The following is a 57,671-nucleotide window of genomic DNA, read 5'->3' on the forward strand; positions in this document are numbered from 1 at the left end:
GTACTATACGGGAAATGTGGATCTCATTGCGAATGTGACCATAAAGAACATACAAAAGCTTAATAATAAGAAAAAGCGCCTACATGTGTAGGCGCTTTTTTAATAAATTGTAGTTGTATGGCCAACTGTTGCAACGATTGCATCATCTCTAATTGGAATAAAGCTTATGGATGTCTGTGGTGTACTAGAAGAAGCGTATTGGCTCATTATACGGCTATCGATACGGGTAATAGTATCGGTCAAGAAAGCTGAAATAAAAGCGTAAGGGACTCGTCGTTCATTTAATGAATAAATAATTTCTTCTTTTGTTTTTACACCTACGCCATGTCCGTAAAAAAAGAAATTTCCTAAATAGATTGTGTTTTCTCCTTGCCACTCAATCGTAGCTGGATTCACTTGTGGGTTTTTAAAGTAAACGAGGTCACCTGGAACAAGATCGCCACCGGTTTTTGTTATGAGCCTTAGATCTTGATCGTAGTCCCATGTATAAAGTAAAAGGTTTGCAAATAGACGATTGAAAGTTTCTTCCTCATACAATGATAATAAAGCTTTATAAAAAATAATGATCATAGCGGTTGCACATTCAGTTCCATATAGTTTTCCGTTTTTGAAAATATCTTGTATGGCAATAGAAGGTGGTATGTTTGGAAGAAGCTCGAATCCTCCAAGGGATGTTCTTTTCCAATACTGGGGGTTGCAAAAGGATTGTTGAAATGTGCGAAACTGAAATCCACTTTGAAAAAGTTCTAGTGCAGAGATAATAATATTAACTCGTAAATTGAGATCAAAGCTGAGTTCATCAGCTGTTCGGAAGGAATAAACTTCTTGATTTCCTGCCATTATTGATAAAATTTGTTGTTTCTCTGCTGCAAATGGCTCATATTCATTTGTAATATAAGGATGTACAATAGAACGGCCTATTACAATCATAATAGTATCCCCACCTATACGTTACATTCTTTAGTATCGTATGAAGAATAGGAAAAAAGGTGAAAAAAAAGCCTATCAACTGATAGGCTTGTACTCTTTAATAACACGTAATGTTTGTAATGTCATATCTTCAGGACCTTGTACAGGTAAACCTGCTTCTAAGTTTTTACGAATATACTCTAAGTTTTCTTGTGTAATAATTTCCCCCGGAGTAAAGATTGGAATCCCTGGCGGATAAACCATAACAAAATCAGCTATAATACGACCCGCTGCATTTTCAAATGGAATGACTTCTGTTTCCGAATAAAAAGCATCTCGAGGAGAAAGTGCTAGCACTGGAATTTCTGGAATCTCTACTTGTACTTGAACACCTTTATCTGCCCTATTTCTAAATGTTGCTGCTAAATCTTGTAATGCTGCAATAAGTGTATTTGTATCACTTTCTGTATCTCCCAAAGTGATAAGACATAGTATGTTGTATAAATCTGAGAGTTCTACTTCAATGTTATATTTCTCTCTAAGCCATACTTCAGCTTGGTGGCCGGTAATACCTAAATCTTTTACAGATACAATTATCTTTGTAGGATCATAGTTAAAGGTAGCATCTGTACCTAACATTTCTTTTCCAGGACAGTAAAGATGCTCAATAGAATTTATAGCATCACGAACATGTTCAGCTAATTGTATTGTTTGTTCTATGAGTGCTGTTCCTTCTGTGGCAAGACGTTTTCTGGCAACATCAAGTGATGCTAACAAGATGTAAGAAGTTGATGTAGTCGTAAGCATGCTAATAATAGATTGGACATGCTTTACATTCACCAAGCCTTCTTTCACATTAAGAATAGAACTTTGAGTTAAAGAGCCTCCTAATTTGTGGACACTTGTTGCTGCCATGTCTGCACCAGCTTGCATCGCCGACATCGGCAATTTATCGTGAAAATGAATATGAACACCATGAGCCTCGTCGACTAGTACAGGGATGTCATAAGAATGTGCTAATTGTACAATCTGTTCTAAGTCTGCAGCAAACCCAAAGTACGTTGGATTAATAACAAGTAAGCCCTTTGCATCTGAGTGCTCTTCAAGTGCTTTTTTGACAGATTGAATTGTGATTCCATGAGAAATACCGAGCTTCGGATCGATTTCAGGATGCATGAAAATCGGTTTTGCACCTGAGAAAATAATAGCTGACATTACTGATTTATGCACGTTTCGTGGTACTAGGATTTTGTCACCAGGACCGCAAACGCTCATCACCATTGTCATAATAGCGCCACTTGTACCTTGAATAGAAAAGAAAGTATGATCTGCACCGAATGCAGCGGCTGCTAAATCCTGTGCTTCTTTAATCATACCTTTTGGATGATGTAAATCATCGAGTGGCGCAATATTAATTAAGTCAATTGCTAATGCATTATGCCCAATAAATTCGCGAAATGTAGGATCCATGCCCTGTCCTTTTTTATGACCAGGAATATGGAATTGAATTGGATTTCGCTTACTGTGCTCAACTAAAGCGGTAAACAATGGTGTTTCGTATTGGGACAATCTATACACCCCTTCTTCTTCATAATATTTAGTATAATTTGTTTTATATAATCCTGCTCTAAAAAAGGTAAGTCTTTTTTTAGAATGAGGCTTGTTTTTCTGCCATTCAAAAAATCGTTTTTGAGATGGTAGCTTCACTTTATTTTCTATAAAACAAAAGCATTATATCACCAATAATTATAGATGTATAGAAAAAAATGTTTTTAAGGTGAGTATGTTTAATAGTTAGCCTCAACTAATGAATAGAGGAAGACAATTCCATTAAAATGAATAAATAGTGTATAATGCAGAGTGGCTATAATGAATAATAAAATATTCTCTTTAAGATAGCATAATGAAACAAGAAGAAATGATAAATGAGGTGCGAAATGGAATATCAATATCCGTTAGATTATGATTGGTCAAATGAGGAAATGGTTACAATTGTGAAGTTTTATGAAGCGATTGAGAAAGCTTATGAAAAAGGAATTATAAGAGAAGAATTAATGGGTTTATATCGTCGTTTTAAAGAGATTGTTCCATCGAAAGCAGAAGAAAAGAAAATTGATAAAGAGTTTCAAGAAGTAAGTGGATACTCTATATATCGTGCTATTCAAAGGGCAAAGGAAGTTGAAGAACAAAAGGTTGTAAAAATATAAAAATATTTTGAAAAATAAAAACTGAAGTGATATAATGTGATAACAACTAAAAACGGACAATATAAATTGTCCGTTTTCTACTATCGATTACAAAGTGCATATAAAGGAAGGAGTGGTTGCATCGTAGATTCAATCTTAGCAAGGAATTGTTCGTTGGTCATTGCTGAAAACTCCTCTGGTGATATATGAATACCAACTAATAATTCTGCTTTTTTTACAGTAGCTAGTCGTTCAATCATCTTTTGTAAGTCTTCGGTTTCAAGTGTTTTATGTAATTTCACACTTGGTTTAGTATGGTCAATGGACCAAACGAAGTCATTTGGAATATTTGTTTTTAAATCATTTAAATGTTCTAAGAAGGCATGAGCCGTCTCAACTTTTTGTGGACACTCATAGATTAAACCAAAGTATATGAAGGCATGAGTACCCCATAAGCCGATTTGGAAATGCGGTAGCATTTTATATCCTCGTTTATTTGTTGAAAAAGCAACCCAAGTATCGTTTGGTGGATTGACTTTCCGTCGTGCGTGTTTTGCAACATGATAAAAAAAGTTCTCATCAGTGTGTTTGGATAAGTATTCTGCAAATTGTTCCCCTAAAGCTTCTAGCTTAGGATGAATGTTCGTTTTAATTGCACTCATTCGTTCTTCGAGACCATCAACTGTAAAGACATCAAAATCAGTTGACTTGAATGTTTGTATTGTCATGATTGTTCCTCCAACTCCTATTTTGCTTTTATTTTAGCATAGCTTGTACTATTCATAAAAAAAACAGCACAAAAAAATTAAAATAAAAAATATAATTTTGTTGCATAGATGATTTATCCAACATAGTATAGTATAAAACAAAAAATCAGAAAATTGAATTAATTCTAGTCCGAGGGCAGACGAATATTGGGAGGAGGCAAATAATATGAGACAGGTGATTAATGCGTTAAAGAGAACAGATGCCGAAAAGAGAATACCGGTGCTACGTTTGGAGCTAGATTATGAATTAGCAACTTTATATGATGCGATGATGGAAGATGATAAACAGAAAAAAGAAGAGTGTGTACAAAAGTTAGAAGTGTTAAGACTTGAAATGATTCGTTTAGAAGCGTAATAATAGTATATGTATAAAAAATTAGTTGGTGCGAACCTTATAAAGGGTTCGTTTTTTCTGTGAACAGTATAGATCGGAGTGTTTAAACATGCAAGAAGTATGGAAAGACATCGATGCACACGCCAAACGGTGGATTCGGGATGCAGGAGAGCATTTGATGGCATCAATGAAAAAAGCACTTATTATAGAAACAAAATCAAATGCAGCTGACTTAGTTACAAATATGGACCGAGAGATAGAACGGTTTTTAATTGGGAAAATTAAAGAAACATTCCCGAATCATAATATTTTAGGAGAAGAGGGTTATGGAGACGAGATAACGTCTTCTGGCGGGGTTGTTTGGTTAATTGATCCAATTGACGGTACGATGAACTTTGTTCATCAAAAAAGAAATTTTGCGATTTCAATTGGTATTTATGAGAACGGTATCGGAAAGATTGGACTTATTTATGATCCAGTGCACGATGAACTATATCATGCAGTCAAGGGATCCGGAGCTTTTTGTAATGATATATCAATTCCTCCATTGGAAAAAGGAACTGTAGAGCAAGGTATTGTAGCTTTAAATGCGATATGGCTTACAGATAATCCATTGCTTAATATGGAAAGTATGATGGCACTTGTTAAGAAAGCAAGGGGCACGAGATCATATGGCTGTGCAGCACTAGAGATGATATACGTTGCAACAGGAAGAATAGATGCATATGTAACGCCGAGATTATCACCATGGGATTTTGGCGGAGGACAGATAATTGTAGAAGAAGTTGGAGGTAAGGTGACGACATTCTCTGGAGCGCCACTTTCTATCATAGAGAAGAGCAGTGTGTTAGTTGCAAAACCAGGAGTGTATGAAGAAGTGTTATCGTTTATATTAGAGCAACAAAAAAAGTAAGAGGCTGTGTATAAGCTTCTTACTTTTTAGCGTTATTGTGATTTGCGCATTTTTCTTTTTGTTACAAAACCGTACCCAACTGCAACAAATGTGCCGATAATGCAAATAATAATACCGATTGGACTATTTTCAGCAATCATAATGCCGATACCGATTAAGAAAATAACACCGATAATTGCGGTTAATAAAAAGCGATATTGAATGTGTTCCATTTCTTCACCCTCCAATCTCATTTTACTTTCACAAAAGTAAGAATACAACTATATTTTCATTCTTGCTTTTATTTTAATTGCTATTGTATCCCCTTCGCTCTTATAATAGAGAAGGATTAAAAAGACATTAGGAGTTGGACATGTTGAAAAAACGACAAGATTTACGTAATATAGCAATTATTGCCCACGTTGACCATGGTAAAACAACACTTGTTGACCAGTTATTACGTCAAGCGGGGACTTTCCGTGCGAACGAACACGTTGAAGAACGCGCAATGGATTCAAATGATCTAGAAAGAGAACGCGGTATTACAATTTTAGCGAAAAATACAGCGATTCACTATGAAGATAAAAGAATTAACATTTTAGATACACCAGGTCACGCTGACTTCGGTGGAGAAGTAGAACGTATCATGAAAATGGTTGATGGTGTTTTACTTGTTGTTGATGCATATGAAGGTTGTATGCCACAAACACGATTTGTTTTAAAGAAAGCTCTTGAGCAAAACTTAACTCCAATCGTAGTTGTAAACAAAATTGACCGTGACTTCGCTCGTCCTGATGAAGTAGTTGATGAAGTAATCGACTTATTCATTGAGCTTGGTGCAAACGAAGATCAATTAGAGTTCCCAGTTGTATTTGCATCAGCAATGAACGGAACAGCAAGCTTAGATTCAAACCCAGCAAATCAAGAAGAGAATATGAAATCATTATTTGATACAATTATCGAACATATTCCAGCACCGATTGATAACAGTGAAGAGCCACTTCAATTCCAAGTAGCACTTCTTGATTACAACGACTATGTTGGACGTATTGGAGTTGGACGCGTATTCCGCGGTACAATGAAGGTTGGACAACAAGTTGCTTTAATGAAAGTTGACGGAAGTGTAAAACAATTCCGCGTAACGAAATTATTCGGTTACATTGGATTAAAACGTCAAGAAATCGAAGAAGCAAAAGCTGGGGACTTAGTAGCCGTTTCTGGTATGGAAGACATTAACGTTGGTGAAACGGTATGTCCGGTTGAGCATGAAGATGCGTTACCATTACTACGTATTGATGAGCCAACACTACAAATGACGTTCCTTGTAAATAACAGCCCATTTGCAGGTCGTGAAGGTAAATACATTACATCTCGTAAAATTGAAGAGCGTCTTCGTTCACAATTAGAAACAGATGTAAGTTTACGTGTAGATAATACAGAGTCTCCTGATGCGTGGATCGTATCTGGACGTGGGGAACTACATTTATCTATCTTAATCGAAAACATGCGTCGTGAAGGTTATGAATTACAAGTATCTAAGCCAGAGGTAATCATTAAAGAAGTTGATGGCGTAAGATGTGAACCTGTAGAGCGCGTACAAATCGATGTACCTGAAGAATACACTGGTTCTATTATGGAATCTATGGGTGCACGTAAAGGTGAAATGTTAGATATGGTGAATAACGGAAACGGTCAAGTGCGCCTTACTTTCATGGTTCCAGCACGTGGTTTAATTGGTTACACAACAGAATTCTTAACATTAACTCGTGGTTACGGTATTTTAAACCATACATTCGATTGCTACCAACCAGTACACGCTGGACAAGTTGGTGGACGTCGCCAAGGTGTTCTAGTTTCACTTGAAACAGGAAAAGCATCACAATACGGTATTATGCAAGTTGAAGACCGTGGTGTAATCTTCGTTGAACCAGGTACAGAAGTATATGCTGGTATGATTGTTGGAGAACACACTCGTGAGAACGACTTAACAGTTAACGTTGTGAAAATGAAACAACAAACTAACATTCGTTCTGCGACGAAAGATCAAACTTCAACAATGAAGAAACCACGCCTAATGACTTTAGAAGAATCATTAGAGTACTTAAACGATGATGAGTTCTGTGAAGTAACTCCAGAATCAATTCGTCTGCGTAAAAAGATTCTTGATAAGAGTGAGCGCGAAAGAGCTGCTAAGAAAAAGAAATCGGTTGAAGCGTAAAAACAAAAAAACAACGACCTTTATAAAAGGTCGTTGTTTTTTATTTTGTTTATTTTTTAGAATATTTACTCTTTTTTGTGGACAGTATTTTTTTTGCGAGTTACTCTTGTATTAAGTGTATAAAGAAAATTGTATTTTACTGCTAGGGGGGAAGAGTGTGTTAGAAAGGATGTCTTTTTTTGCAAAATTGTGTAAGGTAGATGAAAATCCAGAGTTAGGAATGTGGTTACTTTATGGGACGATTATTATATTAAGTGCTCTCGTCTATAATTTAGGGTTTGCTAGAAAGTTGTCTGTACTTAAAAATATTGTGATATACATATCATTAGCAATTGGATGTACAGTATTAACCTTTTTTGCTGTATTTTTACCCGTTGGAGAAGGACTTGTTGTAGCAGCAATTGTACTTGGGATTTATAGATTACGTTTGCGTCAAGCGAAACAACAAAAAGCAGGATGAGGAAGGGGGAGTTTTTATGCGTTCAGTACAAGATGCACTATATAATTGGTTAACAATTAAAACAGTTGCTGAAGCACGTCCAGATGATAGTGCTGCAAAAGAAACGTATTTGTTATTTCAAAATATGATATATGAAGAACATAAATTAAAAAATGTGGAAGTCGAAAAGAACGAGGAGATGTATTTAATTACATACGAAATAAATGGAGAACGGAAATCTGCAAGGTTTCCGTTAGAAGCCATTGATTGTTTTTTGGATCAGATGAATCGTGAACCAGAAAAATATAAATAAGTCCTTATCTATATGAGTAAGGACTTATTTACATTTTACCAATCATCTTCGATTTTTTTATCACGATATAATCGGAAATTACCACTTGCATGACGTTCCATTGTACGCTCTGCAATTCGTTCCGAACATTCCATGCACATATATGTATGAATAGGGCGATTACGCAGTTTTTTTGCCATAGGATTTTCATCATCTAACATATCTTTTTTATCACAAATCATACATTTGACTCTCATTTCGTCACCTCAATACGAATTCTATCAGTATAAGTATATCATGGAAGTATAATGTTTTTGAATAATAGTGGGAAAAAATAATATTTTCGCAATTCAAAAAATAAGTTATGATAAGGATATACCAAGTATGTTTGGAGGTGAAAATATGGCGAATGTAGTAGAGCCTACCTTAACAGAGGGTTTAGTACAAACGTTGCGTAAAGAGTGTATTGTTATGATAGCAACGACAGATTTCGAAAAACAAGTTCCTAACGTAAGTGCTATTTCTTGGGTGTATGCAGTGAGTAAAACTAGTATTCGATTTGCAGTAGATCAACGTTCACGTATTGTGGAAAATATACGGCATAATACAGGTGTGGTATTGACTATAATGGCGAATGAATCCGTATTTTCCATAAGTGGTGCAGGTGAAATTTTGACAGATAGAATGGAAGGTATTTCTTTAAAATTAACTGTAATAGAAGTAAATGTGCAAGAAGTGCGTGATGTTATGTTTTATGGAGCGAAACTTGCAATTGAACCAACATATGAAAAAACATATGATCTTCGGGCAGCGAAAAAGCTGGATAACGAAGTGCTAGTAGGGATAAGAGAATTATAAAGATGCTAAATAAGAAATTCGTTTATTCACTTTTGTAATCGGTTATTGTGATTTAACGTTAATAATTATAATAAAAGGTAATATATTGAATAGAAATGAATAAAGAATAAATAAAAGGTTTAATGACTATGATTTTCGATTCTACCTCGTTTACACGGTACATATAATTATAACAATGGTTCGTCCATATTTTATGGATGAAACCCTTGTTCTACAAATTTAAAAGTGGAGTCAGGGGGTAACAGGTTGGATAAAATTTATGTGTTAGATACGAATGTACTTTTGCAGGATCCTTTATCTATTTTTTCATTTGAAACCAATGAAGTAGTGATTCCAGCAGTTGTATTAGAAGAGGTTGATTCGAAAAAACGTTATATGGATGAAGTAGGACGAAACGCTCGTTATGTATCTAAGTTAATAGATAAATTTCGTGAAATAGGAAAGTTGCATGAAAGTATCCCGCTAGAAAACGGCGGAACATTTCGTATTGAATTGAACCATCGTTCATTTGTGCAACTACAAGATATTTTTGTAGAAAAAACAAATGATAATCGAATTTTAGCTGTAGCAAAAAATCTATCTTTAGAAGAACAGGAAAAAGAGGACGGGAAGTCTGTTATTTTAGTAAGTAAAGATGTACTCGTAAGGGTAAAAGCTGATGCAATTGGTTTGAAGGCTGAAGATTATTTAAGTGATCGCGTAATTGAAGTAGAAAATATATATTCTGGCTTTTTAGAAGGATATATATCAAAAGAACAATTGGATTATTTTTATGAGAAAGGTGAATTGCCTCTATCTGAAATTGCGAATCATCCTTTTTATCCAAATCAATTTGTAGTAATGAAAGATGCATTGGGGGGCTCTAGTTCTGCGCTTGGCATCGTGGATCACTTAGGTAAGAAGGTAAAGAAACTTATTTTTCACAATGAACAAGTGTGGGGGATACGACCACGAAACGTGCAGCAAATCATGGGATTAGAATTGTTGCTTCGTGAAGATATTCCGCTTGTAACGTTAACAGGGAAAGCCGGCACAGGAAAAACGTTACTTGCATTAGCTTCGGGACTTATGCAAACAGAAGACTTAGGGTTATATAAAAAATTACTCGTTGCAAGACCAATTGTCCCAGTCGGAAAAGATATCGGTTATTTACCAGGAGAAAAAGAAGAAAAGTTAAGACCATGGATGCAGCCAATTTTTGATAACCTAGAGTATTTATTTAATACGAAAAAGCCAGGAGAGTTAGATGCTATTTTAGCTGGAATGGGTTCAATTGAAGTAGAAGCCCTTACTTATATACGCGGGAGAAGTATTCCAGATCAGTTCATTATCATTGACGAAGCACAAAATTTAACAAAGCATGAAGTGAAAACGATACTAACTAGGGTAGGGGAAAAGAGTAAGATTGTATTGATGGGAGATCCTCAGCAAATTGATCACCCATACTTAGATGAATATAATAATGGCTTAACGTATGTTGTAGAGAAGTTTAAAGAACAGCGCATTAGTGGTCATGTGAAGTTTGTTAAAGGGGAGCGATCTAATTTAGCTCAACTAGCAGCAGATTTATTGTAAAAAGGAGTGAGCTTAAGCTCACTCCTTTTCTTTAAATAATTGTAAATTTACGGATGTTCCGGATTGGATTTTGTCGATTAGATCCATCATTGAAATAGAGATGAACAGGTCCGTCTTCTTTTAATGGTTTTCCTTCTTTTGAAAAGCCTAGTATAGCATTTTTGACAGTTTCTAATGGAAGTGTCATTGTATGATCTACCGTTTCAATTTCAACTTGCGTAGTGCCCTCTAAAATTTCAGCGTTAGCAAGGAATGGATGAAATGGTATACCAAATGTTCCAGTAATCAGCTGTTCTTTTTTATATTTCTTCACACTTTGTTGTATTGGAGGAAAAGCGGCACCATCACGGATTTCGCGATCCCAATGTTCTGAAGTGTTTTTTAAATAAGTTTCTAGTTCAGACGTGTTTTCTCTAGTTTCATCAAAGTAAGTTGTCAAATCTACTTTTCGATCATCAAAGATCCAAACAGTTGGATCAATAGTGATTGGAAAACGTACTTTTCCGTTAATAAATAAAATTTCGCTCATTGTTCTTCCCCCATTTGTGTTATACTCCCACTTTTCAGTATAATAGTATTAGACACTGTTGTCACAAAAAATGTTTCTATTGCAATTTATGAAAACTATCGCTAATATTAATAGATAGGATAGAGGAGAGTAGGACGGAAACGGAGGGAATCAATTTGGCGTCTGAGACAGTAGCAAATCATCAGGAAAAGGCACTAGCCCTTCTACAAGCGGATGCAGAGAAGATTTTAAGACTTATTAAGGTGCAAATGGACCATCTTACAATGCCGCAATGTCCATTATATGAAGAAGTGTTAGACACACAAATGTTTGGACTATCCCGCGAGGTCGATTTTGCAGTTCGCCTTGGTCTTATTGCAGAAGAACAAGGGAAAGCAATGTTAGGTGAGCTCGAACGTGAGTTATCTGCACTTCATGAAGCGTTTACAAACAAACAACAATAACGGGTTCAAATAAGGGGGCTCAAACTAAATTAGTTTGAGCTTTTTATTTGTATAATAAAGCAGGAAGAATCAATGTACATATGGAATACAACAATAATTAAATTGAAACAGAAAGAGGAAATGAAATGAAAAAAGTATGGAAATCAATGGATTATTCATTGGTACTTCCTCTTGTTATCTTATGTGTGCTGGGAGTTATAATGGTATATAGTTCTAGTTCCATTGTTGCGATTTCGAGATTTGATAAACCAGCAAATTTCTTTTTTAAAAGACAATTAATTACTTTAGTTGTTGGGACAATAGTATTAATAATTATTGCTACTATCCCATATAAAGTTTGGAGAAAACGAATTTTTTTGTTGGGGAGTTACGGTGCTAGTGTTGCCTTATTAGCTGCAGCTGCTTTTTTCACTAAGAAAGTAAACGGTGCAAACGGGTGGATATTTGGAATACAGCCTGCAGAATTTGTTAAGATAACAGTTATTCTCGTCTTAGCTCATTTCTTTGCCAAAAGACAAGAAACGAATACACCTGTTTCCAAAGGGTCAGGTCCAGTACTTATTGGTGTTGGTATAATCATGTTTTTAATATTAAAGCAAAATGATTTAGGTACTGATTTGTTAATTGCAGGAACAGTAGGAATTATGTTTCTTTGTTCGGGAGTACAGGTTAACTTATGGATTAAACGAATTGCTTTAACTTCTATAGTATGGATTCCAGCACTATATCTGCTTGGTAATTATGCATTAAATCCATATCAAAAGGCACGTTTTTCTGTTTTCCTTGATCCGTTTAATGATCCTCAAAAGGATGGATTTCAATTAGTGAATTCATTTATTGGAATCGCTTCTGGAGGGCTTAATGGTAGAGGATTAGGGAATAGTGTACAAAAATATGGTTATTTACCAGAACCGCAAACGGATTTTATAATGGCAATTATATCTGAAGAACTTGGTTTTATAGGTGTAGCTATCATTTTAATCTGTTTATTACTAATTATTATTCGGTCATTTAGAGTTGCACAAAAGTGTACAGATCCATTTGGAAGTTTAATAGCTATCGGAATTGCAAGCTTGTTTGGAGTTCAAACGTTTATTAATGTTGGTGGTATGTCTGGGGTAATACCACTTACCGGAGTACCATTACCGTTTGTCAGTTACGGTGGTAGTTCTTTATTAGCTAATCTACTTGCGATGGGGATACTACTCAATATTGCTAGTCACGTGAAACGACAAGAGAAACAACAGAATGGATTAATGAAAGAAAAAGAACAAAATGGACCACATCTTGTAGTTGTAAAATAAAAAACACATTGTGCTTTAGAGCATAATGTGTTTTTTATTTTTAAGTAGTTTTAAATGTGATGTATTAATATATATTTCAGTTAAAAGATATATCACATTAAGTTGAATGTGATATACAATTAAGTTGTTAGAAAAGGAAGAGGTATGCTATACTATTTTTGTGAAACAAATTGCGCAGAAAACTTATCATTTGTTAAAAAATAAGGTATGATGGATAAAAATAAAGTGAAGCTTTCTAAGTATAATATAATGTGGAAAGTGAAGAACTTCACGCTTTTTAAGGTGTGTATATATTTTATCTCTAGAGTGGTAGGAAAGTAGAGGGGGAAAATCATGACAAAGCTGCAACGTATTCAAAAAGTATTGGTAGCTAACCGTGGAGAGATTGCAATTCGTGTGTTTCGAGCTTGTTCGGAACTAGGATTAAAAACAGTTGCAATCTATTCTAAAGAGGATAGTGGTTCTTATCATCGCTATAAAGCCGATGAGTCCTATTTAGTTGGGGAAGGAAAAAAACCAATTGATGCTTATCTAGATATTGAAGGCATTATTGAGATTGCAAAAAGTAATCATGTAGATGCAATCCACCCTGGATATGGTTTCTTGTCAGAAAATATTCAATTCGCGAAACGTTGCGAAGAAGAAGGAATTATCTTTATCGGTCCGAAAAGTAAGCATTTAGATATGTTTGGAGATAAAGTGAAAGCAAGAACACAAGCGCAGCTAGCACAAATTCCAGTTATACCTGGTAGTGATGGTCCAGTAGATTCATTAGAAGAAGTCGAAAAATTTGCTGAAAAGTATGATTACCCGATTATTATTAAAGCGTCCCTTGGTGGTGGCGGTCGTGGTATGCGTATTGTGCGTACTAGTGAGGAATTAGGAGAATCATATAATCGAGCGAAATCAGAAGCGAAAGCAGCCTTTGGTAATGATGAAGTTTACGTCGAAAAATTCGTTGAAAAACCTAAACATATAGAAGTACAAATTTTAGCAGATGAAGAAGGCAATGTTGTTCATTTATACGAGCGTGACTGTTCTGTACAACGTCGTCATCAAAAAGTTGTAGAAATAGCACCGAGTGTATCACTTTCAGATGATTTGCGTCAGCGTATTTGTGATGCTGCTGTGAAGTTAACGAAAAATGTAAACTATTTAAATGCAGGAACAGTAGAATTCCTTGTAAAAGATGATGAGTTTTACTTCATTGAAGTAAATCCACGTGTTCAAGTAGAACATACGATTACAGAAATGATTACAGGAGTAGATATCGTTCAATCACAAATTTTAATAGCTGATGGACATTCATTACATAGCAAAATGGTAGGTGTGCCGAAGCAAGAGGAAGTAGTTGTGCATGGATTTGCAATTCAATCTCGTGTAACAACTGAAGATCCGCTAAATAATTTTATGCCGGATACAGGAAAAATTATGGCGTATCGATCAGGCGGTGGTTTTGGTGTGCGTCTTGATACAGGAAATAGCTTCCAAGGTGCAGTTATTACACCGTACTACGATTCTTTACTTGTAAAAGTTACAACTTGGGCACTTACTTTTGAGCAAGCAGCTGCAAAAATGGAACGTAACTTAAAAGAATTCCGTATTCGTGGTATTAAAACAAATATTCCATTCCTAGAGAATGTAGTAAAACATAAAAACTTTTTATCAGGAGAATATGATACTTCGTTTATTGATGTGTCACCTGAACTATTCTTGTTCCCGAAACGTAAAGACCGCGGAACGAAAATGTTAAATTATATTGGTTCAGTAACAGTAAATGGCTTCCCAGGAGTAGGGAAAAAAGAGAAACCAATTTTTCCAGATGCTCGTATACCGAATGTATTACACTCAGAGCCAATCCAAAATGGCACGAAACAAATTTTGGATGAGCGTGGAGCGGACGGATTAGTAAAGTGGGTACAGGATCAAAAACGTGTACTTTTGACGGATACAACATTCCGTGATGCACATCAGTCATTACTTGCAACTCGTATTCGTACAAAAGATTTACATCAAATTGCAGAGCCAACAGCGAGAATGTTACCGAACCTATTCTCAGCGGAAATGTGGGGCGGTGCAACGTTTGATGTTGCGTATCGTTTCTTAAAAGAAGATCCATGGGAACGATTACTAGATCTTCGTGAAAAAATGCCGAACGTGTTATTCCAAATGTTACTTCGTTCTTCAAACGCAGTTGGATACAAAAACTATCCAGATAATTTAATCCAAAAATTTGTAGAATGTTCTGCTCAAGCTGGCATTGATGTATTCCGTATTTTTGATAGTTTAAACTGGGTAGAAGGCATGAGAGTTGCAATTGATGCTGTACGAGATACTGGTAAAATTGCAGAAGCAACAATGTGCTACACAGGAGATATTCATGATCCATTACGTAGTAAATATGATTTGAATTATTATAAAAACTTAGCAAAAGAGTTGGAAGCATCGGGAGCTCACATTTTAGGTATTAAAGATATGGCTGGCTTACTAAAACCAAACGCAGCATATGATTTAGTTTCAGCATTAAAAGAGACGGTATCAATTCCGATTCACCTGCATACGCACGATACGAGTGGAAATGGTATATTAACGTATACGAAGGCAATTGAAGCAGGTGTTGATATTGTCGATGTAGCGGTGAGTTCTATGGCTGGTCAAACGTCACAACCGAGTGCGAACACATTATTCTATGCACTAGGTGGAAATGAAAGACAACCAGATGTTAATATCGATTCTTTAGAAAAGCTATCTCATTATTGGGAAGATGTACGCAAATACTATGCACCGTTTGAAAGTGGTATGAATGCACCTCACACAGAGGTATATATGCATGAAATGCCAGGTGGACAGTATAGTAATCTTCAACAACAAGCGAAGGCGGTTGGTTTAGGAGATCGCTTTGATGAAGTGAAAGTAATGTACCGTCGTGTGAATGACATGTTTGGAGATATTGTAAAAGTAACACCGTCATCAAAAGTTGTTGGCGATATGGCATTATTTATGGTTCAAAACCACCTGACAGAACAAGATGTTTTAGAGCGTGGACATGCGTTGGACTTCCCGGGATCTGTTGTTGAAATGTTCTCTGGTGATTTAGGTCAACCGTACGGTGGTTTCCCGAAAGAATTGCAAAAGATTATTTTAAAAGGGAAAGAGCCGTTAACAGTAAGACCAGGTGAACTACTAGAGCCAGTAGATTTCGACGCGTTAAAAGAAGAATTATTCCATAAACTTGGACGCGAAGTAACAATTTTTGATGTAGTTGCATATGCATTATATCCAAAAGTATTTATGGACTATGAAAAAGTTGCTGAGCTTTATGGAAATGTATCTGTACTTGATACACCGACGTTCTTCTATGGTATGAGACTAGGTGAAGAAATTGATGTGGAGATTGAACAAGGTAAGACATTGATGGTTAAACTTGTATCAATTGGAGAACCACAGCCGGATGGAAATCGTGTCCTTTACTTGGAATTTAATGGTCAACCACGTGAAATTGTCGTGAAAGACGAGAATGTGAAAGCAACAGTTGCACAACGTGTGAAAGGAAACCGTGAAAATCCAAATCACATTAGTGCAACAATGCCAGGAACGGTAATTAAAGTAGTTGTAAAAGAAGGCGATGAAGTGAAAAAAGGCGATTCTATGGCAATTACAGAGGCAATGAAAATGGAAACGACAGTTCAAGCGCCGTTTAATGGTAAAGTGAAAAAAGTATATGTTAACGATGGTGATGCAATTCAAACGGGTGATTTACTTATTGAATTAGATCACTAAAATAAAGAAAAGAGCTGTGTAAATACAGCTCTTTTCTTTATTGCAAAAAATCCCTTGCCTAATTGGCAAGGGATTTTAGTTTTAAATTATTTTGTTTGTTTAGAAGTTGATCCGGCTTCTTTTGCATTCACTTTACTTCTTGTTCCTAACATAACTAAATAGCATAGTACGGCAAACAAGCAAGAAATGAATAGAGAATGTAACAATGCCATCGCTAAACTAGCGTTTGTAAATACAACTAAAACTCCTACTACAGCTTGAAGTGTAACAAGGATAAATGAAATGATCCATCCCCAATATACTACAGGTTGCTGCTTGTAATGGCGAATAGCGAGAATCATCGCGTATAGTATCCAAGCGAAAATTAACATCGCTGCAACTCTATGGCCCATTTGAACCCATTCATGTAGTTGAGTTGGCATAGGTCTGTTTTTGCTACATAAAGGAAAATCTGGACAAGCTAAGCTAGCTCGTTCGTGACGTACTAAAGCACCTGTGTAGACGACGATATAACTGTAAATTGTTACACCATAAATATGAAATTTCATTTTTTTGTCCATAATAAGTGAACGTGCATCAAATTTTTGGTCAATTTCAAAGATAAGACACGTTAATAAAATGACAGAAGCAAATGAAATTAAGGAAATACCGAAATGGATAGCAAGTACAGCTGGCATTTGTCCCCAAACAACTGCTGCTGCTCCCATTAATGCTTGTGCAACTAAAAATACGAAGGATAAAATTGCTAACGTTTTTGTTTCACGCACATGTTTATAATATTTCCAGGACAAAATACAAAGGAGAGTGACAAGAATTCCAGCTGATCCTGATGTTAATCGGTGGCTAAGTTCAATAATAGTTTCCATTGATAAATTAGATGGAACAAATTCACCGTTACAAAGTGGCCATGATTTACCACAACCTTGACCAGAACCTGTTTTTGTAACTAAAGCGCCTCCTAATAAAACTATTAATAAATCAAGGCTTGTAATGACTGCTAACCATTTAATAAAGCGTTGCAATCTCTTTCACCATCTTTCTGCTATGAAGTTATTGCGAAATATTTTCATTCCATTATGTATAGAATAAAACGCGCTAGTTCCTATGATATATAAAAAATAATAAAATAGCAAAGAAATGGAGGGGGAAGACAAGGGAGAGAAAATAGGTGTGAAAACAGGGTTCGTAAGGAAAAATTTAGGTGAAAAATAGGCTATTTTGAAAAGAAATGGGGAGAATACGTGTTAAATAGGAGAAAATAGTTTATTATAGAATGTAACATCATGTTATGATAAGGACAAGTCAGAATGAAGTTTTTTATATTCGACACAAAAAGTTCATGTTTTCTTCACAAAATGTTCGGGAAATATGATTTAATATATTGGAGTATGGGCGTAGATTAGTAGTAGAATGGGTTAACAATGTTTCTACTGTAATAATATTGCTATATAGAAGCGAATTATTTCATTTGAAATAGGCGCAAAAAGAAAGATGAAAGTTTTAAGAGGGGGTTAGAGTGATGAACCATGCAACAAGTGAGCTGCATGATGAGTCCGCTGTTACAAGTGTACCGGAAACAACTCGGTTACAAGATTTATCAGCACTCGTTAAAATGGGGATTGTAAACTCAAATACACTTACTGTATTTACAGGATTTTGGTTGGCGTTACACTTTAATGGATTAAGTGTGATGGACAATCTGGATAAGCTATTTTTTACAATCGTTGGTTCTGGATTAATTATGGCGGGGGTATGTTGTTTAAATAACTACATCGATAGAGACATCGATCCGTTAATGGAGAGAACAAAGACTCGTCCAACGGTTACTGGAAAGTATAAACCAGGATTTGCACTTACATTTGGACTAGTTATATTACTTCTTGGATTTGTATTCTTATTATTAACGACACCAATGGCAGTTTTAATGGGATTTATTGGTGCTTTCACATATGTTGTCCTATATACTTTATGGACAAAGAGAAAGTATACACTAAATACTGTTGTAGGTAGTATATCTGGAGCAGTTCCACCTTTAATTGGATGGGCAGCAATCGATCCATCTTTAGGTCATCCAATTGCTTGGATGTTATTTTTAATTATGTTTATTTGGCAAATCCCACATTTCCTTGCATTAGCGATGAAACGTGTTGATGAATATCGAAATGCAGGAATTCCAATGCTTCCTGTAGTTCATGGATTTGAAATTACGAAACGCCAAATTATGATTTGGACAGTATGTTTATTACCACTACCATTTTATATGAGTGGACTAGGGATAACATTTATGGTAATTGCAACACTGCTTAACATCGGATGGATCGCTTTAGGATTTTATGGCTTCCGTAAGAAAGATGACATAAAATGGTCCGTGCAAATGTTTGTTTATTCCCTAAATTATTTAACAATCTTATTTGTATCAATGATTGTAGTTACATTCTTCTAAGACAACGACATAATTGGATTTCTTTACGTTGAGATTTACTTTACTTAACTATAAAGTACAATCTAATTCACAAGGAAAGTGGGGGTTGTTTGTATGAAGAAACAGTGGCGACTGCTTTCGTTCGTTTCACTGCTGGCTTTACTGTTAGGGGGATGCGGTAAAGCCTTTCAATCTACTTTAATTCCGCAAGGAGAAGTAGCAAAAATGCAATATGATTTACTTCTACTGGCGAGTGCAATCATGGTAGGAGTAGTACTAGTAGTTACTATTATTTTCTTGTATGTAATTGTGCGTTTCCGACAAAAGAAAGGTCAGGAAGATTATATTCCAGAGCAAGTTGAAGGAAATCACAAGCTAGAAATTATATGGACAGTTATTCCGATTATTCTTTTACTAATCTTAGCTGTTCCAACGGTTACATATACATTCAAACTTGCTGATGTAAGTGCGATGGAGAAAAAGAATATTGATAAAGATACTATCGTTGTTGATGTAACAGCGAATCTTTATTGGTGGGAATTTTCTTACAAATCAGAAAAGATAGTAACTTCGCAAGATTTAGTCATCCCCACAGGTAAGAAAGTGTATTTAAATTTGAAGGGTGCCGATATTAAACACTCATTTTGGGTTCCATCTTTAGCTGGGAAAATGGATACAAATACAGACAATGTGAACAAAATGTGGTTAAAGGCAGATAAATCGGGCACTTATAATGGTTTTTGTACAGAATTTTGCGGCCCATCACATTCTTTAATGCAATTTAAAGTGAAAGCTTTAGATGAAAGCGAGTACAAAAATTGGCTTGCTGATATGAAGAAGATTGATGGGAAGAAAGAAGTAGCTTCAACAAAGGCGCAAGAGGGCCAAGAAATATTTAATAAAAGCTGTATTGGTTGTCACGCAGTTGGATCTAATGATAGTAGACCACCTTCCGCTCGTATCGCACCAAACTTAGCAAACTTTGCGGATCGCGATATGGTTGCCGGTATTGCCGAAAACAATGAAGAAAACTTAAAAAAATGGCTGAAAGATCCTGAAAATATGAAGCCAGGAAACAAAATGACTGGCAAATATGGCAACTTAACGGATGATCAAATTGATGCATTAAATGCATACTTACAAACGTTAAAAGTTGAAAAGTAAAGAGGGATTATTCGTGAAGGGGAGGTTGAAAACGTGAGTTCTGTAGCAAAAAAACAGGGGATGGGTGCTGTCATATGGGATTATTTAACGACAGTAGACCATAAAAAGATTGCCATTCTCTATTTAATTGCAGGTGGATTGTTTTTTGTAATAGGCGGAATAGAAGCTCTATTTATTCGCCTTCAATTAGCGATTCCTAACAACGCTTTTCTTGTTGGGGATGCTTATAATCAAGTATTGACGATGCACGGTACAACAATGATTTTCCTCGCAGCTATGCCACTCGTGTTTGCATTTATGAACGCCGCTGTACCACTTCAAATTGGTGCACGTGATGTAGCGTTCCCGTTTTTGAATTCACTCGGATTTTGGTTGTTTTTCTTTGGTGGAGTATTTTTAAATTTAAGTTGGTTTTTAGGTGGAGCACCTGATGCAGGATGGACATCTTATGCATCTTTAGCTTTAGCCTCTAAGGGTCATGGTGTTGATTTCTATGTACTCGGTTTGCAAATCTCAGGTATTGGTACATTAATTGGAGGTATTAACTTCCTTGTAACCATTATTAATATGCGTGCGCCAGGAATGACGTATATGCGTATGCCGATGTTTACATGGACGACATTTGTAACATCTTCGCTTATATTATTCGCTTTTCCACCGTTAACTGTAGGATTAGGGCTTTTAATGTTAGATCGTTTATTTGGAACAAGTTTCTTTAATCCAGCATTGGGCGGGAATACAATTATATGGGAGCATTTATTCTGGATTTTCGGTCATCCAGAAGTATACATTCTTATACTCCCAGCTTTCGGAATATTCTCAGAAATCTTCGCGACATTTTCGAAAAAACGATTGTTTGGTTATTCATCGATGGTGTTTGCGACTGTATTAATTGGATTTTTAGGATTTATGGTATGGGCCCATCATATGTTTACTGTTGGACTTGGTCCAGTTGCTAATGCTATTTTCTCAGTTGCAACAATGGCGATTGCGGTTCCGACTGGTATCAAAATATTCAACTGGCTCTTTACAATGTGGGGCGGAAGTATTCGTTTTACGACACCAATGATGTGGGCAGTAGCTTTCATTCCATCATTCGTAATGGGTGGAGTTACAGGGGTTATGCTAGCATCTGCACCAGCTGATTATCAATTTCATGATAACTATTTCGTAGTAGCACATTTTCATTATGTAATCGTTGGCGGTGTTGTATTTGGTTTACTTGCAGGAGCTCATTATTATTGGCCACTGATGTTTAATAAAGTATTAAATGAAACATTAGGAAAGATAACGTTTTGGCTATTCTTTATTGGTTTCCATTTAACGTTCTTTATTCAGCATTTCCTTGGCTTGATTGGTATGCCACGCCGTTACTACACATATCTTGAAGGGCAAGGGTTGGAAATGGGGAATATGATTAGTTCTATTGGAGCGGTGTTTATGGCTCTTGGGACTATTGTTCTTCTATTCAATGTAATTAAAACGACAGTATCAAAAGAAAAAGCTGGTCGTGATCCGTGGGATGCACGTACATTAGAATGGACAATGCCAGCACCGACACCAGAATATAACTTTAAACAATTACCATTTGTTCGCGGATTAGATCCGTTTTGGATTGAAAAACGTGAAGGTAATAAAGAGATGACAGCAGCGGAACCAGTTGGTGATATTCATATGCCAAATCCTTCGTTTTCACCATTTGTCATTTCTTTTGGATTGTTTATAGCGGCATTTGGTGCAATGTATATGCAGGGTGGAAAAGATAAGTTCTGGTTATTGGTAGCAATTATTGGTTTAATCATTACATTTGGCGCAATGTTCCTACGTTCAGTAATCGATGATCATGGATATCATATTCATAAAGAAGATTTAGATGATAAGGGGGGCAAGGCATAATGCATGTAGATGAAAAATTAACGAATGAAACATTTCCAGCAGAGCCTGAAAAAGCAACCCTTGAAGGGAAAAATAAGTTTGTCGGTTTTTGGTTATTTCTTGGAGGCGAAACAGTATTGTTCGCTTCCTTATTTGGCACATATTTAGCGTTAAAGAATTCTACAAATGGTGGACCAACATCTCAAGAGATGTTCCAAATGCCACTCGTTTTCATTATGACGATGCTTTTATTAACGAGTAGCTTAACGAGTGTATATGCGATGTATCACATGAAAAACTTTAACTTTAAGAAAATGCAACTTTGGTTACTAGTAACTGTATTGCTAGGTTTAGGGTTTTTAGGGTTTGAGATATATGAGTTTTATCATTATACACATGAATTTAAGCATACTATGAGAAGTAGTGCGTTTGGCTCTGCGTTTTATGCTCTTGTTGGTACACATGGACTCCACGTATTGTTTGGGTTATGTTGGATTTTAACATTAATCTTTAGAAATGCGAAGAGAGGTCTAAATTTATACAATGCACCAAAGTTTTATGTTGCATCGATTTATTGGCACTTTATTGACGTAGTTTGGGTGTTTATTTTCACTGTAGTATATTTAATGGGAATGGTGGGATAAACAATGGCGATAAAGCAAACGAATAATCCTAAAGTTGATCTTGTTTATCGGAAGAGAAAAAGTGCGGAGGAAATGAAGCATCAAGTTATTACGTTTGCATTAATGATTTTTTTAACATTAGTTGCATTTGTAGCAGTGGCGTATCCAAAAACTTTTAGTCCGACTTTCTCTGTTCCATTTATTTTACTATTAGCAGTGGTACAAGTAATTTTTCAATTGTATTATTTTATGCATATGAGTCATAAAGGACATGAAGCAGCAAGTTTCTTTCTATACTCTGGTCTGCTAATAGGGTTAATTACAATTTTAGCATTTATGACAATCGTCTGGATTTGAAAAGTGAAAAATAAGGGAGCTTGTGTTGTCACAGCTCCCTCTTCATATTATGGATAACCTTACGAAGGTAGGTGTGAAAATGAGTAACTTGTGGATATTTGGATTTCAGGCTTTATGGAGTCCAATCTTTTTAATATTTATGCTGTCGATTCTTATTGGGTACTTCTTAATTATTGGTCCATATAGAATGCGATTTGAAAATGCGACGAAGGTAAGTAAGAAGCAAATTTTTTATTTTACGACTGGTATTGTTCTTTTGTATTTTGTAAAGGGAGGGCCTATTGATTTAATTGGCCATATTATATTTAGTGCTCATATGTTTGAAATGGCAGTCATGTATATTGCAGTTCCACCGTTACTGTTGCTTGGTATACCGATTTGGTTATATCGTTACATTACTTCTTTTAAGTTCGTTCAAATTATATTAAAGGTATTTGCTAAACCACTTATTGCGTTGTTTGTATTTAACGGCCTGTTTTCTTTTTATCATTTACCAGTTGTTTTTGATACAGTAAAACAAAGTCAAATAGCTCATCCTATTTGTTTAGCTATATTGTTTTTTACAGCAATTATGATGTGGTGGCCGATGTTAAATCCATTACCAGAATATCAAACGTTAAGTGATATAAAGAAACTTGGTTATATGTTTGCTAACGGTATATTATTAACGCCTGCTTGTGCGTTAATCATTTTTGCGACAGCCCCGTTATTTGCAACGTATACGGATCCGGCTGCTTGGATGAAAGCGATGGAACTATGTGTACCAGCGGGCACTTTATCAGATTTAAATATAACGGGACCAGAATTTTTGCACTGGATGCCAGTTGTACAAGACCAGCAAACTGGTGGTATCATAATGAAAATTGTCCAGGAAATAGTGTACGGTACAATTATAGGCTATGTATTCTTTAGGTGGGCACGTAGAGAACGTGAAAAGGATAAGGAGCAGTTGCAACAATTGCCGCCGTATTTACAGACTAAGTGAAAAAGTGTATGGGATTCCATGCGCTTTTTCTTTTTAGTTTTAGCTCTTTTCAATAAGGTTGAATTTTCTGAATTTTTATGTTAAGTTAGTGTAGGCGTGTACTAAAAGTGGATATAAAATTTACTACTAGCTTTCATGCGTAATAATTCCATATGTAGTGCAAGTTTTTTAGAGAGTTACAAATATATATTGTTATCTTTAATAAACACGAACTATTTTAAGGGGGAATTTTAATGGGTAGTAGTGGAAGTATGGTAAAGCCGATTAGTGGTTTTTTGACAGCACTAATTCAATATCCAGTACCAGTAGTAGAGTCACGTGCGGACATTGATAAACAAATTCAACAAATCATAAAAACAATTCATTCGACCAAATCAGGTTATCCTGGATTAGAATTAATAGTATTTCCTGAATATAGTACACAAGGGCTCAATACAAAAAAATGGACTACAGAAGAATTTTTATGTACAGTGCCTGGGCCAGAAACAGACTTATTTGCTGAGGCATGTAAGGAATCTAAAGTATATGGTGTTTTTTCAATAATGGAAAAAAACCCTGATGGTGGAGAGCCATATAATACAGCAGTTATTATTGATCCACAAGGTGAAATGATTTTGAAGTATCGTAAGCTAAATCCTTGGGTGCCAGTCGAGCCTTGGAAAGCTGGAGATTTAGGCTTACCTGTTTGTGATGGACCTGGAGGAAGTAAATTAGCTGTTTGTATTTGTCATGATGGCATGTTCCCTGAAGTAGCTCGTGAAGCGGCCTATAAAGGTGCAAATGTCTTGATTCGTATTTCTGGGTATAGCACACAAGTTAGTGAACAATGGATGCTAACCAATCGTTCAAATGCATGGCAGAATTTAATGTATACATTGTCGGTAAACTTAGCGGGTTATGATGGTGTATTTTATTACTTTGGTGAAGGACAAGTATGTAATTTTGATGGGACTACTTTAGTACAGGGGCATCGAAATCCTTGGGAGATTGTTACTGCTGAAGTATATCCAGAACTAGCAGATCAGGCTAGATTAGGATGGGGATTAGAAAATAATATATATAATCTAGGTTCAAGAGGATATGTAGCAACTCCTGGTGGGGTGAAAGAAAATCCATATACGTTTGTAAAAGATTTAGCTGAAGGTAAATATAAGGTTCCTTGGGAAGATGAGATTAAAGTAAAAGATGGATCTATTTATGGATATCCAGTAAAAAAAACGATTCATTCTTAGGGGAGGGAAAAAACAAGCGCATCATATTGATGCGCTTGTTTTTGTTAATCAATAATTTGAAGTTCCTTTAACTCTTTTTCGACATTTTGTAGGAGTTGTTCACTTTTTTGAAGTACATTCGTTGGGAAAGTCTCATCATCGCCATATTCAACGCCGTGAGGATAATAATGTTTTCCTAATAAGGGAGGGAGTAGTTTTACTTCAGCGTGTCTACTGCCAATGTCACCTTCAACAGCAACGCCTTGCACTCGCAAATAATAAATATCCTTTAATATTTCAAATTTATAATCGTATGTAACCCGTTCATAATCCCACTGTCCAGCAAGTACGAAGTGGTTGTTTTCCATGATTTCAGTTAAAAGAGTTAATTCAACGACGGCTCCATTAAATTTCGTATTTGTAAATTGCATATAATACCTCCTTTTTTAATGTTACACCATTATTTTTATAATAGTATGAATAATAAGAAAGTGCAATTCATATTGAGAGAAAAGGGATAATCCAGACTTTTTTCACGAAAATATGATATAGTGAAAAGAGTACGGTACACACAAAAAGAAAGAAAAGGATTTGTGTATATCTCAATTTTATGTTTTGTTTAGGAGGTATATCGTTTGAAGAAATTATTGCGTATCGTAATGATTACATTTTTAATTTTAGCTGTTGATTTATACGGAAAATTACTCGTTTCACAATATATATTAACCCCATCTCAATCAAAGCAAGAAAATAAAATTGTGAAAAAGAAAAAGCAAATTAAGGAAGACTCCTCAGACACTGTTTTAAATATGATTGGTGAAGACTCTGAAAATTTATTGGCGAAGTGGGGAGAACCCTCTCGAATAGAGCCGTCTGCATACGGATATGAATGGTGGGTATACAATCAGGATTTAACTCAGTATGCTCAATTTGGAGTTTCTGAACGTAAAGTTGTAACGGCGTATGCTGCTGGTGAACAAGTTAAGGTTCCACCTTATTATATAAATGAAAAATATGAAGAAGTATATAAAAAAAGTCCGCCTTCGCATGAAATTGCGTTAAAAAGAGGGAAAAATAGTTATCAATTTGAACTATCTGATACCGAAGTCATGGAACAACCGTTAATACCTGTAGAAGATGGATGGGCGCAATTGTATTTTGATCAATTTACACATGAGCTTGTGGGTGTTCGTTATATGGATGATGAAACATTATTACGCCAAAGACCGTATCAGCTCGTTTATTCAGGTGAATTAATAGCAGAACAACCATTGACTCCAGAAAAAATAAAACAAGTAGAAAATGGGAATATGCAACAAATTTTTGATTTAACAAATATCATTCGAAGTCGTCATAAATTATCATTATTAACATGGGATCAGGAAACAGCAGATGTTGCTGTTGGTCACAGTAAAGATATGAAAGACAATAATTATTTTTCTCATGACTCACCTACATTAGGTACGCTAGGAGATCGATTGCAGCGCGGGAAAGTAGGATTTCAACTTGCTGGTGAGAACATAGCGGCGCAACATAGTGATGGAATTGCGGCAGTGCAAGGTTGGTTAAATAGTGAGGGGCATAGAAAGAATTTATTAAATGAACAATTTACAGGATTAGGTGTTGGTGTATACGATAAATTTTATACACAAAACTTTATTCGAAAATAAAGCGAAACTGTAAGCGGTGGGGTGTTACATCACCTAATTAGTTACTTCGTATTCACTGAATTGTAGGTGGGAATCTGACCGTATGCAAATAGCAGAAAAAAAGGTGCATGAATCGTCTGAAAATAGGCGAACCATGTGCCTTTTTTTTCTTACTATATAGTAGATATACATGGAGAGGTGAGGATTATGCCAACAACAAAAGGGCCGTTACATCCATCGGTTCAACAGTTTAAAGAATTTGTAAACCATCACCCTAAAATGGTTCATGAGGTTAGAAATGGTCACAAAACTTGGCAACAATTTTATGAAGAATGGTACTTACTTGGTGAAGAAGATCCAATATGGGCAACTTATAGACCGGATGGAGCGCCTGCGTTTTCTTCGGTAAAAGAAAATAAAAAAGAAAAAGATAATCGAACTGAAGAGGAAAAAACTGCTGATGTGATGGGGCAAATGCTTTCTTTTTTTAAAAAGTTGGACGTGGAACAAATGCAGAACCATTTAGCCAATGTGACGAGTGCTATTGGGAGCGTGCAACAAGTTATTCAGCAATTTCAAGGTAACCGTACGCAGCAAGAACAAAGTACTTCAGAAAATAACCCGTTTTTCTTTCAAAAGGATTAGGGGGGAAAGATGATGAGAGCAGAAATTATGGAGTTTATAAAGGCTGATGAGGATTTATCTCGCTATATTAGAGAGCAACCGTACTGGTATAGAAAATTAACACGAAATCCTGAAGAAAAAGAGGCTTTTGAGTTAGCGGCGATGCAACATTTCAAAAAAACAATACCAGATAAAGTGGAAAAATTTCAAAATCAATTGGCTGTTGCTTCGATCATGATTGATATGTTTCAGTATATGAAGCAACAAAATGCAACCTAATTGCAAGTGAAAAATATGTCCGTCATGCAGAACTTTTGTTACAATAGAGATTGATTATTTAAAAAGGAGTTGCAGCATGACGGAAATTTGTTTAGTACGACATGGACAAACTGATTGGAATTTTCAAGAAATTATTCAGGGGCGAGAAGATATTCCGCTTAATGAAGTTGGTAAGAAGCAAGCGAGTCAAAGTGCAGCTGCTTTACAAGAAGAAACGTGGGATATCATTATAAGTAGCCCGTTAATTAGAGCGCAAGAAACGGCTAATGAAATCGCAAAGGCGGCTGGATTACAATCGATTTTATTAGATGATCGATTTGTTGAACGGAATTTTGGAGAAGCTTCAGGGAAGCCAGTTGCGACTGTTAGAGAGTTGATTGCTGAGGGTAAAGTAGAAGGTATGGAGCAAGATGAAGAGATTGTAGCTCGTTGCTTTGCTGCTTTAGAAGATGTTGCAACAACTCATTTTGGCAAACGTATTATTATTGTTGCTCACTCACACGCGATAAAAGCAATTTTACATGCCATTGAACCAGATGAAATTACATTTAAGACACCATTAAAAAATGCGTGTATTAGTTATGTGAAACAAAATAGTGGGAAATGGGATGTTCTTAAATATAATATAGCGGAACATATTAATGTATAAGTGTGTACGGATATAGTGTGAAAATAGTTTCATTATATCTTTCTTTTGAGTAAGTCACTTCAATTAGTAGTTCTAATCTAAATGTGGTATGATGGATACTCGGAGGTGTCTCTCATGATTGTAGCGACGCTAGAAAGCGTATTAATATTAGATAAGGCAGAGCAGCTTGCAAAAGCGATTATCTGTTCAGATATAGCAGAAGATTATCGTAAGTATTATAGAGAATTACATGAAGATATAGAACTTCAGACGTTAATTCAGCAATTTACAGCGATGAAAGAACGGTATGAGGAAGTACAGCGTTTTGGAAAATACCATCCTGACTACACTACCGTATCAATGAAAATGAGAGAATTAAAGCGTTCTGTGGACTTACATGATAAGGTTGCAGCTTTTAAAAGAGCAGAAACTGCTTTGCAGAAGTTATTAGATGAAGTTAGTGTAGCAATCGGTTCGGAAGTGTCTTCTTCCATTAAAGTACCAACAGGAAATCCATTCTTTGATGCTGGTGGCTGTGGTGGAGGTTGTGGTACTGGCGGAGGTTGTGGTTGTAAAAAAACGGGGTGATGTACCCCGTTTTTTAGAAGTTGGAAGAAAACGTATACAGAGTTTGTCCTGTAATGTTATAAATTTCTGATTGGTTTTCATAGAATATAAAATATATGTTTTTAAAAGGAGAAGATGGAGAAGATTATGTTCGGGCAACGACAAAGTATGATTGTTTATTTACATTCATTGAAACATGCCAAGATTTTAAGGAAATATGGTAACATACATTACATATCAAAACGATTAAAATATGCTGTAGTATATTGTGACATGGAACAAATTGAGCATATGATGCATAAGTTGAACAAACTTCCTTTTGTGAAAAAGATAGAACAGTCGTATCGCCCGTATTTAAAAACGGAATTTGAAAATTCCCGTCCTGATCGAGCAAAAGAATACGATTATAGCTAATAGAAAAAATCCCCTGCTAAGTTTAGCGGGGGATTTTTTAATTGAAATAAAGTGTTATTTCATCGGAGGAATGAAATTGTTCATTCGTAAAATGCCAATTAAATGATTAAAAAATAGTTCTTTTTCTGGGAAAGTTGTAGATGGCTTTACAGTAAAAGTAGCCACTTTTTTTCCGAGTTGCTCTGCCGTTTCTTCAAATAAAATGACACGTTTACTTTTTTTATTTTCAAATACAGGAATGCCTTCACGACATATGTATAATGGTTGGAAATCACCAGTAGTAGTTGGTTTTAATATTACACCAAGCGAACACACTTTTTTATCGTTTTTTATCGTTTCAAATTGTAACATATGTGCTATACGTTCTTGATTTGTTTTGGCAATTTCAAGTAATTCATATAAATCAGAGTAGCCTTCTCCGAGTTCTATAAAGCGTTGAATCATATTTTTTCCTCCTCTTTCTTTTACTGTACCATTTCACTTTTTAAATGAAAAGCACACAAAGAAAAAAACCCTGCATAGCAGGGCCCTTCTTATACTAGCATGTACTAGTAAGAAGGAAAAGGGAGAGGAGAAACCGGAGGAAGAACTTATGGGGAAACGTAAGTCTTCTCCGCGGTTGGCAACAACATCGAAGGTGATGTTGTTATAATTATTTATGTCCAATCTAAATGAAGATATACATAATGAAATTAAATTTTATGTTGGGCTTTTTATTTTTCTTTTTTTTATTTTGTGATAGGATAAAAAAGATAAAGTGGAACTAATATACATATTGGATTCATATTAGTGAATGATGAGATGAATACATAAAAATAATGAGCGGTTATTTGATGGTGAGTTTTCCGATATTTAGGTGAATGTAATTTGTTAACGGTTACCGAAGTGGGAATGGCTTTGTATAATCGCTCGATATATTGAAATAAAGGTAGTGACAACAGATGAGAGTAGTTTCAGGAAAATGTAAAGGACACCCACTTAAAGCGGTTCCTGGTAATACAACACGTCCAACGACAGATAAAGTAAAAGAATCTATTTTTAATATGATAGGTCCTTATTTTGATGGTGGTATTGCCCTTGATTTATTTGGTGGTAGTGGTGGTCTTGGAATTGAGGCTTTGAGCAGAGGGATCGATAAAGCGATTTTTGTTGATAGGGATAGTAAAGCGATAAAAGTAATTCATCAAAATTTAGAAAGTTGTAGAATACAGGAACAAGCTGAAGTATATCGAAATGATGCGGAACGTGCAGTAAAGGCGCTAATAAAACGTGAAATGTCATTCGATCTTATATTAATAGATCCTCCATATAAAGAGCAAAAAATTGTATCTTTAATTAGTGTAATGGATCAACATGGATTGCTGCATAGTGATGGATTAATTATGGCAGAGCATGGTCATGATGTGGTTTTACCTAATTCAATAGGCAGGCTTGTGAAAGTACGAGCTGAGAATTATGGGATTACTGCAATATCGATTTATAAGTATGAAGGTGAGGGGACAGAATGACAAGTATAGCTATTTCTTCAGGAAGTTTTGATCCAATTACCCTTGGGCATCTGGATATTATTAAAAGGGGAGCAAAAGTATTTGATGAGGTGTACGTAGTCGTTTTAAACAATTCATCAAAAAAACCATTCTTTTCAGTTGAAGAGCGATTAGAACTAATTCGAGAAGCGACAAAGGATATCCCGAATGTAAAAGTAGATTCGCATAGTGGGCTGTTAGTAGAGTATGCAAAAATGCGTAATGCAAATGCAATATTACGTGGTTTACGAGCAGTTTCTGATTTTGAATATGAGATGCAAATTACTTCTATGAATCGAAAATTAGATGAAAATATTGAAACATTTTTTATTATGACAAACAACCAATATTCATTTTTAAGCTCGAGTATTGTGAAAGAAGTTGCGAGGTATGGAGGAAGTGTAGTAGATCTTGTACCTCCTATTGTGGAGCGTGCTTTAAAAGAAAAGTTTCAAACCCCGTTAAAGTGAACGGGGTTTTTCTTTATACGTGCGCAAAAATAATAAAATAATATATAAGTATAGACAAAATAATGTAAAAATTGGTCCGTAATGTATAAAAGATGTCCAAATTTCATGTAGTATAGAAGGATGCTTGGATAAAAATACAGGAATATCTTTTGGTATAGGTGAGAAAGAACTCACTTTCTCATAAAATGGTGTCCAAAATACAAATGTAAAAATAGGGGCAAGAATACTTTGAATAATTCGTGCGAAAAAATAGGGTTTAAATCGGATATCTGTTTCAGCTAATATGCTAGCAACTTGTGCCTGAATAGAAAGACCGCTAAATGCTAAAATGAAGCTTGTTACCATAGCTTGTTGTAAGAGCGGTGTTTCATTTATTTGACTAATCATTTGGCTTCCGAGTGTCATTTCGAAAATACCTGATAATATAGGTATACTAAAATCCGTACTTAGTTGGAAGAATGATAAAATATGTTGCATAATAAAAGAAAGAGCTGCTGTAATGTGGAATACAGTAATCATTTTATTTAACACAGAGAATAAAATAATAAATCCGCCAATCATAAGTAATGTTTGAATAGAAGAAACGATAGCATCCCCAAGTAATTTACCGATTGGCCTTTTTTCTTGTAAGCGCGTCTCGTGAAGAATTAAAAAAGGGTTTTGAAAGCGGCGTTTTTTTGTAGTGTGTGTATTATTTTTGTAAGCGGTATTATGTCCGTAAAAACGCATAATTAATCCGACGGCAAAGTTACTGAAATAATGGGCAGCCGCTAATATAATTCCTAATTTCGGATTATTAAAAAAACCGATAGACACAGCACCGAAAATAAAAAGTGGATTAGAAGAATTTGTGAAAGAAACGAGGCGCTCCGCTTCAATCTGAGTTAAAAGATTGCTTTTTCGTAGTCTAGCGCTTAATTTGGCGCCTGCAGGGAAACCAGAAGCCATTCCCATGGCCCAAACAAATCCACCTATCCCTGGAACGCGAAAAAGTGGGCGCATGAGTGGTTCTAATATAACGCCAATAAATTTTACAACACCGATACTAATTAGAAGTTCTGCAATGATGAAAAACGGTAGTAGTGAAGGGAATACAACTTCCCACCATATATTTAACCCGCGAATAGAAGCTTGCAAAGCGGCTTGGGGGTGGAGTACAAGAGAAAAGGTTAAAAATAGCGTTGATATGGTAAGGAAAGCGGTTTTCCATTTTTCATACATGTAAGTAAATCCCCCTTTGTCCCAAAAAACGTTCATTTCAGTATACGTGGATACGTAGTGAATTTAGACCATAAGTATGAAAAAGGAATGAAAAAAATTAAAGGGTGAGAAAAATGAAAGAACCAAAGATTGGTTTAGCGCTTGGGTCTGGAGGAGCGAAAGGGTTTGCTCATATTGGTGTAATAAAGGTTTTAAGGGAAGCGGATATCCCTATTCATATGATTGCAGGAAGTAGTATGGGGGCGCTAATAGGTACGTTTTATGCGGCAAGTAGTAACGTTGAAAGATTGTATAAATTGGCATCTGTTTTTAAGCGGAAGTATTATTTAGATTTTACGGTACCAAAAATGGGATTTATTGCTGGAAAACGTGTCAAAGATATGATTAAAATGTTTACATATAATAAAAATTTAGAAGAGTTAGATATCCCGACGGCTGTTGTGGCTACTGACATACTGAAGGGGGAAAAAGTGGTTTTTACAAGTGGGCCAGTTGCAGATGCGGTTAGGGCTAGCATATCTGTTCCTGGAGTGTTTGTACCAGAAAAAATAGATGGACGATTATTAGTGGATGGTGGAGTTATTGATCGCATCCCAGTATCGGTTGTGAAAGAGTTAGGGGCCGATATTGTTATCGCTGTTGATGTATCTCCAATTAAGGTGAATGGAGATGTTACGTCCATTTATGACGTAATCATGCAAAGTATTGAAATTATGCAGCATGAGCTTGTAATGAATCGGCAAATTGCATCGGATTTAATGATGCGACCAGCTGTAGAGCAATTTAGTTCACGTGCTTTTACGAACATTGAAGACATTATTCGAGTTGGAGAAGTAGAAGCGGAAAAACATGTTTCAAATATTTATTTATTAATTGAGCAGTGGAAGGAGAAACATAATGTTTAAGCGTTTTCGGTTTATATATGCAATCTTAATAGGGGTTATATTGGCGATGTTACTTGTTTACGTACGTTTACCGTATTATGTAACAAAACCAGGAATGGCTGCCAAATTAGAGCCTTACGTTCAAGTTGAGGGTGGAACGAAAGAATCTGGTGATTTTATGCTTGTTACGGTTTCAATGGGGCCAGCAAATGTGGTGAATTTAATAGCGGCACAGTTTAATAAATATACACATATTTCGAAAGCGGAAGAAATATTGCAAAAAGGTGAGAGTGATGAAGAATATCAATTTCGCCAAAATTATGCGATGAAAGATTCACAAAATGCCGCAATTTATAATGCATATAAACGTGCAAATCGCTCTGTTTCTTTTGAAAATAAAGGTGTATTAGTTGCTGGTGTGGCAAAAGGAATGCCGTCAGAAGGAAAGCTTAAGCTTGGTGATGTTATTATAGCTGTTGACGGAAAAACATTTGAAAAGACGGAGCAATTTATTGAATATATGACTGGGAAAAAAGAAAGCGATGCTGTAAGTATTGAGTACATGAGAAATGGAAAAAAATTGAAAGAAAATTTAAATGTAAAGACGATTCCTAATGGAAATGGACGTGTCGGTATAGGTGTTTCTATCGTTACGGAAAGAGAATTAGTGGTCGATCCGAAAGTGAAAATTAATTCTCATGAAATTGGTGGACCATCCGCAGGTTTAATGTTTACATTAGAAATATATAATCAACTTGTGGAAGAAGACTTAACAAAAGGACATGAGATAGCTGGAACAGGTACAATTAATGAAAAAGGAGAAGTGGGCCCAATTGGTGGTATAAATCAAAAAGTGGTGGCTGCTAGCGATGCCGGGGCTGAAGTGTTCTTTGCGCCAAATGAAAAAGGTGCGGAGAAATCGAACTATAAAGATGCACTTGAGACTGCAAAGGATATTAAAACAAAAATGAAAATTATACCAGTGGATACGCTGGATGATGCGTTAACATATTTAGAAAAGATGGATAAGGAAAAAACCTCTCTGAAATAGAGAGGTTTTTTTATAGGAATTTTGTAGTTGTTTCATCATAGCGAATAGGATGGTGTGTTATATCCTGTTTTAATAGTTGCGTGCGTAACGGTTCGTGCATGATGGAGAAATATACAGAGTTTGCTTTTTTCTCTATATCTAAAGCGGCATGGTCAAATGTTTTTGTATGAGTAAGGATTGGAAGTTCGATTTTTTTCTTGTTTTTTGAAAGATAAGTTTGTCCTTTTTGTGACATGCCTAACAGGCGGATATATGGTGCGTGTTGTTCTATATTTGCGCTACGTATTTCCTCTTTTGTTGTGTTTGTTAAAATGTGTGTACAAGCTCTTTGTAATCTAGTCCATGTATAACGTTTTGTTTTTAATGCTTCCATGAATGAATAGAAGGAGGAACTGTTTTGTATTTTTGATAAAATACGATGCTCTAAACCTTCTTCTATTTCATATATATGTCGTAAGTCCCCTGGAGACATCGTCATGAGTTTATATTTAAAAAATGAAAAGTATTGTTCCCAATTATGTAATATCCCGTAGTTTTGTTTGTAATTTGCTAAAAGCGAAGTGGTTGCCTGTGGGAGAAAAGGTTCAATTGTTGTAAATGATCCTTCTTCGCTAAAGAGTTGTTTTCGGATGCTTGTCGCGCTTGCAATATATTGGTCATTAAATGTTTCATCATGATAATGAGAGGCAAATCTTTGTATAGTTTGAGCTTGTATAGAACTATTCTGTGACAGAATTGCTTTCATATATTGGAAGCCTAAAATATTATTTGGTTGTGACATATCAATGTTGTTTTCGGATGTTAAAATGTGTGAGAAAGCATCTGATGTTGCTTTTGCATAACTATTACCAGCGTCCATGAATTGTTTTACAAGGCAGTTAAAAGTCTCTTCTTCGTTTTTTTGTACGGAGATGGTATTATAAAAGTTTTTGATTTGTCCATCCTCACTACCGAAACAAATTTCAGAAACACGTAGGGCATTTAAAATGGAAATAGCACCATTTGCGAAGGTTTCAGCCTTTTGTGTTGCAAAGACGTATGGAAGCTCTACAACAAGGTCTACGCCGTTTGCTAAGGCCATTTTAGTGCGATACCATTTGGAAATGAGTGCGGGCTCACCACGCTGTAAAAAAGGACCACTCATAACGGCAATTATTATATCGGATTGTGTTAACTTTTTTGTCTGTTGCACATGATAAAGATGACCGTTATGAAAAGGGTTATATTCAACAACAATACCACCAGCTTTTATGGTAATCTCTCCTTTCGATGTAGCATCTTTTTGAAAAACGTGATACTCTATATATTATTTACTATGATGACTTCATTATAGTGTAAAGAAAAAACATTGACAAATATAAAATGGCTAGCTATAATTTTGTTTGTTGCCTTGAGGTGATATGATATGAAATGGTCCATCCATCAATTGAATAAATTGAGAAATAAAGGATTGACATTGGATGAGATGGTAGATGTAAGTGAGCTAAAAGAGGTCGAGAAAGATATTCGTGAAATTAATCCTGTGCATGTAATGGGAAGAGTTGATTTTGGCTCCGGTAAGTTTACGTTTCATCTACATATAACTGGAAGCATGGTTTTACCATGTTCTCGCTCTTTAGTAGATGTGACATTACCATTTGACATTAAAACAACTGAGGTGTTCCAAACTTCACAAGAAGAATTTGAAACTGAAGCTGAAATTCATTCTTTAGAAGGAGAAGTACTTGACTTACTGCCCGTAATCAAGGAAAATATACTTTTGGAGATTCCAATGCAAATTTTCAGTGATGATGTTTCTGGTGGAGCACCGACGCAAGGTCAAGACTGGCAAGTGATTTCGGAAGAAGACAAAGAAAAGACTGTTGATCCAAGATTGGCAGGACTTGCAAAGTTTTTTGACAAATAATCGGAAGACTGGTTCAGGCCTTCATATGAAAATAACTATTTCTTTTAAGGAGGTGGGAAGAATGGCTGTACCTTTTAGAAGAACTTCTAAAACAGTAAAAAGAAAGCGTCGTACGCATTTCAAATTATCAGTACCTGGTATGGTAGAGTGCCCAAGCTGTGGTGAAGCGAAATTAGCTCACCGTGTATGTAAAGCATGCGGTACTTACAAAGGTAAAGAAGTAATCAGCAAGTAATTGCGGGAAAATAAACGCAGAAGATATCTTCTGCGTTTATTTTTTTTTTGTCTTAATCTTTAGTTGTTGTATTCTATCTTTTCTAGTAACTGCATATGCTTAATAAAAAATGCATAGGGAGGACTAGAGAGATGGCGACAACAAGACAAGATGCTTGGACTGATGATGAAGATTTGCTTCTGGCAGAAGTAGTACTCCGGCATATTCGAGAAGGTGGAACACAACTTTCTGCCTTTAAGGAAGTGGGAAAAAATTTATCACGTACACCAGCAGCATGTGGATTTAGATGGAATTCTTACGTAAGAAAGCAATATAAAGAACGTATTGAGGAAGCAAAGCAACTTCGTAAAGTAGAAAATTATGAAGTGAAAGAGACGAAGGTGTTAGAACCTACGTCAATTACGTTGAATGATGTTATTGACTTCTTGCAAAATTATAAAGATGAAAACTCTTTAACGGTGTTGCAACAACAAGTTGAATCATTACAAACAGAAAGAGAGCGTCTTCTGGAGCGATTATCAGTATATGAGGAAGAGTATAGAACATTACTTGATTATATCGATCAAAAAAGAAGTGTAATGGTAGTGGAAAGAAACAACGCTCGCTCGAATGAAAAGTTAGAGAAGCTTAATAAATAAAAAACAGCTGTTATACAGCTGTTTTTTTTATTTATTTATTAAGCCGATTCTTCGTTTGTAACCGCATTCAAATTTGTTTCTGGATGCCAAATATAAAAATCTCCATCAGTTACTGATACGGGGTTGAAACTTAATTTATCCCAAAAACCAGATGAATGAATACGCGCTATCGTTTTAATAGGAAATTGCATTTGTTTCGCATGATTTACAAGCATTTGCCCGAATCCTTGTTTTTGAAAAGTTGGTAATACTTCAAGTTTATAAAGTTCTAGGTAAGGACCTGTAATTTCGAATGGTTCTCCGCCGTTTCTTTTCATATATAGACTCATACGTGCAATTAGTGATCCGCCATAATAAATACCGTAAAATGGAGATTCACTGTCGTTTTCAATAATGTTTGCTTGCAATTCTTCCAGCATAGATAGTTCTTGGGCTCCGCACCCTTTAAATTTTTTAAATTCATCTAACGTTTTATAATTGATGAGCAAGCGCTCAACTTTTGGGAATCCCATTACATCACATCCTTTTCTTATCTCGTTGAATGCAGAAAAGTAAAAATATTTACAATAATAGTATAACTCATTTTTTTATTTTTATGAAGAAGATAGTATATTTCTTTTATTATTTTTTTGAGGATTTGCTAAACTAAGAGTATAAGTGTATTAATAGGCAGTATATACGTAGTGAAAAATGAGAGTGTATTTGTTTGGCAGAGGACAACGAAATTATAGGGCGTGCTCATGTACTTTAAAAAGATATAAAAAAAGGGGGGCGGCAAGGGCGCTTAATGTGAATCCCTTGTGTGAAAATGAAAATTGGAATTGTCGGACCAGGTGCTATTGGTCTATTGTATACATTTTATTTACAAAAAAGTAACCAAAATGTTACGTTGTTTACAAGAACAGCTAAGCAGGCTGAAGAGTTAAATGAAACAGGTGTAACTTGTATTAGAGATAGAACATGTGAAACAGTATATCCATCTGTTTTACCGATAGAAAGTATGGTAGCGCAAAATTTAGATTATATATTTATTGCTGTGAAGCAATATCATATAGATGACATACTACCGTTTGTGGAAGGGGCAGCATCATTAATCTTTTTGCAAAACGGAATGTCACATCTTCAAAAGATGCTGAACATAGGGTGTGAAAATATAGCTGTTGGTATTGTAGAACATGGTGCGAAAAAAGAGGGAGGGCATATCGTTCATCATACTGGAGTTAGGGTAACGAAATTTGGAGTGGTTTGTGGTCAATCTATACATTTCGAAAGTGTATTCCATTCTTTTCCCGTGTCTTATTTTCCAGTTCAAATAGAAACGGATTGGAAAGAGATTATGCATAAAAAATTAGTGGTAAATGTATGTATCAATCCGTTGACGGCGTTATTGGGAGTTAAGAATGGTGAATTAACCAAGAATCGTTTTTTTTATCAAATGATGGAGCAAGTGTTTCAGGAGGTCGCCTTTCTTATTAGAGGAGAAAAAGAGATGGTATGGCAAATGGTACGCAATGTGTGTGAAGGAACGTCTCGTAATACATCCTCTATGCTAGCCGATGTAAGAGCGAATAGACAGACGGAAATTAATGCGATTGTTGGATATGTATTAGAAGAGGCTAAGAAACAGCAACGACCAGTTCCGACACTTCAATTTTTGTTCGATGCAATAAAAGGGTTAGAAACAAGAGTATAAGTGTTATTCTTTGCTTTTACGTGAAACATTGACTACAATGTGGATTGGTGAGAGAACTGGATACGAAAGGAAGAATTATATGGAGATAAAAGAAATCTCTGTTCCGCAACAAGGTGTTGTAGCGGACTATATGAACGGTAAAAAAGAGATACAGTCATGTTTTGATTATATGTTAACAGAAGATGCTTTTAAACAGCGTTTACATGATTTGCGTGAAAGGGAGTTTTTCCGCCAAGATGTAGTAGCGCATTTATTAGAATATAATACAAAATTACAAGCGGGAGAATCTACACTTCAAAATGTAAAAGCGCTTGGAGATGAAAATACATATGTTGTAATAGCTGGACAACAAGCGGGGTTATTAACTGGACCGCTTTATACAATTCATAAAGTTATTTCAATTTTAAAGCTTGCAAAGGAAAAAGAAGAAAGTTTAGGGGTGAAAGTTGTCCCTGTCTTCTGGATTGCGGGTGAAGACCATGATATGGATGAGATTAACCATACTTTTTTAGCGAAAAATAAAAAGATGAAAAAAACTATTTTTTATGATCGTAATCCGAAAAAGGCGAGTGCTTCTGAGTCTGAACTTTCTGTTGAAGATTGTAGAAATTGGATTGAAGAGATTTTTAAAACATATCCAGAAACAAATTTTACAAAGGATGTATTAAAATTTGTTGATGATGCTTTGGAAAAATCGAATACGTATGTAGATTTCTTTGCTCATCTTATTACGAAAATCTTTGCTAATTCTGGTTTAATCCTTGTTGATTCACATCATCCTGAATTAAGAAAGTTAGAAATTCCATTTTTTAAGCGAATTATAAGTAAGTATAAAGAGGTACAAGAGGGCCTTCGTAATCAGCAGGAAGTAATTAAAGAACTAGGATACAAACCGATTATTGAAACGAAGTCTCATGCAGTGCATATATTTATGGAAATAGATAATGAACGAGTATTGCTTGAAGAGCATCAAGGTAAGTTTGTTGGAAAGGATGGGGCGCATTCATTTTCATACGAAGAGTTGATTGAAGAGATGGAGAGAAATCCGGCACGTTTTAGTAATAATGTTGTAACACGTCCTCTTATGCAAGAGTATGTATTTCCTACGCTCGCATTTATTGGAGGTCCAGGGGAATTAGCTTATTGGAGTGAATTACAACAAGTATTCCATACTGTCGGTTTTCAAATGCCACCTGTCGTTCCTCGTCTTACAATTACTTATGTGGAGAGATGTATAGCGACAGATTTATTCGATCTGCAATTGAGAGAAAGTGATCCGTTTTTAAATGATGTCGATAAACTGCGTGAAAACTGGTTGTCTAATCAAATAGAGGAACCGATTGATAATCATTTTGAAAAGGCGAAAAAAGAAATTGCCGATATTCATACATCTTTACAGCAATTTGTAAAGAAAATAGAGCCGGGGTTAAGTGCGTTTGCAGGGAAAAACGAATTGAAAATTAATGAACAAATTGAACTGCTGGAAAGAATGTTGAAAAGAAATGTTGAGAAAAAGTATGAGGTTCAGCTAAATAAATTTCGCCGTATACAATTCGCACTTCGTCCATTAGGTGCGCCGCAAGAACGTGTGTGGAATGTATGTTATTATTTAAATCAGTTTGGTTTGGATTTCGTTGATCGTGTAATGGAAAACCCTTTTTCTTGGGACGGAAAACATCATGTTATAAAACTATAAAATCTTGCTCCTTGGAGCAGGATTTTATTTTTATTCCGTTGAATTTACTGTGAAGTGATTTTTTTCTGAATTATCAATCAAAAAAATAGATGTGATAATTGTGTTGGATACTTAAATATATGACAAAATAGCACAAAATGTAAACGTATTATTCGCTTTTTCGCCAGTTTTTTATTTAAATTCCCGCAAAAGATGATAAAATTTAGTATATAATAAAAGAAAATAGCGATTTGTATAGTATGTTGCCTTTATTGGTAAGTTAAATGAGTCGTTCTTTCGTATTATTTCATTCTCTAAGCGTGAAAGATGTGTTTAGAGGAAGGGATACATTCAACATAATTAATTGGAAAAAGAGTAGGTGCAACAATGTTTAAACACGTAACAGTGCTTTTAAAGGAAACAGTAGACGGCTTAGATATAAAGCCAGATGGTACATATGTAGATTGTACACTGGGGGGAGGAGGACATAGTTCTTATTTATTATCCCAATTAACTGAAGGTGGAAAATTAATAGCGTTTGATCAAGATGAGATAGCGATTCAAAACGCGAAAGAAAAGTTCTCTTCATACGGTGAACAGTTTATAACAGTAAAGAGTAACTTCCGCTATTTAGCTGAAAAACTGCAGGAAATAGGTATAACAGAAGTAGACGGTATTTTATTTGATTTAGGTGTTTCATCCCCACAATTAGATACACCAGAGCGAGGCTTTAGTTATCATCATGATGCACCGTTAGATATGCGGATGGATCAAGATGCCCCATTAACAGCATATGATGTTGTAAATAGTTGGTCATATGAACAACTTGTAAGGATTTTCTTCCAATACGGTGAAGAGAAATTTTCAAAACAAATTGCAAGAAAAATTGAAGCTTATCGTGAGAATAAAGCTATTGAAACGACAGGAGAATTAGTAGAGCTAATTAAAGAAGGTATTCCGGCTCCTGCTCGTAGAACTGGTGGGCATCCTGCTAAGCGAGTGTTTCAGGCAATTCGTATAGCTGTAAATGATGAATTAAAAGTATTTGAAGAAGCATTGGAATCTGCTATTGAGATGGTTAAGCCAGGTGGAAGAGTTAGTGTTATAACATTCCATTCATTAGAAGATCGTATTTGTAAAACAACGTTTAAGCGAAATAGTACAACGCCACAATTGCCGCCAGGATTACCGATTATTCCTGATGAATTTAAGCCAAAATTAAAGCTTATTACAAGAAAACCGATTTTACCTTCTGATATAGAGCTAGAAGAAAATAATCGTGCGCGTTCTGCGAAGTTGAGAATCGCTGAAAAACGATAAAAGGGAGAGAGAGGTATGACTAATTTAGCTGTAAAGTACAAACAACAAGCGCAAGAAGAGGTGCAAATTCAAACGCCCCCACAGCAGATGGTTAAGCCGAAAGTTAAAGCGAAAATTACAAGAATCGAAAAACTGTTGTATGTAGCGTTTATTGGCTTTTTATTGTATGCCTGTGTCGCGTTTATTGGAAATAAAGCAGGCCTTTATCAAGTTAATGTAGAAGCAGCGACGATAGAAGAAAAAATTGTACAGCAGCAAAAAGAAAATCAAGAATTACAAGCTGAAGTAGAGAAGTTAAGTCGCTATGAACGAATCGCTGAAGTTGCAAAAAAACACGGGCTAGAAATTAATGCGAATAATGTGAAAGGCCTCAAATAAGGCAATAGGTGTGAAGGAACGATGAAGAAGAATATGACTAAATTTCATACCAATAAGGGAGCAGGTTATTTTATGATATTTTTCCTCCTGCTCTTTTTGCTGTTATTAGCCCGATTTTTTTACATACAATCAACAGGAACAGTTCATAATCAAGATTTAGATGCACTTGCTAAACAAAAGCATAGTAAAACAGGAGTTCTTGAAGCGAACAGAGGAACCATTTATGATCAAAACGGTCATGTGTTAGCGCAAGACGCAAACTCTTATAAAATAGTAGCCGCCCTAAAAGGTGCTAACTCTGTTGAGAATAAAGAAGATACTGCAAAGAAAATTGCAGGAGTACTTGGAAAAGGCGAAGAGGATATTTTAGCTTCTTTAAATAAGGAAGGTAGAAGTCAAGTCGAATTTGGAACGTTAGGTAAGGATTTGACGAAAGAAAAGAAGGAACAAATAGAAGCGTTGAAGTTGCCGGGAATATCTTTTATTACAGAAAATGCAAGGGTGTATCCAAACGGTGATTTCGCATCTTACGTTATAGGTCATGCAAAACCAAATGAGAATGGAACCTCGGTAGGTCAATTTGGCATAGAGAAAAGCTTGGATAAATATTTAAGTGCTTCTAACGGAGAAGTAGCATATACAGGTGACCGTAAAGGTGTGTCTCTTGATGGTGGAAAAGTTAATGTAAAGGCACCTAAAAATGGAGATAACGCGTATTTAACAATTGATCACCGTGTCCAAAGTTATTTAGAAGACGCGATGAAAGCAGCAAGTAAGCAATATGAACCAGAAAGTTTAATAGGGATTGTTGCAGATCCGAAAACTGGAAAAATATTAGCGACGTCTACTAAACCTAGTTATGACCCTAATGATCGTCAAATTAAATATTTCTTCAATGACGCAATTGCCAATGCATTTGAACCTGGATCAACAATGAAAATTTTCACGTTAGCGGCAGCTATTAATGAAGGTGTGTACAAAGGGCAAGATTATTATCAGTCCGGGACATATCAAGTCGGAAATAGGAAAATAAAAGATCATAACGGCGGTGCTGGTTGGGGCTCTATCACGTTTGATGAAGGGGTAGAACGTTCTTCAAACGTAGCGTTTGCAATTTTAGGAGATCAAAAACTTGGTCCAGAACGTTTCCGAAAATATATTCATAGTTTTGGATTAGATGAAAAAACGAACATTGATTTATCAGGTGAAGGATCGAATACAATTTTATTTGATCAGCAAATACAACAAGTGACAACAGCTTTTGGACAAGGTTCCACTGTAACACCAATTCAGCTTGTACAAGCTGCAACAGCTATTGCAAATGATGGGAAAATGATGAAACCTTATGCAATTGATAAAATTGTAGATCCGATAACAGGGAAAGTAAAATTAGAACATAAGCCAGAAGAAGTAGGAAAACCTGTTACAAAGGAAACAGCAGCGCAAGTAAGACAGTTATTAGAACGTGTTGTTACATCTCCGAAAGGTACAGGGACAGCTTATAAAATTGATGGATATTCAGTTGGTGGTAAAACAGGTACAGCGCAAATTCCGGATGGAAAAGGCGGCTATATGACAGGAAGACAGAATTATATATTCTCATTCTTAGGTATGGCACCAATGGACGACCCACAACTTGTTGTTTATGTAGCTGTAAAACAGCCGAAATTAAAAGATGATGAGAACGGTGCACAGCCTTTAGCTGATATTTTTAAATATGTAACAAAAAATAGTTTAGAGTATTTAAAGATTAAGCCAAATGAAGTGAAAGATCCGAAAAAACATCTGAAAGAGCAACAAACTACTGTTCCAGATGTAACTGGTAAAACGATGGCTGAAGCGGGGAAAGCAATTGATAAAGCAAAACTTCGTCCAATCGTATTAGGTGAAGGGAAAGTACAGCAACAAGTACCAAAAGCGACTGAACAAACATTGAAAGGCGACCGAGTCTTCTTGGTAGGAGATAAGCCTACAATGCCAAATATACAAGGATGGGCACTGCGTGATGTTATGAATTTAGCGAAGACATTACAGCTTAACTTGAAGCCTTCTGGTACAGGATACGTAACAGAACAAAGTGTGGCGGAAGGAACATTATTACAACCTGGTACAGAATTAGGTGTCACACTCGTACCGCCACTCGAACCACAACAAGAAGCAGAAAAGCCGTAATGGTAAAAGAGAAGAAGTTCTAATTAAATAAGTACAAGCATATATTGGAACAAGCTAGGCGTAAGGGAGGCTTGTTCCGATATGCGTGTATCAAATGTAACAGTTAGAAAACGACTTATTTTTATACTTATATCAGGTATACTTATCTTCACTATTATCGATATTCGTCTTGGATATGTGCAATTTTTTCTTGGGAATATGTTAACGGATCGTGCGAAAGATTCATGGAGTCGTAATATTACTTTTGAACCCGAACGTGGGAAAATTTTAGACCGAAATGGTGTGGAACTTGCCACGAATAAAAGTGCTCCAACTGTCTTTGTTGTACCGAGGCAAATTGAAAAACCAGCAGAGACTGCAGAGAAGTTAGCTGCAGTATTAGGTGTGGAAAAAGATGAGATTTATAAGAGGATTACAAAAAAAGAATCGATTGTAAGGTTAGATAAAGGCGGAAGGAAAATATCACATGACAAAGCGAAAGAGGTACGAGGCTTAAGTTTGAAGGGCGTGTATATCGCAGAGGATTCTATCCGGTACTACCCATTTGGGAATTTTTTATCACATGTATTAGGTTTTGCAGGTAGCGATAACCAAGGTCTTATGGGACTAGAAAAATATTATGATAAGGAGCTAAATGGGGACAAAGGTCATGTGCGTTTTTTTGCAGATGCGAAAGGACAAAGGATGCCTAATGTTGGTGATGATTTCAAAAAACCAGAAGCTGGTTTAAATTTAGGATTAACAATCGATGCGCGTATTACAAGGATTATGGAAAGAGAAATGAATATTGCGGAGTCAACTTATAATCCAGACGGTATGATTGCGATTGCAATGAATCCTAAAAATGGTGAAATTTTAGGTATGTCTAGTCGGCCGAGTTTTGATCCAGCGGATTTTCAAAGTGTCTCTCCAGAAGTGTATAACAGAAATCTACCTGTGTGGAGTACGTATGAGCCTGGTTCAACATTTAAGATCATTACATTAGCTGCAGCATTGAATGAAAATTTAGTAGACTTAGAGAAGGATACGTTTTATGATGATGGAGCAGCTGAAGTCGGTGGAGCTAGATTGAAATGCTGGAAAGCAGGAGGTCATGGCAGTCAAACGTTTTTAGAAGTCGTTCAAAACTCATGTAACCCGGGATTTATTGAACTTGGTGATCGCCTTGGTAAAGACCGGTTATTTAAATACATTCGTAATTTTGGTTTTGGGCAGAAGACTGGAATTGACTTGCAAGGTGAAGGCAGTGGGATTTTATTTAATTTAGATAAAGTTGGTCCAGTAGAGCAAGCAACAACTTCATTCGGCCAAGGGGTTTCTGTTACACCAATTCAACAAGTAGCAGCTGTAGCGGCGGCTGTAAATGGTGGAACATTGTATCAGCCGTATATAGCTAAGGAGTTTATTGATCCAAAAAATAATCAAGTTGTTAGTAAAAAGACACCTGTTGAGAAAAGAAAAGTTATTTCCAAGGAAACTTCAGAAAAAGTTCGTTATGCATTAGAGAATGTTGTAGCGAAAGGTTCTGGTAAAGGAGCTTATATTGATGGATATCGTGTAGGTGGAAAAACGGGTACTGCTCAAAAGGTGAAAGATGGTAAATATTTAGAGAATAATTATATTGTATCTTTTATCGGATTTGCTCCAGCGGATGATCCAGAGATTGTTGTGTATGTTGCTGTGGATAATCCAAAAGGGGTTACACAGTTTGGTGGAGTGGTAGCAGCTCCAATTGTCGGGAATATCCTTCGAGATGCTCTTCCTGTTATGGGAGTGAAAACGAGAAAAGAACAAGTTGAGAAAGAATATAAATGGGGCGATACACCAACTGTGGAAGTTCCGAATTTAATTGGAATGAAAAAGAAAGACTTACAAACACAACTCGTCGATTTGCAGCTTGATATAAGTGGAGATGGAGAGAAAGTAATTAAGCAATCACCAGAAGCGGGAGCTAAAGTAAAAGAAGGCTCAAAAATTAGAATTTACTTCGGGAATTAAAGGTAACATAGTACGTTTTATGGTACAATTGGTGGAAGTGAGTTCTTTATAGAACAGTTACTTAATGTGAGACAATAAGTGTCTCATTCATAAATAGGCCAGTAGCACTTACCTCCTTATATAGGAGGTAATGTGTTGCTTACTGAAAAAAAGATAAATAAACAATGTAGAGAGGGTTTAGTGAAATGAAGTTGCATACACTTTTATCATGTTTGCATGATTTTCCAGTTGTTCCAAAAGAAAATCCAGAAATCACATCTATAGAAGCTGATTCACGTAAAGTGAAAGAAGGAAGCTTATTTGTATGTATGAAAGGATATACGGTTGATAGCCATGATTTTGCTAAGCAAGCAGCGGCACAAGGAGCGGCTGCTATTGTTGCGGAAAGACCAATTGATGTTGACGTTCCAGTTGTACTTGTGAAAAATACTTTTCGTTCGTTAGCGGTTTTAGCTGATTATTTTTATGGTCAACCGACACACAAGTTACATTTAATCGGAATTACAGGTACAAATGGAAAGACAACAACATCGCATATTATGGATGAGATTATGCGAGCACATGGTCATAAAACAGGGCTAATTGGGACGATTAATATGAAAATCGGTGATGAAACATTTGAGGTGAAAAATACAACACCAGATGCACTAACACTTCAACAGACGTTTTCAAAAATGGTTGAACAAGGTGTGGACAGCACGGTAATGGAAGTTTCGTCACATGCGTTAGATCTTGGTCGTGTACACGGATGTGATTACGATGTAGCGGTGTTTACGAATTTAACACAAGATCATTTAGATTATCATAAAACGATGGAAGAATATAAACATGCAAAAGGGTTACTATTTGCACAGCTTGGCAATAGTTATAATCATAATCGTGAAAAGTACGCTGTGCTGAATAGCGATGATAATGTAACAGAAGAGTATATGAGAAGTACTGCAGCAACAGTTGTAACATATGGTATTGATACAACAAGTGACATTATGGCAAAAAATATCGTTATGACGAGTGGCGGGACTACATTTACGCTTGTCACACCGTATGAAAGTGTAAATGTTACGATGAAATTAATAGGTAAATTCAATGTATATAACGTACTTGCAGCAACAGCAGCAGGACTTGTTTCGGGTGTGAAATTACAAACAATCATTGCTGTTATAAAAGAACTAGCTGGGGTTCCAGGACGTTTTGAAGTTGTTGATGGCGGACAAAATTATACAGTTATTGTTGATTACGCGCATACGCCGGATAGTTTAGAAAATGTATTAAAAACTGCAAAACAATTTGCAAAAGGTGATGTGTATTGTATCGTTGGTTGTGGCGGCGATAGGGATCGAACAAAGAGACCGATAATGGCAAGTGTTGCAACAAAATATGCAACTCATGCAATTTATACATCAGATAATCCAAGAAGTGAAGATCCAGCGGCTATTTTAGATGATATGGTACAGGGTGCAAGTGGGAATAATTATGAAGTGATTATTGATAGAAAAGAAGCGATACACCATGCGATCGCTAATGTGAAAGCAGATGATATCATTATTATTGCTGGTAAGGGTCATGAAACGTATCAAATTATTGGTAAAGAAGTTCATCATTTTGATGATCGTGAAGTTGCGAAAGAAGCAATTACAGGGCGTTTAAACAACGAAGAGTAACAACGTGAGAGGAGGACTACATGTGCTTGAGCAAGGTTTATTAGTAACGGCTGGGGTAGCATTCTTAATTTCTGTTGCCCTTTCGCCATTGTTTATTCCATTTTTAAGAAAATTAAAGTTCGGACAGAGTATTCGTGATGAGGGACCAAAGTCACATCAAAAAAAATCAGGGACACCGACAATGGGCGGTATTGTCATATATGTATCTATGATGGTCACTTCACTTATTATGGCGATTAAGTTTAATCATTTAGGTGCAGAGGTTTCGTTATTATTATTAGTGACATTTGGTTATGGATTGATTGGATTTTTAGATGACTACATAAAGGTAGTTAAGAAGAGAAATCTTGGTTTAACATCAAAACAAAAATTAGTAGGTCAGCTTGTTATTGCTATTGCGTTCTTTTTAATTGGAAAAGGGCAAGCATTTCACACATATATCATGATTCCAGGTACGGATGTTAAGTTTGAATTAGGTTGGGCGTATTTTGTACTTGTGCTATTTATGCTAATCGGTGGCTCGAATGCGGTTAACTTAACTGATGGTTTAGATGGTTTATTATCAGGAACAGCGGCTATTGCATTTGGAGCATTTAGTATTATTGCAGTAGCGCAAGAACAATTTGGAGTTGCGATATTCTGTATGGCAGTTGTCGGAGCAGTACTGGGATTTTTAGTATTCAACGCGAATCCAGCAAAAGTATTTATGGGGGATACAGGTTCCTTAGCTTTAGGTGGAGCTATCGCAGCTGTAGCAATTTTATTAAAACAAGAATTACTACTTGTAATTATTGGTGGAGTATTCGTAATGGAAACTTTATCTGTTATTATTCAAGTTATTTCGTTTAAAACAACAGGAAAACGTGTCTTTAAAATGAGTCCATTACACCACCATTATGAATTATGTGGTTGGTCAGAATGGCGCGTTGTTGTAACGTTTTGGTCTGTAGGATTTTTATTAGCTGTGTTAGGAATTTATATCGGGGTGTGGATGTAATTGAAAACTGTAACTGAATTTCAAAATAAAAATATTCTTGTATTAGGCATTGCAAAGAGTGGTTATGCAGCAGCTACTTTGTTGCAAAAATTAGGGGCGAATGTCATTGTAAATGACGGAAAGCCTTTAGCAGACAATGTACTTGCTGCAGAATTACAAGCAAAAGGAATGGACGTTGTATGCGGTGGCCATCCTTTAGAATTATTAGAGAGAAATATTTCTCTTGTCGTTAAAAATCCAGGAATCCCGTATTCTAATCCAATATTAGTTGCTGCGAAAGAAAAAGAAATTCCAATTGTTACGGAAGTTGAATTAGCATATCGTATTTCAAAAGCACCATTTGTTGGAATTACAGGGTCTAATGGTAAAACGACGACAACAATGCTGACATTTGAAATGTTAAAAGAAGGGCAAAAGCATCCTGTTATTGCAGGGAATATAGGAACTGTAGCTTGTGAAGTAGCACAGGATGCAAAAGAAAATGAAGTTGTAGTTACAGAGCTTTCATCGTTCCAATTGATGGGAGTAGAATCGTTCCAACCTAAAATTGCAGCGTTCTTAAACTTATTTGAAGCCCACTTAGATTACCATGGGACGAAGAAGGAATATGGTTTAGCAAAAGCAAATGTTTTTAAAAACCAAACAGAAAACGATTATAGTGTAATAAATGCGGATGATGCAGATGTGATGGAGTTATCTGCGGATACTAAAGGTCAAAAAATCCTGTTTTCGACAACGAAAGAAATTGAAGATGGTGCGTGTATAAAAGATAACGCTCTTTATTTCAAAGGTGAAAAAGTTGTTGAAGTAAGTGATATCGTTTTACCTGGTCAACATAATCTAGAAAATATTTTAGCTGCGATGAGTATTGCGAAATTATTAGGTACTTCTAATGAAGCAATTACGGTCGTGTTAAAACGTTTTACTGGTGTAAAACATCGTTTAGAATATGTAACAACGATTAACAACCGTAAGTTTTATAATGATTCAAAAGCAACGAATATGTTAGCGACTGAGAAAGCACTATCTGCGTTTACACAACCGATTGTGTTACTAGCAGGTGGGCTTGATCGCGGAAATGAATTCGATGATTTAATTCCGTATTTCAAAAATGTAAAAGCGATTGTAACATTTGGACAAACAGCTCCCAAACTAGTAAGAGCGGCAGAAAAAGCGGGATTAGATATAATTGAAAGTGTCGATACTTTAGATGAAGCAGTGGTGAAAGCTTATGCTCATTCTAAAGAAGATGATGTTGTTCTTCTTTCTCCAGCGTGTGCAAGCTGGGATCAATTTAAAACATTTGAAGAAAGAGGAGACATTTTTATACAAGCTGTGCATAAACTTATATAAAGTAAATCAAAACATCAGTAGGCTAACACCTACTGATGTTTTGTTACATAGGGCAAAAGGTTCTGCCTAAAGAGGTGGTGTTTGTGGGTAATGAAGAAAACGCCTGATTTTATTCTCATCATCGTAACACTTTCATTGTTGACAATCGGAATGATTATGGTTTATAGTGCGAGTGCAGTTTGGGCCTCTTATAAAATGGGGGACTCATTCTTTTTTGCCAAAAGACAATTACTGTTTGCGGGTCTTGGTGTAGTAGCTATGTTTTTTATTATGAAAATTGATTATTGGGTGTGGCGTACGTATTCAAAAGTAATTTTGCTAGTTTGCTTCATTCTTCTTATTCTCGTTCTTATTCCTGGAGTAGGTCTTGTTCGAGGAGGAGCACGAAGTTGGATTGGGATCGGAGCATTTTCGATTCAACCGTCAGAATTTATGAAGTTTGCGATGATTATTTTCTTGGCAAAGTTTTTAGCGGAACGGCAAAAATTGATTACATCTTTTAAACGTGGTTTATTACCGGCTCTTAGTTTTGTGTTTCTTGCTTTTGGGATGATTATGTTACAGCCAGACCTTGGGACAGGAACGGTAATGGTTGGGACATGTATCATTATGATATTTATTTCGGGAGCGAGGGTCTTTCACTTTGCGATGTTTGGTTTGCTTGGTGTAGCAGGGTTTGTAGGGTTAATCGCATCAGCACCGTATCGAATGAAGCGCATTACATCATATTTAGACCCGTGGGCAGATCCGCTTGGAAGTGGATTTCAAATTATCCAATCATTACTCGCAATTGGACCCGGTGGATTATTTGGACTTGGGCTTGGACAAAGTAGACAAAAATTTCTTTATTTACCTGAACCACAAACTGACTTTATATTTGCAATCTTATCCGAGGAATTAGGTTTTATTGGTGGTTCATTTGTGTTATTATTATTTAGTCTATTATTATGGCGCGGGATTCGTATCGCATTAGGAGCGCCAGATTTATATGGTACGTTTTTAGCAGTAGGTATTGTGGCGATGATTGCGATTCAAGTAATGATTAATGTTGGTGTTGTAACAGGACTGATGCCCGTTACGGGTATTACCTTGCCGTTTTTAAGTTATGGTGGATCAAGTTTGACATTAATGTTAATGGCAGTAGGTGTATTATTAAATATAAGTCGCCATTCTCGCTACTAAACCCTGTTTATAAGACAGGGTTTTTCGTATGTGTGTAAAAATGCAATATGTATATAGAAATAAATATAATGGAAATAAGAAAAGAGAAGCGGAGGAGTTAGTAGTGCGTGTATTAGTGAGTGGTGGGGGTACTGGTGGTCATATTTATCCAGCTCTTGCTTTAATTAGAGAAATAAAAAAGTTAAATCCAGAAGCAAGATTTTTATATATTGGTACGGAAAATGGACTAGAGAGTACAATCGTTCCAAAAGCAGGTATACCATTTCAATCTATTGTTATAAGCGGATTTAAACGAAAAATATCATTAGATAATGTGAAAACAGTAATGCGTTTTCTAAAAGGTGTACAGGATAGTAAACGATATATTCGTCGTTTTAATCCGGATATCGTAATTGGAACGGGTGGATATGTATGTGGACCAGTTGTATACGCTGCAGCCAAATTAGGTATTCCGACTATTGTACATGAACAAAATAGTGTACCAGGTGTAACGAACAAATTTTTAAGTCGTTATGTTGATAAAGTTGCTGTTTGTTTTGAAGCAGCTACAGAGCATTTTCCAGAGTCAAAAGTGGTAATGACAGGTAATCCGCGAGCATCAGAGGTAATGGATCAAAATGGAATGAAAGGGAAACGTTCAGTTGGGCTTTCTCTTCCTAAAAAGTCTGTACTTATATTTGGTGGAAGTCGTGGGGCTAGACCGATTAACGATGCCTTCGTTGAAGCAATTGAACAGTTTGGGAACAAAAGCTACGAAATACTATATGTAACAGGTGAAGTACATTATGACAAAGTGATGGAAGCCGTGAAGCAAAAAGGGAACCCGAACAATGTTATTATTAAGCCGTTCATTCATAATATGCCAGAGGTACTAACTGGTGTAGACCTTGTTGTTTCAAGGGCTGGGGCAACAACACTTGCAGAATTAACAGCGTTAGGAAAACCAAGTGTGTTAATACCGAGTCCGTACGTAACAAATAATCATCAGGAAAAGAATGCACGTTCAGTTGTTGATAAAGGAGCGGCAAAAATGTTACTTGAAAAAGATTTAACAGCTGAAACACTTATTCGTGATATTGATGAGATTTTATTGGATGCACAAACATTACAAAATATGAAGCTAGCTGCTAAGAAACTAGGTATTCCAGATGCAGCAAATAAGCTGTATGAAGTAATGAATAAGCTTGTAAAAAAATAAAGTGAGGCTTTAATCAGTGGGGAGTGATTCTCTCTCGTTGATTATTACCTTTCACTAATCGGATGTTTACTGGCATCCCGATACCGCCTAACTTCTTTGTTACCGCCGAATTTTGATTTAGGAGCTGTAATGCCCGTAAATAGAGGGATAACGTTAGGTGAACGCCCTGCATATTATTGTCATAAGGAGACTTAATATGGGGGAGATTGTCTATGGAACAATTAGTAAATGAGCTTATAGAAGCAGACGTTGGTCGTGTTTTAGTTAACGAGTCGTTAGCGCGTTATACAACTATGAAAATAGGTGGACCAGCGGATATTTTAATTGTGCCTAAGCATGTAGCCGGTATTGAAAAAACATTACAGTTAGTAAAGCAATACAAAACGAAGTGGACTGTAATTGGGCGCGGTTCAAACCTTCTTGTATCTGATCGAGGCATAGAAGGTGTTGTTATTCGTTTAGGAGAAGGATTAGATCACTTAGAGGTCGAAAAACATAAGGTAAGAGTTGGTAGTGGATATTCTCTTATTAAATTGTCAACTTTACTTAGTCGTCAAGGGTTAGCTGGATTGGAGTTTGCAAGCGGCATTCCAGGAAGTGTCGGTGGTGCAGTATATATGAATGCAGGTGCACATAAATCGGATATATCGAGTGTATTATCGAAGGCTCTCATTCTGTTTGAAGACGGTACAATTGACTGGTTAACGAATAAAGAACTGGAGTTTTCTTATCGGGCATCTGTATTGCAAACGAAACGGCCTGGTATTGTTTTAGAGGCGGAGTTTCAATTACAGGCGGGAAAACGTGAAGAAATTGTACGTAGCATGCAAAATAATAAAGATTACCGCCGTGAAACGCAACCATGGAATCACCCGTGTGCAGGAAGTATATTTCGGAATCCAATCCCACATTTTGCAGGCGATTTAGTAGAAAAAGCAGGGCTTCGTGGTTATAGGATTGGTGGAGCTCAAATTTCTCAAATGCATGGCAATTTTATTGTTAATACCGGGGGAGCTTCAGCGCAAGATGTATTGTCCTTAATTGAATTAATAAAACATACAATTAAGGATAAATTTGATGTAGATATGCACACAGAAGTAGAAATCATTGGAAGATAACGGTTATTCGTTCCGCTCATTATCATTTATGTTATAATAAGAAGATAAGAACGGCATGAGGAACATGCCGTTCTTTATGTTACATAGGGGGATCGTACATGAATAATAGTAAAGTGATTAAACTACAAGATCGTGTACCAAAATTGAAAAATCAAAAGAAAAAAAACAAAAAAAATGTTAATCATCGATTGATTTTATACATATCAATTTTATTTTTATTAGTGCTCTTTTTAATTTATTTTCGGTCTCCGCTTAGTAATATAAAAAAGATTAGTGTGTTTGGAAATCATTATATGACGGATGAGCAAGTAATGAAGGATTCAGGCGTGACATATGATACAAGTTATTTCCGAGTGACAGCACATAAAGCTGAAGAAAACTTAACGAAGCGAAAAGAAATTAAAGCAGTAAATGTAAAAAAACGTTTTCCAAACAAGATTGATGTTCATATTGAAGAATATTTAACGATTGGTTATATAAATAAAGAGGGAAAATTACAACCGTTATTAGAGAATGGAAAAACACTTGATGTACTACCTAATGGAAAACTTCCTGTTGCAGCACCGATTTTCGAACCTTTTAAAGAAGAGAAAATGAAGGAGTTAATCGCTGAACTAGAAAAATTAACACCAGCTATTTTAAAATCTATTTCGGAGATTCGCTATTCTCCAACGAATGCGAATGAAGATCATCTTACTTTATATATGAATGAAGGTTATGAAGTGAGCACTACGATTCAAAATTTCGCAAAACGTATGGAAGCCTATCCGCTTATTTTAAAAACAATTGAGCCAGGTAAGAAGGTATTAATTGATTTAGAAGTAGGTGCATATACGAAAGAATTAGGTGCGGAAGAAAAAAAAGAATAGAATGGTAGTTTTCGTTGCTTATAGCAGAAAAAACAAAACAAACGTTCTATTATATGCATACGAATTTAGAAGAATGGTTCATTTGATGAAAAATATGTAAAAATTCTTAGATTCATACTAGTATTGGTACAAGTTTCACTTTTCTATGAGTACATCTTAGTGTAGACTTATACTTGGCGGTAAACTTTACACTCGAAATAGAATTATTTCAAGATAAGCAGTTATTCATAGTTTACTGCGATATTCTTAATTGAATGCTAAATAAAAATAAGAAAAATATAGGGTTAAAAAAGGGAAACGTATAAAGACGTTGAATATTTTTCTTATAAATAGTAAAGTTGCGATTGTTGTTCCATATATTGAGTTGTATGGTATAAATAAAGAAGGAGGTGCCAAAGAATGAACAGCAATGAAATATATGTTAGTCTTGACATCGGTACATCCAATGTTAAAGTCATCATTGGTGAAATGGTTAATGACAGCTTAAACATTATTGGTGTTGGAAATGTAAAATCAAATGGTTTAAAGAAGGGATCGATAGTTGATATAGACGAGACTGTTCGATCAATTAAAAAAGCAATTGAACAAGCTGAGCGTATGGTGGGAATCCATATTGAGCAAGTTGTAGTAGGTGTCAATGCAAACCAGGTACAGCTACTTCCTTGTCACGGAGTAGTCGCTGTTTCAAATGAAGATCGTGAAATCGGGAATGAAGATGTCTTACGCGTTCTAGATGCAGCACAAGTTGTGTCAATTGCTCCAGAACGTGAGTTTATTGATGTGGTACCTCGACAGTTCATCGTAGACGGTCTTGACGAGATTAACGATCCACGCGGGATGATCGGTGTAAGATTAGAAATGGAAGGTACACTTATTACAGGCTCGAGAACTTTACTACATAACCTACTTCGTTGTGTAGAAAAAGCAGGTCTTGAAATTGTTGATATTTGTCTTCAACCTTTAGCGGCTGCAACAGTTGCTATATCTTCAGATGAAAAAAATAGAGGAGTAGCCCTTGTTGATATGGGGGGAGGATCTACAACTTTATCTATTTTTAAAGACGGAGAGTTACAAGCGACGAGCGTATTACCATTAGGTGGAGACCATATAACGAAGGATATTGCAATTGGGTTGAAAACTTCAACAGAAAATGCAGATCAAATTAAGTTGAAATATGGACATGCTTTTTATGATACAGCATCTGAAGAAGAGATGTTTACGGTTCCTATTATGGGAAGTGATCAAACAGAACAATATTCTCAGTTGGAATTATCGGATATAATAGAGGCTCGTGTAGAGGAAATTTTAATGTTTGTTCAAGATGAAGTGCGTAAGTTAGGAGTAAAGCAAGTGGCTTCTGGTTATGTACTAACTGGCGGGATTGCTTCTATGCCAGGTGTTCTTGATCTTGCATATGATATTTTACATGAAAATGTTCGTGTAGCAACTCCTGATTATATTGGTGTGCGTGAGCCCCAATATACAAGCGGAGTTGGATTAATTAAACATTCTTATCAAAAAGCTAAATTACGTGGGAAAAATGTGCAGGAAAAGCAAGAGCATTTTGAAACAGTACCAGCACCAGCACCAACGCCGGTACAACAGCAACCTGCGAAACAAAAAACTCGTAATCAAAACAATAATAATCAAAATGATGACCGTATGATGTCAAAAGTAAAACGTGTATTCCGTTATTTATGGGATTAAAATTGGACACGAAAAATGAGGTTCTAGGGGGATTTCGACATGTTAGAGTTTGATACTACTCAAGATCAATTAGCGAATATAAAAGTTATCGGTGTCGGCGGTGGCGGAAACAATGCTGTAAACCGTATGATTGAACACGGTGTACAAGGTGTAGACTTTATCGCTGTGAACACTGATGCACAAGCATTAAATCTATCAAAAGCTGAAACAAAAATGCAAATTGGTGGAAAATTAACGCGTGGACTTGGTGCAGGCGCAAACCCTGAAGTAGGGAAAAAAGCTGCAGAAGAAAGTAAAGAACAGATCCAAGAAGCACTTCGTGGTGCGGATATGGTCTTCGTAACTGCTGGTATGGGCGGTGGAACTGGAACTGGTGCAGCTCCAGTTGTTGCTCAAGTTGCAAAAGAATTAGGTGCTTTAACAGTTGGTGTTGTAACACGTCCATTTACTTTTGAAGGACGTAAACGTGCAACGCAAGCAGCATCTGGTATTGCAGCATTTAAAGAAAATGTAGATACTCTTATTGTAATTCCAAACGATCGCTTATTAGAGATCGTTGATAAAAATACGCCAATGTTAGAAGCATTCCGTGAAGCTGATAACGTATTACGTCAAGGTGTTCAAGGTATTTCGGATTTAATTGCAACGCCAGGTTTAATTAATTTAGACTTTGCAGACGTAAAGACAATTATGTCTAATAGAGGTTCTGCTTTAATGGGTATTGGTTCTGGTAACGGGGAAAATCGTGCTGCAGAAGCTGCGAAAAAAGCGATTTCTAGTCCATTACTAGAAACATCTATTGATGGAGCTCAAGGTGTTATCATGAATATTACGGGTGGCGCTAACTTAAGCTTATATGAAGTACAAGAAGCGGCAGATATCGTAGCCTCAGCTTCAGATCCAGAAGTAAATATGATCTTCGGTTCTGTTATTAACGAAGGATTAAAAGATGATATCGTTGTAACTGTAATTGCAACTGGTTTTGATGATAGCATTGCAACTCAACCACCAAAACCAATTATTCGTCCGAATGCGAACCACACGCAACAACAGCAACAACCAGTAGCTCAACCTTCAAAACAACGTGAAGTAAAA

General features: G+C 36.0%; 58 protein-coding genes and 1 pseudogene (1 of these 59 running past the window's edge). 47 read left to right on the forward strand and 12 right to left on the reverse strand.

Annotated features, from left to right (window positions below; genetic code table 11):
- Nucleotides 1–63: pseudogene (locus MR160_RS00005) on the forward strand (GapA-binding peptide SR1P); the annotation flags it as partial.
- 36 nt (nt 64–99) lie between these two features.
- Here MR160_RS00005 and MR160_RS00010 read toward each other — a convergent pair.
- Both MR160_RS00010 and speA read right to left on the reverse strand, forming a co-directional pair.
- On the reverse strand, nt 100–930 hold the full coding sequence (locus tag MR160_RS00010) for a protein-glutamine gamma-glutamyltransferase (protein WP_000635339.1): 831 nt from the start codon (nt 928–930) through the stop codon (nt 100–102).
- Between the two features lie 75 nt (nt 931–1,005).
- On the reverse strand, nt 1,006–2,478 hold the full coding sequence (gene speA / locus MR160_RS00015) for an arginine decarboxylase (protein WP_000084903.1): 1,473 nt from the start codon (nt 2,476–2,478) through the stop codon (nt 1,006–1,008).
- Between the two features lie 368 nt (nt 2,479–2,846).
- On the opposite strand from speA, the gene MR160_RS00020 reads away from it, so the two are divergent.
- Nucleotides 2,847–3,116: a UPF0223 family protein gene (locus MR160_RS00020; protein ID WP_000456553.1), complete on the forward strand. Its 270-nt coding sequence runs from the start codon at nt 2,847–2,849 to the stop codon at nt 3,114–3,116.
- 80 nt (nt 3,117–3,196) lie between these two features.
- Here MR160_RS00020 and MR160_RS00025 read toward each other — a convergent pair whose 3' ends face one another.
- Nucleotides 3,197–3,823 carry a YktB family protein gene (locus tag MR160_RS00025; protein WP_000155316.1) on the reverse strand — a complete coding sequence of 209 codons (627 nt, stop codon included), beginning with the start codon at nt 3,821–3,823 and terminating at the stop codon, nt 3,197–3,199.
- Nucleotides 3,824–4,028: 205 nt separating this feature from the next.
- Here MR160_RS00025 and MR160_RS00030 point away from each other — a divergent pair, with 205 nt between their 5' ends.
- Nucleotides 4,029–4,217 (forward strand): hypothetical protein, encoded by a 189-nt coding sequence (locus tag MR160_RS00030; RefSeq protein ID WP_001250164.1) that lies wholly within the window; start codon nt 4,029–4,031, stop codon nt 4,215–4,217.
- Between the two features lie 88 nt (nt 4,218–4,305).
- Complete coding sequence (locus MR160_RS00035; protein ID WP_001158709.1) at nt 4,306–5,109, forward strand: inositol monophosphatase family protein; 804 nt, start codon at nt 4,306–4,308, stop codon at nt 5,107–5,109.
- Nucleotides 5,110–5,141: 32 nt separating this feature from the next.
- On the opposite strand, the gene MR160_RS00040 is transcribed toward MR160_RS00035, so the two are convergent.
- The gene (locus MR160_RS00040) at nt 5,142–5,321 is read right to left on the reverse strand and encodes a DUF5325 family protein (RefSeq protein WP_000400123.1); all 180 of its coding nucleotides are present in this window, start codon (nt 5,319–5,321) and stop codon (nt 5,142–5,144) included.
- 140 nt (nt 5,322–5,461) lie between these two features.
- On the opposite strand from MR160_RS00040, the gene typA reads away from it, so the two are divergent.
- The 3 genes from typA (at nt 5,462) to MR160_RS00055 (ending at nt 8,058) form a co-directional block, all read left to right on the forward strand.
- Complete coding sequence (gene typA, locus MR160_RS00045) at nt 5,462–7,306, forward strand: translational GTPase TypA (RefSeq protein WP_000914761.1); 1,845 nt, start codon at nt 5,462–5,464, stop codon at nt 7,304–7,306.
- A gap of 157 nt (nt 7,307–7,463) precedes the next feature.
- The gene (locus tag MR160_RS00050) at nt 7,464–7,766 is read left to right on the forward strand and encodes a YlaH-like family protein (protein WP_000893662.1); all 303 of its coding nucleotides are present in this window, start codon (nt 7,464–7,466) and stop codon (nt 7,764–7,766) included.
- Between the two features lie 16 nt (nt 7,767–7,782).
- A complete protein-coding gene (locus MR160_RS00055) occupies nt 7,783–8,058 on the forward strand; it encodes a hypothetical protein (RefSeq protein ID WP_001258138.1) in 276 nt (91 codons plus the stop codon).
- A gap of 35 nt (nt 8,059–8,093) precedes the next feature.
- Here the strand turns inward: MR160_RS00055 and MR160_RS00060 are convergent, their stop codons facing one another.
- Complete coding sequence (locus tag MR160_RS00060) at nt 8,094–8,294, reverse strand: YlaI family protein (RefSeq protein WP_002082250.1); 201 nt, start codon at nt 8,292–8,294, stop codon at nt 8,094–8,096.
- Nucleotides 8,295–8,439: 145 nt separating this feature from the next.
- On the opposite strand from MR160_RS00060, the gene MR160_RS00065 reads away from it, so the two are divergent.
- On the forward strand, nt 8,440–8,895 hold the full coding sequence (locus MR160_RS00065) for a pyridoxamine 5'-phosphate oxidase family protein (protein WP_000024600.1): 456 nt from the start codon (nt 8,440–8,442) through the stop codon (nt 8,893–8,895).
- Between the two features lie 246 nt (nt 8,896–9,141).
- Nucleotides 9,142–10,470, forward strand: coding sequence for a PhoH family protein (locus MR160_RS00070; RefSeq protein WP_000358083.1), 1,329 nt, complete (start codon nt 9,142–9,144; stop codon nt 10,468–10,470).
- 31 nt (nt 10,471–10,501) lie between these two features.
- Here the strand turns inward: MR160_RS00070 and MR160_RS00075 are convergent, their stop codons facing one another.
- Complete coding sequence (locus MR160_RS00075) at nt 10,502–10,999, reverse strand: hypothetical protein (protein ID WP_016077289.1); 498 nt, start codon at nt 10,997–10,999, stop codon at nt 10,502–10,504.
- 155 nt (nt 11,000–11,154) lie between these two features.
- On the opposite strand from MR160_RS00075, the gene MR160_RS00080 reads away from it, so the two are divergent.
- The 3 genes from MR160_RS00080 (at nt 11,155) to pyc (ending at nt 16,526) form a co-directional block, all read left to right on the forward strand.
- The gene (locus MR160_RS00080) at nt 11,155–11,442 is read left to right on the forward strand and encodes an Fpa/YlaN family protein (protein ID WP_000135694.1); all 288 of its coding nucleotides are present in this window, start codon (nt 11,155–11,157) and stop codon (nt 11,440–11,442) included.
- A gap of 125 nt (nt 11,443–11,567) precedes the next feature.
- The gene (locus MR160_RS00085; protein WP_000758416.1) at nt 11,568–12,746 is read left to right on the forward strand and encodes an FtsW/RodA/SpoVE family cell cycle protein; all 1,179 of its coding nucleotides are present in this window, start codon (nt 11,568–11,570) and stop codon (nt 12,744–12,746) included.
- Between the two features lie 333 nt (nt 12,747–13,079).
- Nucleotides 13,080–16,526, forward strand: a complete 3,447-nt coding sequence (gene pyc / locus MR160_RS00090; protein WP_000164058.1) for a pyruvate carboxylase — start codon at nt 13,080–13,082, stop codon at nt 16,524–16,526.
- Nucleotides 16,527–16,612: 86 nt separating this feature from the next.
- Here pyc and ctaA read toward each other — a convergent pair whose 3' ends face one another.
- Complete coding sequence (gene ctaA / locus MR160_RS00095) at nt 16,613–17,548, reverse strand: heme A synthase (protein ID WP_001188745.1); 936 nt, start codon at nt 17,546–17,548, stop codon at nt 16,613–16,615.
- 497 nt (nt 17,549–18,045) lie between these two features.
- Here ctaA and ctaB point away from each other — a divergent pair, with 497 nt between their 5' ends.
- From ctaB to MR160_RS00130, 7 genes are all read left to right on the forward strand, one after another.
- Entirely contained in the window at nt 18,046–18,969 is a 924-nt protein-coding gene (gene ctaB, locus MR160_RS00100) for a protoheme IX farnesyltransferase (RefSeq protein ID WP_001015060.1), read from the forward strand.
- Nucleotides 18,970–19,062: 93 nt separating this feature from the next.
- Nucleotides 19,063–20,112 (forward strand): cytochrome c oxidase subunit II, encoded by a 1,050-nt coding sequence (gene coxB, locus MR160_RS00105; RefSeq protein ID WP_000745273.1) that lies wholly within the window; start codon nt 19,063–19,065, stop codon nt 20,110–20,112.
- A gap of 60 nt (nt 20,113–20,172) precedes the next feature.
- Nucleotides 20,173–22,008 carry a cytochrome c oxidase subunit I gene (gene ctaD, locus MR160_RS00110; protein WP_153577875.1) on the forward strand — a complete coding sequence of 612 codons (1,836 nt, stop codon included), beginning with the start codon at nt 20,173–20,175 and terminating at the stop codon, nt 22,006–22,008.
- The gene (ctaE, locus tag MR160_RS00115) at nt 22,008–22,631 is read left to right on the forward strand and encodes a cytochrome c oxidase subunit III (protein WP_000557861.1); all 624 of its coding nucleotides are present in this window, start codon (nt 22,008–22,010) and stop codon (nt 22,629–22,631) included. Before ctaD ends, ctaE begins: the two co-directional genes overlap by 1 nt.
- 3 nt (nt 22,632–22,634) lie before the next feature.
- The gene (ctaF, locus tag MR160_RS00120; protein ID WP_000985703.1) at nt 22,635–22,967 is read left to right on the forward strand and encodes a cytochrome c oxidase subunit IVB; all 333 of its coding nucleotides are present in this window, start codon (nt 22,635–22,637) and stop codon (nt 22,965–22,967) included.
- Nucleotides 22,968–23,046: 79 nt separating this feature from the next.
- Nucleotides 23,047–23,952, forward strand: coding sequence for a cytochrome c oxidase assembly factor CtaG (gene ctaG / locus MR160_RS00125; protein WP_041488175.1), 906 nt, complete (start codon nt 23,047–23,049; stop codon nt 23,950–23,952).
- A gap of 233 nt (nt 23,953–24,185) precedes the next feature.
- On the forward strand, nt 24,186–25,184 hold the full coding sequence (locus MR160_RS00130; RefSeq protein WP_000535802.1) for a formamidase: 999 nt from the start codon (nt 24,186–24,188) through the stop codon (nt 25,182–25,184).
- Between the two features lie 44 nt (nt 25,185–25,228).
- Here the strand turns inward: MR160_RS00130 and MR160_RS00135 are convergent, their stop codons facing one another.
- Nucleotides 25,229–25,594: a YugN family protein gene (locus tag MR160_RS00135; RefSeq protein ID WP_001160945.1), complete on the reverse strand. Its 366-nt coding sequence runs from the start codon at nt 25,592–25,594 to the stop codon at nt 25,229–25,231.
- A 204-nt stretch (nt 25,595–25,798) separates the two neighbouring features.
- On the opposite strand from MR160_RS00135, the gene MR160_RS00140 reads away from it, so the two are divergent.
- The 6 genes from MR160_RS00140 (at nt 25,799) to MR160_RS00165 (ending at nt 29,324) form a co-directional block, all read left to right on the forward strand.
- Complete coding sequence (locus tag MR160_RS00140) at nt 25,799–26,833, forward strand: CAP domain-containing protein (RefSeq protein ID WP_000735371.1); 1,035 nt, start codon at nt 25,799–25,801, stop codon at nt 26,831–26,833.
- Between the two features lie 186 nt (nt 26,834–27,019).
- Entirely contained in the window at nt 27,020–27,457 is a 438-nt protein-coding gene (locus MR160_RS00145; RefSeq protein ID WP_001143333.1) for a YlbD family protein, read from the forward strand.
- Nucleotides 27,458–27,469: 12 nt separating this feature from the next.
- Nucleotides 27,470–27,715 (forward strand): YlbE-like family protein, encoded by a 246-nt coding sequence (locus MR160_RS00150; RefSeq protein ID WP_001200990.1) that lies wholly within the window; start codon nt 27,470–27,472, stop codon nt 27,713–27,715.
- A 76-nt stretch (nt 27,716–27,791) separates the two neighbouring features.
- The gene (locus tag MR160_RS00155) at nt 27,792–28,364 is read left to right on the forward strand and encodes a histidine phosphatase family protein (RefSeq protein WP_000134944.1); all 573 of its coding nucleotides are present in this window, start codon (nt 27,792–27,794) and stop codon (nt 28,362–28,364) included.
- A 114-nt stretch (nt 28,365–28,478) separates the two neighbouring features.
- Entirely contained in the window at nt 28,479–28,931 is a 453-nt protein-coding gene (locus MR160_RS00160) for a YlbF/YmcA family competence regulator (protein WP_000634361.1), read from the forward strand.
- A 126-nt stretch (nt 28,932–29,057) separates the two neighbouring features.
- Nucleotides 29,058–29,324, forward strand: coding sequence for a YlbG family protein (locus MR160_RS00165; protein ID WP_002082261.1), 267 nt, complete (start codon nt 29,058–29,060; stop codon nt 29,322–29,324).
- 54 nt (nt 29,325–29,378) lie between these two features.
- On the opposite strand, the gene MR160_RS00170 is transcribed toward MR160_RS00165, so the two are convergent.
- On the reverse strand, nt 29,379–29,768 hold the full coding sequence (locus MR160_RS00170; protein WP_086390404.1) for a DUF7147 family protein: 390 nt from the start codon (nt 29,766–29,768) through the stop codon (nt 29,379–29,381).
- Nucleotides 29,769–30,265: 497 nt separating this feature from the next.
- On the opposite strand from MR160_RS00170, the gene rsmD reads away from it, so the two are divergent.
- On the forward strand, nt 30,266–30,832 hold the full coding sequence (rsmD, locus tag MR160_RS00175; protein ID WP_081143617.1) for a 16S rRNA (guanine(966)-N(2))-methyltransferase RsmD: 567 nt from the start codon (nt 30,266–30,268) through the stop codon (nt 30,830–30,832).
- Entirely contained in the window at nt 30,829–31,320 is a 492-nt protein-coding gene (gene coaD, locus MR160_RS00180; protein WP_000200601.1) for a pantetheine-phosphate adenylyltransferase, read from the forward strand. Before rsmD ends, coaD begins: the two co-directional genes overlap by 4 nt.
- Here coaD and ylbJ read toward each other — a convergent pair.
- Nucleotides 31,312–32,541: a sporulation integral membrane protein YlbJ gene (gene ylbJ, locus MR160_RS00185; RefSeq protein ID WP_000273087.1), complete on the reverse strand. Its 1,230-nt coding sequence runs from the start codon at nt 32,539–32,541 to the stop codon at nt 31,312–31,314. The genes coaD and ylbJ overlap by 9 nt on opposite strands.
- Before the next feature lie 113 nt (nt 32,542–32,654).
- On the opposite strand from ylbJ, the gene MR160_RS00190 reads away from it, so the two are divergent.
- Nucleotides 32,655–33,446, forward strand: coding sequence for a patatin-like phospholipase family protein (locus MR160_RS00190; protein WP_000662584.1), 792 nt, complete (start codon nt 32,655–32,657; stop codon nt 33,444–33,446).
- Nucleotides 33,439–34,476, forward strand: a complete 1,038-nt coding sequence (locus MR160_RS00195; protein ID WP_000476295.1) for a SepM family pheromone-processing serine protease — start codon at nt 33,439–33,441, stop codon at nt 34,474–34,476. The genes MR160_RS00190 and MR160_RS00195 overlap by 8 nt, the downstream gene beginning before the upstream one ends.
- Nucleotides 34,477–34,486: 10 nt before the next feature.
- Here MR160_RS00195 and MR160_RS00200 read toward each other — a convergent pair whose 3' ends face one another.
- On the reverse strand, nt 34,487–35,668 hold the full coding sequence (locus MR160_RS00200) for a nucleotidyltransferase (RefSeq protein ID WP_003307657.1): 1,182 nt from the start codon (nt 35,666–35,668) through the stop codon (nt 34,487–34,489).
- Between the two features lie 213 nt (nt 35,669–35,881).
- Between MR160_RS00200 and MR160_RS00205 the strand changes: the two genes are divergently transcribed.
- The 3 genes from MR160_RS00205 to MR160_RS00215 all read left to right on the forward strand — a co-directional run bounded on the left by MR160_RS00205 (nt 35,882) and on the right by MR160_RS00215 (nt 37,255).
- Nucleotides 35,882–36,382, forward strand: coding sequence for a YceD family protein (locus tag MR160_RS00205; protein ID WP_000872137.1), 501 nt, complete (start codon nt 35,882–35,884; stop codon nt 36,380–36,382).
- A 61-nt stretch (nt 36,383–36,443) separates the two neighbouring features.
- Nucleotides 36,444–36,617: a 50S ribosomal protein L32 gene (rpmF, locus tag MR160_RS00210; RefSeq protein WP_001984764.1), complete on the forward strand. Its 174-nt coding sequence runs from the start codon at nt 36,444–36,446 to the stop codon at nt 36,615–36,617.
- 131 nt (nt 36,618–36,748) lie between these two features.
- Entirely contained in the window at nt 36,749–37,255 is a 507-nt protein-coding gene (locus MR160_RS00215) for an RsfA family transcriptional regulator (RefSeq protein WP_097890977.1), read from the forward strand.
- A 38-nt stretch (nt 37,256–37,293) separates the two neighbouring features.
- On the opposite strand, the gene MR160_RS00220 is transcribed toward MR160_RS00215, so the two are convergent.
- The gene (locus MR160_RS00220; protein WP_000506698.1) at nt 37,294–37,767 is read right to left on the reverse strand and encodes an N-acetyltransferase; all 474 of its coding nucleotides are present in this window, start codon (nt 37,765–37,767) and stop codon (nt 37,294–37,296) included.
- A gap of 296 nt (nt 37,768–38,063) precedes the next feature.
- On the opposite strand from MR160_RS00220, the gene panE reads away from it, so the two are divergent.
- From panE to ftsZ, 15 genes are all read left to right on the forward strand, one after another.
- Entirely contained in the window at nt 38,064–38,948 is an 885-nt protein-coding gene (panE, locus tag MR160_RS00225; protein ID WP_242297028.1) for a 2-dehydropantoate 2-reductase, read from the forward strand.
- Between the two features lie 79 nt (nt 38,949–39,027).
- Entirely contained in the window at nt 39,028–40,644 is a 1,617-nt protein-coding gene (bshC, locus tag MR160_RS00230; RefSeq protein ID WP_000403044.1) for a bacillithiol biosynthesis cysteine-adding enzyme BshC, read from the forward strand.
- Between the two features lie 366 nt (nt 40,645–41,010).
- The gene (rsmH, locus tag MR160_RS00235) at nt 41,011–41,943 is read left to right on the forward strand and encodes a 16S rRNA (cytosine(1402)-N(4))-methyltransferase RsmH (RefSeq protein WP_000472508.1); all 933 of its coding nucleotides are present in this window, start codon (nt 41,011–41,013) and stop codon (nt 41,941–41,943) included.
- A 15-nt stretch (nt 41,944–41,958) separates the two neighbouring features.
- On the forward strand, nt 41,959–42,321 hold the full coding sequence (gene ftsL / locus MR160_RS00240; RefSeq protein WP_000182806.1) for a cell division protein FtsL: 363 nt from the start codon (nt 41,959–41,961) through the stop codon (nt 42,319–42,321).
- 21 nt (nt 42,322–42,342) lie between these two features.
- Nucleotides 42,343–44,493 (forward strand): penicillin-binding protein, encoded by a 2,151-nt coding sequence (locus MR160_RS00245; RefSeq protein WP_000739962.1) that lies wholly within the window; start codon nt 42,343–42,345, stop codon nt 44,491–44,493.
- An 81-nt stretch (nt 44,494–44,574) separates the two neighbouring features.
- Complete coding sequence (locus MR160_RS00250) at nt 44,575–46,491, forward strand: stage V sporulation protein D (protein ID WP_242297023.1); 1,917 nt, start codon at nt 44,575–44,577, stop codon at nt 46,489–46,491.
- Between the two features lie 185 nt (nt 46,492–46,676).
- Nucleotides 46,677–48,152: a UDP-N-acetylmuramoyl-L-alanyl-D-glutamate--2,6-diaminopimelate ligase gene (murE, locus tag MR160_RS00255; RefSeq protein WP_000766291.1), complete on the forward strand. Its 1,476-nt coding sequence runs from the start codon at nt 46,677–46,679 to the stop codon at nt 48,150–48,152.
- Between the two features lie 22 nt (nt 48,153–48,174).
- On the forward strand, nt 48,175–49,149 hold the full coding sequence (mraY, locus tag MR160_RS00260) for a phospho-N-acetylmuramoyl-pentapeptide-transferase (RefSeq protein ID WP_000893058.1): 975 nt from the start codon (nt 48,175–48,177) through the stop codon (nt 49,147–49,149).
- The gene (gene murD, locus MR160_RS00265; RefSeq protein ID WP_000860096.1) at nt 49,150–50,502 is read left to right on the forward strand and encodes a UDP-N-acetylmuramoyl-L-alanine--D-glutamate ligase; all 1,353 of its coding nucleotides are present in this window, start codon (nt 49,150–49,152) and stop codon (nt 50,500–50,502) included. It abuts the gene before it with no gap.
- A gap of 90 nt (nt 50,503–50,592) precedes the next feature.
- Complete coding sequence (gene spoVE, locus MR160_RS00270; protein ID WP_000753521.1) at nt 50,593–51,684, forward strand: stage V sporulation protein E; 1,092 nt, start codon at nt 50,593–50,595, stop codon at nt 51,682–51,684.
- A gap of 103 nt (nt 51,685–51,787) precedes the next feature.
- On the forward strand, nt 51,788–52,882 hold the full coding sequence (gene murG, locus MR160_RS00275; protein WP_014894899.1) for an undecaprenyldiphospho-muramoylpentapeptide beta-N-acetylglucosaminyltransferase: 1,095 nt from the start codon (nt 51,788–51,790) through the stop codon (nt 52,880–52,882).
- Nucleotides 52,883–53,094: 212 nt separating this feature from the next.
- On the forward strand, nt 53,095–54,000 hold the full coding sequence (murB, locus tag MR160_RS00280; RefSeq protein WP_000437031.1) for a UDP-N-acetylmuramate dehydrogenase: 906 nt from the start codon (nt 53,095–53,097) through the stop codon (nt 53,998–54,000).
- Between the two features lie 98 nt (nt 54,001–54,098).
- Nucleotides 54,099–54,869, forward strand: a complete 771-nt coding sequence (divIB, locus tag MR160_RS00285) for a cell division protein DivIB (protein WP_001065791.1) — start codon at nt 54,099–54,101, stop codon at nt 54,867–54,869.
- A gap of 399 nt (nt 54,870–55,268) precedes the next feature.
- Nucleotides 55,269–56,576, forward strand: coding sequence for a cell division protein FtsA (ftsA, locus tag MR160_RS00290; protein WP_001087559.1), 1,308 nt, complete (start codon nt 55,269–55,271; stop codon nt 56,574–56,576).
- A 39-nt stretch (nt 56,577–56,615) separates the two neighbouring features.
- Nucleotides 56,616–57,671, forward strand: the 5' portion of a protein-coding gene (gene ftsZ, locus MR160_RS00295; protein WP_000888984.1) for a cell division protein FtsZ. The gene runs 99 nt beyond the window's last position; 1,056 of the gene's 1,155 nt are visible here — the first part of the coding sequence; it begins with the start codon at nt 56,616–56,618; the stop codon falls past the right edge of the window.

The sequence above is a fragment of the Bacillus cereus group sp. BfR-BA-01382 genome, from assembly GCF_022663475.1.
GTDB lineage: Bacteria > Bacillota > Bacilli > Bacillales > Bacillaceae_G > Bacillus_A > Bacillus_A thuringiensis_S.

Coding starts and splice junctions, on each gene's coding strand:
- MR160_RS00010 (WP_000635339.1), bottom strand. CDS start 930: ATGATTGTAATAGGCCGTTCTATTGTACATCCTTATATTACAAATGAA.
- MR160_RS00020 (WP_000456553.1), top strand. CDS start 2,847: ATGGAATATCAATATCCGTTAGATTATGATTGGTCAAATGAGGAAATG.
- MR160_RS00025 (WP_000155316.1), bottom strand. CDS start 3,823: ATGACAATACAAACATTCAAGTCAACTGATTTTGATGTCTTTACAGTT.
- MR160_RS00030 (WP_001250164.1), top strand. CDS start 4,029: ATGAGACAGGTGATTAATGCGTTAAAGAGAACAGATGCCGAAAAGAGA.
- MR160_RS00035 (WP_001158709.1), top strand. CDS start 4,306: ATGCAAGAAGTATGGAAAGACATCGATGCACACGCCAAACGGTGGATT.
- MR160_RS00040 (WP_000400123.1), bottom strand. CDS start 5,321: ATGGAACACATTCAATATCGCTTTTTATTAACCGCAATTATCGGTGTT.
- typA (WP_000914761.1), top strand. CDS start 5,462: ATGTTGAAAAAACGACAAGATTTACGTAATATAGCAATTATTGCCCAC.
- MR160_RS00055 (WP_001258138.1), top strand. CDS start 7,783: ATGCGTTCAGTACAAGATGCACTATATAATTGGTTAACAATTAAAACA.
- MR160_RS00060 (WP_002082250.1), bottom strand. CDS start 8,294: ATGAGAGTCAAATGTATGATTTGTGATAAAAAAGATATGTTAGATGAT.
- MR160_RS00065 (WP_000024600.1), top strand. CDS start 8,440: ATGGCGAATGTAGTAGAGCCTACCTTAACAGAGGGTTTAGTACAAACG.
- MR160_RS00075 (WP_016077289.1), bottom strand. CDS start 10,999: ATGAGCGAAATTTTATTTATTAACGGAAAAGTACGTTTTCCAATCACT.
- MR160_RS00085 (WP_000758416.1), top strand. CDS start 11,568: ATGAAAAAAGTATGGAAATCAATGGATTATTCATTGGTACTTCCTCTT.
- pyc (WP_000164058.1), top strand. CDS start 13,080: ATGACAAAGCTGCAACGTATTCAAAAAGTATTGGTAGCTAACCGTGGA.
- ctaB (WP_001015060.1), top strand. CDS start 18,046: ATGAACCATGCAACAAGTGAGCTGCATGATGAGTCCGCTGTTACAAGT.
- coxB (WP_000745273.1), top strand. CDS start 19,063: ATGAAGAAACAGTGGCGACTGCTTTCGTTCGTTTCACTGCTGGCTTTA.
- ctaD (WP_153577875.1), top strand. CDS start 20,173: ATGGGTGCTGTCATATGGGATTATTTAACGACAGTAGACCATAAAAAG.
- ctaE (WP_000557861.1), top strand. CDS start 22,008: ATGCATGTAGATGAAAAATTAACGAATGAAACATTTCCAGCAGAGCCT.
- ctaF (WP_000985703.1), top strand. CDS start 22,635: ATGGCGATAAAGCAAACGAATAATCCTAAAGTTGATCTTGTTTATCGG.
- ctaG (WP_041488175.1), top strand. CDS start 23,047: ATGAGTAACTTGTGGATATTTGGATTTCAGGCTTTATGGAGTCCAATC.
- MR160_RS00130 (WP_000535802.1), top strand. CDS start 24,186: ATGGGTAGTAGTGGAAGTATGGTAAAGCCGATTAGTGGTTTTTTGACA.
- MR160_RS00135 (WP_001160945.1), bottom strand. CDS start 25,594: ATGCAATTTACAAATACGAAATTTAATGGAGCCGTCGTTGAATTAACT.
- MR160_RS00145 (WP_001143333.1), top strand. CDS start 27,020: ATGCCAACAACAAAAGGGCCGTTACATCCATCGGTTCAACAGTTTAAA.
- MR160_RS00150 (WP_001200990.1), top strand. CDS start 27,470: ATGAGAGCAGAAATTATGGAGTTTATAAAGGCTGATGAGGATTTATCT.
- MR160_RS00155 (WP_000134944.1), top strand. CDS start 27,792: ATGACGGAAATTTGTTTAGTACGACATGGACAAACTGATTGGAATTTT.
- MR160_RS00160 (WP_000634361.1), top strand. CDS start 28,479: ATGATTGTAGCGACGCTAGAAAGCGTATTAATATTAGATAAGGCAGAG.
- MR160_RS00165 (WP_002082261.1), top strand. CDS start 29,058: ATGTTCGGGCAACGACAAAGTATGATTGTTTATTTACATTCATTGAAA.
- MR160_RS00170 (WP_086390404.1), bottom strand. CDS start 29,768: ATGATTCAACGCTTTATAGAACTCGGAGAAGGCTACTCTGATTTATAT.
- rsmD (WP_081143617.1), top strand. CDS start 30,266: ATGAGAGTAGTTTCAGGAAAATGTAAAGGACACCCACTTAAAGCGGTT.
- coaD (WP_000200601.1), top strand. CDS start 30,829: ATGACAAGTATAGCTATTTCTTCAGGAAGTTTTGATCCAATTACCCTT.
- ylbJ (WP_000273087.1), bottom strand. CDS start 32,541: ATGTATGAAAAATGGAAAACCGCTTTCCTTACCATATCAACGCTATTT.
- MR160_RS00190 (WP_000662584.1), top strand. CDS start 32,655: ATGAAAGAACCAAAGATTGGTTTAGCGCTTGGGTCTGGAGGAGCGAAA.
- MR160_RS00195 (WP_000476295.1), top strand. CDS start 33,439: ATGTTTAAGCGTTTTCGGTTTATATATGCAATCTTAATAGGGGTTATA.
- MR160_RS00205 (WP_000872137.1), top strand. CDS start 35,882: ATGAAATGGTCCATCCATCAATTGAATAAATTGAGAAATAAAGGATTG.
- rpmF (WP_001984764.1), top strand. CDS start 36,444: ATGGCTGTACCTTTTAGAAGAACTTCTAAAACAGTAAAAAGAAAGCGT.
- MR160_RS00215 (WP_097890977.1), top strand. CDS start 36,749: ATGGCGACAACAAGACAAGATGCTTGGACTGATGATGAAGATTTGCTT.
- MR160_RS00220 (WP_000506698.1), bottom strand. CDS start 37,767: ATGGGATTCCCAAAAGTTGAGCGCTTGCTCATCAATTATAAAACGTTA.
- panE (WP_242297028.1), top strand. CDS start 38,064: ATGAAAATTGGAATTGTCGGACCAGGTGCTATTGGTCTATTGTATACA.
- bshC (WP_000403044.1), top strand. CDS start 39,028: ATGGAGATAAAAGAAATCTCTGTTCCGCAACAAGGTGTTGTAGCGGAC.
- rsmH (WP_000472508.1), top strand. CDS start 41,011: ATGTTTAAACACGTAACAGTGCTTTTAAAGGAAACAGTAGACGGCTTA.
- ftsL (WP_000182806.1), top strand. CDS start 41,959: ATGACTAATTTAGCTGTAAAGTACAAACAACAAGCGCAAGAAGAGGTG.
- MR160_RS00245 (WP_000739962.1), top strand. CDS start 42,343: ATGAAGAAGAATATGACTAAATTTCATACCAATAAGGGAGCAGGTTAT.
- MR160_RS00250 (WP_242297023.1), top strand. CDS start 44,575: ATGCGTGTATCAAATGTAACAGTTAGAAAACGACTTATTTTTATACTT.
- murE (WP_000766291.1), top strand. CDS start 46,677: ATGAAGTTGCATACACTTTTATCATGTTTGCATGATTTTCCAGTTGTT.
- spoVE (WP_000753521.1), top strand. CDS start 50,593: ATGAAGAAAACGCCTGATTTTATTCTCATCATCGTAACACTTTCATTG.
- murB (WP_000437031.1), top strand. CDS start 53,095: ATGGAACAATTAGTAAATGAGCTTATAGAAGCAGACGTTGGTCGTGTT.
- divIB (WP_001065791.1), top strand. CDS start 54,099: ATGAATAATAGTAAAGTGATTAAACTACAAGATCGTGTACCAAAATTG.
- ftsA (WP_001087559.1), top strand. CDS start 55,269: ATGAACAGCAATGAAATATATGTTAGTCTTGACATCGGTACATCCAAT.